The sequence below is a fragment of the Thioclava sp. F36-7 genome (genome assembly GCF_002020075.1).
In the GTDB taxonomy this organism is placed as follows: Bacteria; Pseudomonadota; Alphaproteobacteria; order Rhodobacterales; family Rhodobacteraceae; genus Thioclava; species Thioclava sediminum.
The window spans coordinates 166,968-224,638 of the sequence record NZ_MPZR01000004.1 but is presented as its reverse complement, the minus strand read 5'-3'; the positions used below and the strand labels follow the sequence as shown (position 1 = coordinate 224,638).

The window sequence follows — 57,671 nt, the reverse complement described above, 5'->3', positions numbered from 1 at the left end:
TTTCGCATTTGCAGCATTTCTTCCTTCGGGAGTGCTCAACGCCAGAACCGGTCCCTTGTTGGATCACGGCTTTGGGGACACAATGAACCAACTTTTGACGATTTAATCGTAGCAACCCTATAGGTGACGAATGAAAAGCAAGGTGACGAAGGCGATCTTCCCGGTGGCCGGCCTCGGAACCCGCTTCCTCCCCGCGACGAAGTCGATCCCGAAAGAGATCCTCACGTTGGTGGACCGCCCGCTTATCCAATACGCCATCGACGAGGCGCGTGCGGCCGGTATCGAGGAGTTCATCTTCGTCACCTCGCGCGGCAAATCGGCACTTGAGGATTATTTCGACAACGCCCCCGAACTGGAAAGCGCATTGGCGCAGAAGGGCAAGACCGAAATCCTCGACGAGCTGCAGCAGACAAATATGGACAGCGGCGCGATCGCCTATGTCCGTCAGAACCAGCCGCTGGGTCTGGGCCACGCAGTCTGGTGTGCGCGTCGTCTGGTGCATGACGAGGCCTTCGCCGTGATCCTGACCGACGACGTCATCGCCGCCGACAAGCCCTGTCTGCAGCAGATGATGGAAGCCTATAACGAGACCGGCGGGAACTATGTCGCGGCGATGGAAGTGCCCGCCGACAAGACCGCGTCCTACGGGGTTCTGGATGTCGCCCCGGGCGACGGTCCGCGCCTGCAGGTCAACGGCATGGTCGAAAAGCCCAAGCCCGAGGATGCCCCCTCGAACCTCGCGGTGATCGGTCGCTACATCCTCACCCCGCGCATCATGTGGAACCTCGATGCGCGCAAGGCGGGTGCTGGCGGTGAAATCCAGCTGACCGACGCGATCGCGCAGGAAATCCATGGCGGCAACTCGGTCTATGGCTATCGCTTCGACGGGCAGCGCTACGATTGCGGCTCGAAGGCGGGCTTCCTGCAGGCGACGGTGGCTTTCGGCCTCCAGCGCCCGGATCTGAAGGATGAGTTCGGCGAATATCTCTCCGATCTTTCCGCGATGCGGCAGGCGGCTGAGTAAGCGATGCAGCAACATGTGTTGGTAACGGGTGGTGCGGGCTATATCGGCTCGCACGCCTGCAAAGCGCTGGCCGCGGCGGGCTATGTCCCGGTCTGCTTCGACAATTTCTCCACCGGCTGGAAAGAAGCGGTGAAGTTCGGCCCAGCCGAGGAGGGCGATCTTGCCGATCGTGCCCGCCTCGACGAGGTCTTCGCGAAGTATCAGCCCATCGCGGTGATGCATTTCGCGGCGCTGAGCCTTGTTGGCGAGTCGATGCAGAACCCGTCGAAATACTGGCGCACCAACGTGAATTGCGCGCTGAATCTGATTGAAGCGGCCGTCGACGCAGGCTGCCGCAACTTCGTCTTCTCCTCGACCTGCGCGACCTATGGCGATCAGGACGGGGTGGTGCTGAACGAGGACACCGAACAGCGCCCGATCAATGCCTACGGCGGCTCGAAACGCGCCATCGAAGACATGCTGCGCGATTTCGGCGCGAGTCACGGGCTGAACTCGGTGATCTTCCGCTATTTCAACGTGGCGGGCGCCGACCCGGACGCGGAGGTCGGCGAGCAGCACATCCCCGAGACGCATCTGATCCCGCTGATGCTGGATGCCATCGCGGGCAAACGCCCGGCGCTGACCGTGTTCGGCTCGGATTACGCGACGCGCGACGGCACCTGCATTCGCGATTACGTCCATGTCTCCGATCTGGTCGATGCGCATGTTCTGGGTCTGAAATGGCTCGAAGACGGTAAACCCTCGCGGGTCTTCTGCCTCGGCTCGGGAAACGGGTTCTCGGTACGCGAAGTGATCGACGCCTCGCGCGCCGTGACCAATCAAGACGTCCCGATCGTCGAGGGGGACCGTCGTCCCGGCGATGCGGCGGCGCTGGTGTCGGGCTCGAAACGAGCGACCGAGGAGCTTGGCTGGCAGCCGAAGCGGTCGGACCTTTCCACCATGATTTCCGATGCATGGCGTTGGCATCAGGCGAAAGAGTATGAATACTGACCCCCAAGCAGGGGTCAGGAGAATGAATGCCGTCGCGCCGTGAGCTTTGGGAGGGCTACAGGCTGCGCCTCAAGCGCAAGCATTTCCTGTGGCGCGCCCTGCGCAAACGGCACCAGCTTGACCGTGTCACGAGCCGCACCGGGAAGATAAAGCCCGGCGCGATCCTCGCCTTCGCGGTGATGCGCAACGAGGCGCGGCGGCTCCCCTTTTTTCTCAAGCATTACCGCAAGCTCGGCGTGGATCACTTTCTGGTCGTCGACAATGGCAGCACGGATGACACCGCCGCGCTGCTGGCGGAGGCGCGCGACGTGTCGCTGTGGCAGACGTCGGGCAGCTACCGGGCCTCGCGCTTCGGGCTCGATTGGGTGACGTGGCTGATGCTGCGCTACGGGCACGATCACTGGTGCCTGACCGTCGATGCGGATGAGCTGCTGATCTACCCCTATCACGACAGTCGCCCCCTGCCCGCGCTGACCGACTGGCTCGACCGGTCGGAGCAGTGCAGTTTCCCGGCGATGATGCTCGACCTCTACCCGAAAGGGCCGCTTGGCGCGCAGCGCTACGAGGCGGGGCAGGATCCGCGCAAGATCCTGAGCTGGTTCGACGCCGGGAATTACATGATCACCCAGCAGGCCCAGACCGACGCGCTGTGGATCCAAGGCGGGCCACGGGCGCGGGCTTTTTTCCCCGACAGCCCGCGCCAATCGCCGACGCTCTCGAAGATCCCGCTGGTGCGCTGGCACCGGCGATGGGCCTATCTGAACTCGACCCATGCGCTGCTGCCGCGCCACCTGAACCAGACCTACGACTCGGACGGCGGCGAGGCGATTTCGGGGCTGCTGCTGCACACCAAGTTTCTCGACGAGATCGTGGACAAGTCGAAAGAGGAGAAATCGCGTGGCGAGCATTTCGGCCAGCCCGCGGAATTCGACCAGTATTACGACGCGCTGGCCGCCGATCCGGAGCTCTGGACGCCGCATTCGACGCGGCTCGGCGACTGGCGTCAATTGGAGGCGCAGGGGCTGATGTCGCGCGGCGGCTGGATGTGAAGTTGTTGACTTGGAGGCAACATTGCTGACGCAAGCGTTAGGCGTGGCCTTCTCAGCTGCGCGCAAACCGGGTAAGTATCGGAAGACATTGATAAGCCGTTGAAAACTTGCCGATTTGAACAGGGCGACCTTTAACGATTTGAGAACTACGCTGCGAGTAGCAAAGGACCAGTGCGGCACGAAATGACCGCGACGTCGGAGAGGGACGGATATTGGGACTGAGAGAGATCGCCAGGCTGCGCCGTAAACGCAGAATTCGGCAGATTCGGGCTTTCCGCAAAAGCCGCGAACTCTCTCTCTATTCCGACCGCACCGGCGACATCCGCCCCGAGGATATCCTCGTCTTCGTCACCGCCCGCAACGAACGCATCCGCCTGCCCTATTTCCTGCGCTACTACCGCGAGATGGGCGTCGGGCACTTCCTGTTTGTCGACAATGGCAGCGACGATGGCAGCGCCGAGTATCTCGCCCAGCAGGAGGACTGCTCGGTCTGGCACACGGACGCCTCTTACAAGACGTCGAATTTCGGCATCGACTGGATGAACTGGCTGCTGCGCAAATACGGCACCGGGCATTGGACGCTGACGCTCGATCCGGACGAGTTCTTCGTCTACCCGTTCTGCGATACGCGGCCCATTCAGGCGCTGACCGACTGGCTCGACACCTATGGCATCCGGTCGTTTCCCGCCATGCTGCTGGATATGTATCCGAAAGGGCCGATCGACGCGCAGCCCTATCGCGAGGGGCAGAACCCGTTCGATCTGGCCTGCTGGTTCGATGCGGGCAACTACATGATCTCGCCCAATCCCGAGACCAACAATCTGTGGATTCAAGGCGGGCCCCGGGCGCGCATCTTCTTTCCCGACGCGCCGAAGAAGGCTCCCTCGCTCAACAAGATCCCGCTGGTCAAATGGGAGCGTGGGAACGTCTATATCTCCTCGACCCATATGCTGCTGCCGCGCGGCCTGAACCAGGTCTATGACACGATCGGCGGCGAGATGGTCTCGGGCTGCCTGCTGCATGCGAAGTTCCTCTCGCCGCTGACCGACAAGGTCGAAGAGGAATTGCAGCGCAAACAGCATTACGCGGGATCGCGCGAATATCACGCCTATGCCCGCACGATCTCAAAAGAGCCCGATTTGTGGTGCAAATGGTCTGAGAAATATATCAACTGGCGCCAGCTCGAGATCCTCGGGCTGATGTCGAAGGGCAATTGGGCGTGAGGAAACAAGGCGCGTGACAGTCGGATTCATCATGATGTGCCACACCGCGCTCGACCGGGCCGCGCAGGTCGCGCGGTTCTGGTCGGAGGGCGGATCGCCCGTGGTGATCCATGTCGATGCCCGCGTGACCGCGCATGACTATAACGGCTTCAAGAAGATGCTCTCCGATCTGGAGAATGTCTCCTTCTCGCGGCGCTACAAATGCGACTGGGGCACGTGGTCGCTGGTCGCCGCCAGCCAAGCCGCGGCCGAGCAGATGCTGGCACTGCATGACGACGTGCGCCACGTCTATCTGGCGTCGGGCTCCTGCCTGCCGCTGCGCCCGCTGCACGAGCTGACCGACTATCTCGACGCGCGGCCCTATACCGATTTCATCGAGAGCGTGACCACCACGGAAGTCGGCTGGACCGTCGGCGGGATCGACATCGAACGCTTCACGCTGCGCTTCCCCTTCTCGTGGAAGAAGCAGCGGCGCATGTTCGACCGCTATGTCGAATTTCAACGCCGCGTGGGCTTCAAACGGCGCATCCCCGACGGGCTGGTGCCGCATCTGGGCAGCCAATGGTGGTGCCTGACGCGCCAGACCCTGTCGGCCATTCTGGAAGACCCCGATCGCGCGCTCTACGACCGCTATTTCAAGCGCGTCTGGATCCCGGATGAGAGCTATTTCCAGACCCTCGCAAGGCTCTATTCCACCTCGATCGAGAGCCGCTCGCTGACGCTGACCAAGTTCGATTTTCAGGGCAAGCCGCATATCTTCTACGACGATCACCTGCAGCTACTGCGGCGGTCGGACTGTTTCGTGGCGCGGAAAATCTGGCCCAAGGCGGATAAGCTCTATCGGAGCTTCCTCGACAAAAGCCCCGGGCGCTCCGTCATGGCCGAACCCAACCCCGCCAAGATCGACCGGCTGTTTTCCAAGTCGATCGAGCGGCGCACGCGCGGGCGGCCCGGCCTCTATATGCAGAGCCGTTTTCCCAAGAAAGACCACGAGAACGGCAAGACCTCGGCGCCCTATTCGATCTTCCACGGCTTCTCGGATCTCTTCGAGAATTTCGACGGTTGGCTCGCGAAATACGTGGGCGCGCGGGTGCATGGTCATCTCTACGCGCCCGAGCGCGCCGAGTTCGCGGGCAATGAGCGGATGTTCAACGGCTGCCTGACCGACGACGCGGCGCTGCGCGACTACAACCCGCGTGCCTTCCTGACGAACCTGATCTGGAACTCGCGCGGCGAGCGGCAATGCTACATGTTCTCGCCGCGCGACAATCAGGCGAATAACTGGTTCACCGCGACCGATCCGAATGCGCAGATTTCGGTCATCACCGGCGCCTGGGCACTGCCGCTGTCGCGCAAGAACGAGAATTTCGCGACGATCCGGCGCGAGGCCGCGATGCTGCAGAAACGCGAGCTGGAGCATCTGGAGATTCTGCGCTCGATGTATGTGAAGGCGCGCGTGCGGATCTGGACTGTCGCGGATTTCATCGAGAACCCGATGGAGCCCCTGCAGACCATCATCGACGAGATCAGCCCCCGCGCGACCCGTCGCCTCACCGAAGCGCCGCAGATGGTCGATCTGTCGGGGTTCAACCAATTCCTGCAAAATCTCAAGAACCAAGGGATGCAGCCGCTCGTGATGGGGGATTTCCCGCTCGAGCAAAGCGGGAAGCGCGATGCCGCCACCCGCCGCGGTCGCCCCTATCTGGTGAAATAAGACATGCCAAAATTTGACAGTTTCGTCGTCTTCGCCGAGATGCGCACCGGCTCCAATCTGCTGGAAGCTGCGCTGAACGATCTGGACGGCGTGACCTGCCATGGCGAGGCGTTCAATCCGGCGCTGATCGGCTATCCGAACCGCAAGGAGCTAGTGGGCGTCACCAAGGCGCAGCGCGATGACGATCCGCTGGCGCTATGGGGCGCGATCAAATCGCAGGGCGGGCTGAACGGCTGCCGCTATTTCCACGATCACGACCCGCGGATGTTGGCCGTCTTCGTGAACGATCCGAAATGCGCGAAGATCGTGCTGACCCGAAATCCGATCGAGAGCTATGTCAGCCTGATGATCGCGCGCGCCACCGGCCAGTGGAAGCTGGGCGATGCGAAGCACCGCAAGGCCACGAAGGCGCGCTTCGATGCCGAGGAGTTCGAGGCCCATCTGGAAGGGCTGCAGGATTTTCAGGTGACGCTGCAAAACGCACTGCAACGCTCGGGGCAGACAGCCTTCTATATCGACTATGAGGATGCACAGTCGGTCGAGGTGCTCAACGGTCTCGCGAATTGGCTGGGCGTCGCGGGGCGGCTCGACAAGCTACCCGAGACCCTGAAGGTGCAGAACCCCGAGCCGCTGGAGGCGAAGGTCGCGAATTTCCCGGGGATGGAGGCGTCGCTGGCGCGGCTCGACCGGTTCAACCTGTCGAAAACCCCGAATTTCGAGCCCCGGCGCGGTCCCGGCGTGCCCGGTTTCATCGCGAGCGAGGCGGGGCTGCTTTATATGCCGCTCCGGCCCGCGATGGATGCGCCGATCCGCGACTGGCTGGCGGCAACCGGCGAACTGGTCGAAGGGTTCAGCCAGAAGACCCTGCGTCAGTGGAAACGTCGCCATCCCGGCCATCGCAGCTTCACCGTGCTGCGCCACCCGCTGATGCGCGCGCATCTCGCGTTCAACGCGGTGCTCAACTGGGACACTATGGACGAGACCCGCGCCGTCCTGCGCCAAAGCTACAAGCTGCCGATCCCGCAGGAGGGGCAGAGCATCGCGCCCGCCGATTATGCCGAGGCGCTGATCGCCTTCTTGGGCTGGCTCAAATCCAATCTCGCGAACCAGACGAGCCTGCCGGTGAATACGCTCTGGGCAACGCAATCGGCGGCGCTTCAGGGGATCGGCCAATTCGCCCTGCCCGACCTTCTGGTGCGCGAGGAGCGGATGGCGGAGGACTTCGCCTATCTGGCCAGCATGGCCGGGGTGGAGGCCCCAGCCTTCGCGCCCGGCGAGACCGACACCGCGCCGATCAAGCTCGCCGATATCTGGACGCCCGACCTCGAGGCCGCCGCGCGCGAGACCTATACGCGCGACATGATGCAGTTCGGCTTCGGTAACTGGCGCGACTGAGCCTGCGCCATGAAAAAAGCGCGCCGGACGAACCGACGCGCTTTTCAATTTGTATCAGCGAGCTGATCAGGCCGCCTGACGGCTCTGCGCCTCCGTCAGCACTGCGTGCAGCGTCGACGGATCGGTGTTCGCCCGCAGCTTCTCACAGGTTTCCGGATCGCGCATCGTGCGCGACACGAGGGCCAGCGCCTTGAGATGCTCGACCCCGGAATCCTTCGGCGCGAAGAGCGCGAAGACCAGATCGACCGGCAGCCGGTCCACCGCGTCGAAATCGAGCGGCTTTTCCAGACGCAGGAAGACACCCACGACTTCGCTCAGCCCGTCGAGCCGCGCATGCGGAAGCGCAACGCCGTGGCCGACACCGGTCGGCCCGAGGCTTTCACGCTCCTGCAGCGCATCGACAGTCTCTGCGGCGTCGATCTTGTAGCACGCCGCCGCGATGTCACCGAGATCCTGAAACAGGCGTTTCTTGCTCGTGACATTCGACAGCACTTTGACCGCGCCAGGCACGAGAAGTTTAGATAGGTCCATGAACTCGTCTACTCCGCGCCCGTTCCGGGCCGCTCATTTGCTGTTGCGCGGGTCGATCCAGCCGACATTGCCGTCTTCACGCCGATGAACGACGTTGACCCCGCCATGTTTCTCGTTGCGGAAGACGAGTAGCGACGCATCAGACAGCTCCATCTGCATGACCGCTTCACCGACCGAGAGAGTGGGAACCTTGGTTTCCATCTCGGCTACGATCATCGGAGCACCTTCGTGCGTCTCGCCGGTATCGTCATCCTCTTCCGAGGCGAGCACATATAGACCTGCAGCTTCGAATTCAACTGGTTCAGCACGGTCGCGGTGATGATCTTTCAATCTGCGCTTGTGACGCCGCAGTTGCTTGTCCATCTTTTCGCGCGCCGCATCGAAGGCCGCATAGATTTCCGTGGCATGACCCTTGGCCGAAGCGGTGAGCCCGGTCGACAGGTGCACCGTCGCCTCGCAAATAAACTCATGCGCATCGCGCGAGAAGGTGATCTGCGCATCGGTGGGACGCTGCATGTATTTCTCGGCGACCTCGCCCAACTCCGACTTGACGTGAGATTGCAGGGCCTCTCCGACATCGATTTGTTTGCCGGTGATTTGGTAACGCATGGATTTCCTCCTTCACGCATTGGGCCAGTGACCCCAGCCTTTGGGCTGAGGTGTTTCGGGCCGGTTAATCTCTTGAAAAGTCGCGTTGAGTCTGAATTCGCCCGGGCCCTCTTTCGGGGACCTTCCGCGCGCCGGACCCCTCTCGGGGGCCGCAAGCGCGCCCGGGGAGTGGGGGCGAACATTACGCATCTCTTATGTATTTGGGGATGGATCGTGGGGGGTGTCAACGGGTCTCCCTCGCTGCAGTGCAAAACTGCCGGTAGGCGGAGCCGCCCGGCAGGGATCCGCGGATCACGATCAGAGGATGCGGAAGTGCTGGCCGAGATAGACGCAGCGGACGTTTTCGTCCTGCACAACCTCTTCCGCGGTGCCTGACATCAGCACCGTGCCGTCGTGCAGAATGTAGGCACGATCCACGATCTCGAGCGTTTCGCGCACATTGTGATCGGTGATCAAAACCCCGATACCCCGATCTTTCAGCTGTGCGACGAGCGCGCGAATCTCCGACACGGCGATCGGATCGACGCCCGCGAAGGGTTCGTCCAGCAACAGATATTTCGGATCGGCGGCCAGACAGCGTGCGATTTCGCAGCGCCGGCGTTCGCCCCCCGACAGCGCCAAAGCGGGCGCGTGACGCAGGTGGCCGATCGAGAAATCGCCCAGAAGTTCTTCCAGCCGTTCGCGACGGGTGTGCGGATCGGACTCCGCCACTTCCAGCACCGCCATGATGTTCTCTTCGACCGAGAGACCCCGGAAAATCGAGGCTTCCTGCGGCAGATAGCCGATCCCGAGCCGCGCGCGGCGATACATCGGCAGGCCCGTCACATCGCGCCCGTCGATCAGAACCTCGCCCGCATCGGGTCGGATCAGACCGGCGATATTGTAAAAACAGGTGGTCTTGCCCGAACCGTTCGGTCCGAGAAGCGCCACGACCTCGCCACGCGACAGGTCGAGCGAGACGTCGCGAATCACGGGGCGGCGCTTGTAGCTCTTGCGCAGACCCCGGACCTGCAAACCGCCCTGGCCCGCGACCGGGGCCAGCCCGGCGTCGCTTTTGACGGCATCCTCGGCCATCACTTGCTCCCGGCGGGCTTCAGAAGCGTGCGCACACGCCCGTCCATCGTGCCGGCGCCGGTGCTCAGGTCGACATTGAGCTTGTTGCCGGACATCACGTTGTCGCCTTGGGTCAGCAGCACGTTGCCGGTCATCACGACAGTGCCCGCTTTCACATCGTAGACGGCTTCCTCGGCCTCTGCCGCCTCGGTGGGCGAAACCAGCGTGACGCCGCCCGTTGCGTGCAGCCGGGTGATCTCGGAGCGTTTGTCGCTGGCGTAGAACACCTCAAGCTCGGCGGCTTTCATGTGCATATCGCCCTGCGTGACCTCCACATTGCCGGAGAACACTGCCTGACCGCTTTCCTGATTGACGTTGAGCGAATCGGCCGTGACTTCGACCGGGGCCGTCTTGTCGGCGCGCAGCCCGCCGAAATCGACGCTTTGCGCCATTACGAGAACCGGGAACGAAACCGCCATCGCGCAGGCGGTGAAAAAACGCGCTCGAAACATCCACACCCTCATTGTTGCGGCTGATATACCAGCTTCACACCCTGTTTGAAAACAAGATCGTGACTGCTGCCATCTGCCGTCGGGACCATCTGCATATAGCCCGCATCGAGCGTTCCGAAAGGGGACGTCCCATGGATCGGGCCGGGCGAGGTCAGGATACTGCTATCGGTCTGCAACTCGACCTTGTCGGAGTTCACCCGGTAGCCATCCGAGGTCTGCATCGCGACCTTGCCGGTCAGGTCGATCCGGTTCGAATTGGGCTGGAATAGACCCTCATTCGCGCTCAGATCGGTCACATGGCCATCGGGCGCGGTCAGTTTTGCCGCGACCTGATCGGCACTCGCACCCTGATCCTGCGAGGGCTGGGTGCGCGCCTGCGCGGCCGTCACCGACAGCGTCGCGCCGGTATCGGTCACGCCGGAATATTCGGGCCGGGTGACCGCATTTTCGCGCGCGAGTTTCTCGACATCGACCTTGGCATAGGGAATCGCGGCGCTCGGATCGATCCGGCGCGAGACGAGAAAGATCGTCGACAACAGCGCCAGCGCGAGCAGCGGCAGGACGATCTTCGCCCAGGTCACCAGTCGCGTATGGCTGTTGTCGTACATCATTAGACGATCCCGGCCCTCAAGCAGTCATGGATCTGCAGGAAGCCCACGGGCTTTTCGTCTTCGACCACGAAAAGCGCGGTGATCTTGCGCTCGTTCATCTGCGCCACGGCGGCCTCGGCCAATTGTCCGGGCGCGATGGTGCGCGGATTGGCGGTCATTACCTCCGAGACCTTATGCTCCAGCAGCCCCTGCATGTGGCGCCGCAAATCGCCGTCGGTGACGATCCCGGTCAGGCGGCCCGCCTCATCGGTGACGCCGACCACGCCGAACCCCTTCTGGCTCATCATCAAGAGCGCATCGGGCATCGGCGTGTCTTCCGCCACCAGCGGCATATCGCGATGCATCAGGTCCGAGACTTTCGACAGACGCGCGCCTAGCTTTCCACCCGGATGGAAGGTGCGGAAATGCTCGGCGGTGAATTCGCGATGCTCCATCAGAGCGACAGCCAACGCGTCACCGAGTGCGAGCGTCATCGTCGTCGAGGTGGTGGGCACAACACCCGTGCCGCAGGCTTCCTCCGCCTTGGGTAGAACCAGCGCCAGATCGGCCTGCCGCAGCAGGGTCGAGTCCGGGCGGCTCGCGACACCAATCAGCGGGATCTGAAAGCGCCGCGTATGGGCGATCAAGTCGGCCAGCTCCGGCGTCTCCCCGGAGTTTGACAGGACCAGCGCCAGATCGTGCCGGGTGACCATGCCCAGATCGCCGTGGCTCGCCTCCGCCGGATGCACGAAATGCGCGGGCGTCCCGGTGGAGGCCAGCGTCGCCGCGATCTTGCGCCCGATATGGCCCGATTTCCCCATGCCGGAGACGATTACGCGCCCCTCGGTCTTGAGGATCATCGCCACCGCGCGCGAAAACTCGCCATCGAGGCTCGCCGCCAAGGCTTCCAGCCCGGCGACCTCGATGCCGATCACGCGACGGGCGATGTCGGAATAATCAGTGGTGGAAGATGTCATTGGGTTCATCCCAGCCCAGCAGATCGAGCTTCGCACGCGCCGGCAGGAAATCGAAACAGGCCTGCGCCAGTCCGAGCCGGTTCTCGCGCTCGAGCCGCGCCACGAGTTCGGCCTTGATCTGGTGCAGGTAGAGCACGTCGGAGGCCGCATATTCCATCTGCGCGTCGGTCAGCTCCGCCGCGCCCCAGTCCGAGCTTTGCTGCTGCTTGGAAATGTCGACGCCGACAAGCTCCTGCACCAGCACTTTCAGCCCGTGGCGATCGGTGAACGTGCGCACCATCTTCGAGGCGATCTTGGTGCAGAAAACCGGCTTCGTCTCCACCCCGAACGCATTGCAGAGCGCGGCCACGTCGAAGCGCGCGAAGTGGAACAGCTTCTCCACCGACGGATCGGCCAGCATGCGGCACAGGTTCGGCGCTTCGGTCTGACCTTGGGCGATCTTCACCAGATGCGCGTCTCCATCGCCCGCCGAAAGCTGCACGAGGCAGAGCCGGTCGCGGCGCGGGTCGAGGCCCATCGTTTCGGAGTCGATGGCCACGACGGGACCGAGATCGAGCCCGTCGGGAAGGTCGTTTTGATGCAGGTGGATTGCCACGGCGTGTCCTTCTTTAACGTCTTGCCGGGCATATAAGCCTTTTGCCGCGTTCTTGCCAACGCGCGATGGCGAAACCCGGCTTAGGTGTCGTCTTTGTTCCCGGGTTTGGGCAATTCGGCGAACAGCTCCGGGTTCCGCGCGAAAAGCCGCACGAGGAAACGGTAACGCTTGCCGCGGAAGGCCGGGTTCTCGTGGATCATCCGCAGCAATTCGATCGCGGCGGGCGCCATGCTCTCGTTCTGGCGGGGCGGCATCTCCAGATCGGCGAAACGCTCTGGCGGCAGACCTGCATATTCCAAAAGCGCCTGCCCGAGAAAACGACCTTCCGCACGGTCGTCTTCCATCTGCCGAACGGCCAAACGGTCCCCGAGGACGACGCGCATCCGTTCGATCACCTGCAAGGGTCCGGTCTCGAAGTCATGCTCTTTCGACCAGTCGGCGAAGCTTTGCGTCGTACGCCGACGCTTGAAATTCTGATTGTAGAAGCTCGTCTTCCAGCTTTCGGGATCGCGCAGATAGACGATGTAGCGCGGCGCGTAACCGTCCAGCGCAGCGTCGAGGGCACGCAGCATGTCCTCGTAAGTCCCAGCGCTCGAAATGTCGCTCAGACGCGCGGGATTCAGCCCGAACAGAGTCTCATCCGAGATGATCAGCGTCTTGAACGTCATCGCATCGACATCGCGGCGCAGCTGCTTCAACCCGCGGTGAAACCGCCACATCCAGAACGCGCGCGCCATCGGCACGTGCATCGCCCGCATCGCGACCTTGCGCAGTTGCAGTGTCAGGTCACCTTTCGCGGCGATCGTGAGTTCTGGCTCCAGTCGCGCTGTATTCGCGTCGAGCAGGGACTGGATCGTCGTCGTTCCCGTTTTCGGAAACCCGAGATGGATGACGATATTCCGATCCGTGCCTGTCATGGCGTCACTGCCCCTTACGCGAAGTCGAAGCGCGGTCTAGCGAGCATTCCCCCATGAAACAAGGAAAACAGCAGTTCAGCTCTCGCGCGCGGGCGTGGCGCCGCTGGGTTCGTCGTCATCTCTCAGCGGCTTCCAGGTAATCACCCGATAGGCGTAGAGCAGGACGAGCACCACGATCACGCCGGTCGAGACCGGGTTCACCCAGCTTGCGACTTCGCTGTACTGCTTCCCGAGCAGATAGCCCGCGACGGTCAGCAAGGCGGTCCAGAGCGCGCTGCCCAGCGTCGTGTAGGCAAGGAACGGGACGAAGGGCATCCGCGCCATGCCCGCCGGCACCGAGATCAGCGTGCGGACGCCGGGAAGCATGCGCCCGAAGAACACGCCCACCCAGCCGTGCTTGTCGAACCATTTCTTGGTCCGGGTGATGTCGCGCGGGGTGATGCCGATCCAGCGGCCATGGCGGCTCGACAGGTGGCACAGGCGCTTGATCCCGATCTTGAGGCCGATCCAGTACCAAAGGAGCGCGCCCAGCACCGAGCCGATGGTGCCCGCGACGATCAACCCGATCAGCGAGAATTTCCCCTGCGCCGCCATATAGCCTGCGAGTGGCATGATCAGTTCGGACGGGATCGGCGGAAACACGTTCTCCAGCAGCATCAGGCCCGCGATGCCGAAATAGCCGAAGGACGCGATGACGCCGGTGATCCAGTTGAACATGATGTCTCCTTTTGCGCCTCAAGCCGGAACGGCGCGCCGTGTTCGGTTATGTTGGACGACAGGTCTCTCGAAGCCTCATTCGGCAGCCTCGTGCGGAGCGTCGGCCTGGCGATCCTTCTCGCTTTGTCGCTGGCGGTGTCGCAGCTGTTGCAGCTCTGCGCCACGCTCGCGGCGTCGGCCGTCTTCACTGGTGAGGAAAGCGCGCGCTTCCTGCTCGAGCATTTCCTTCAGCCGCGCCGCCAATTCGCGACGTTTGCGGAAGCTGCGCAGCTGAACCGTTGAAGAGGTCTGCGGCAAGAAGCGCTGATGCTCACCGGCGTGATAGACGTCGAAGCACAGCCGTCCCGCGGTCAGGATATTGTCGCGACTGCTTTCTGCGAGAACGGTGAAAACCACCGATTCCACCTGTTTCGCGTCTTCGGGCAGGTCGGAGAATTCCAGCGCGACGTCCACGAGATCGGAGATGCGGCCGAGATCGCGATAATCCGCGGTTTTCAGGGGGCCCTTGATCGACTCGTTGGGGCCGGAATCCGCGAACGGAGCAAACCCGCCGGAATCGCTGGCGATCGAGTGATAGGTTTTCCCGTCGATCACGAGATCGGCCAGAAGGGCTTTCACGAAAATCGGCTCGGCGCCCATATTGCCCAGCATCAGATGCCCGTGTTCATGGCCGCCGGCGACCCGGGTCAGCAGCAGTTTCGAGCGACGCTCGCGCCGGAAATTCTGCAGCAGAAGTTGCAGATAGATAATCCAGACGAGCGCGGTGACGATCTGCACCGCGATACTCACCACCTGATTATGATCGACGAGCCACTCCATTTTCATCCTTCTGCAACGGTCGCGTGTAAGCTTTCATCGGCAACGCGGCAGAAGGGGCTCCGGGTCCGAAAACCCGGAGAAAAGAGGGGCGCGGGCCCGTTTTCGCGTCGTCAGTCGGCCAGAACCAGAAGATCGCGGCTCGCCACGCTGACCTCGGCCTCGGTGCCGACCTTGGGCGGCGGATTGCCGGGACGGTTGAACGTGTCGAGCGCGATAAGCTGCCCTTCCACCTCCATTCTCACCCGCAGGATCGAGCCGAGGAAATGCGTCTCGACGATCCGCCCCGTGAACACTGTGTCATTGCCCTCGCGGCGACCCAGCGCCAGAACTTCGGGCCGCGCGGCCAGCGTGACCGGAGTGCCTTGGCCCGCGGTGACGGGTTCGGAGAGGATAACCTCGGTATTGCCGACGCGCAGGGCGCCGCGCGCCGGATCGGCCACTTCGGCCTCGAGCGCGTTCAGCGTGCCCACGAATTGCGCGACGAAGCGGGTCTTCGGCTGGTTGTAGATCTCGAAAGGCGCACCGATCTGCTCGGCCACGCCGCCATTCATCACCACCACCCGATCCGAGATCGACAGCGCCTCTTCCTGATCGTGGGTCACGAAGATCGTCGTGATGCCAAGACGGCGCTGAATGTCGCGGATTTCTTCGCGCAAGGAGACGCGAATCTTCGCATCAAGCGCGGAAAGCGGCTCGTCGAGCAGCAAAACGCGCGGCTGGATTGCGAGCGCGCGCGCCAGCGCCACACGCTGCTGTTGCCCGCCCGACAGCTGGAACGGATAGCGGTTGCCCAGATCGGGCAGACCGATCAACTCCAGCATCTCGGTCACACGGGCTTTGATCTCGGCGCGCGGACGTTTCGCCACGCGAAGCCCGAAGCCCACGTTCTGCGCGACCGTCAGGTTGGGAAACAGCGCATAGGCCTGGAACACCATGCCGATATTGCGCTGGTTCGCCCCCAGATGCGTGACGTCCTGCCCACCGATGCGGATCGCGCCGCCCGAAGGGCTCTCGAAGCCTGCCACCATGCGCAGCACCGTCGTCTTGCCGCAGCCCGACGGGCCGAGCAGCGAGATAAATTCGCCCTCTTCGATGGAGAGGTTGAAATCCTTCACCACGCGGTTCGCGCCGAAGGATTTTTCCAGATGTTCGATCTCGAGAGAGGCCATGGGTTACCGCTTTGCGTTCGTATGTTTGGAAAACCGGGTGACGAGTTGGATCAGCCCCATGCAGATCCAGGTGATCGAGAAGGCGATCACCGCAAGCGCGGCAGGCTCGTAAGCCTTGTTCGCGCCGGTCAGCTGCATGTAGGGGCCGAATGCCGGCCGGTTGAGGAGCGAGGCGAGGACGAACTCGCCGATGACGATGGCGAAGGTGATGAAGGCGCCCGAGAGCACCGCGACGAGCACGTTCGGCAGGATGACGCGCGCGAGGATCGTGCTCCACCCGGCGCCGAGGCTTTGCGCGGCTTCGGTCAGCGTGCCGACATCGATGGTACGCAGCCCGGTATCGACCGCGCGATACATGTAAGGCAGCGAAAGCGTGGCATAGCCCAGCATCAGCAGGAGGTTGGTGCCCGTCGTCGTGCCGGTCAGCGGCAGGATCGACGAAGTGTTATAGAGCCGGATATAGCCGAAGACGATCACGATCGGCGGGATCACCAGCGGCAGGAGCGTGATGAACTCCACCACCGGGCGCCAATGCGGCAGCTTGAGACGCACCCAATAGGCGGTCGGCACCACGATCAGCGCGCCCACGAGGATCGTGAAGATCGCCATGACGACGGAGTAGCTGAAGGTCTCGCGGAATTGCGGATCGGCCAGCACCGAGCGGTAAGCGTCGAGCGAATAGACCCCGCGCCGCGCGCGAAGCGAGAATTCCAGCGTGCCGAGCAGCGGCAGCGCGAAGTAGAGCGCCCCGAACGCCAGTGCGAGCCAGGACCAGAGTTTCTTGGATTTCATCGCATCCACCTTTCGGAGCGTACGCGGAGCCAGACATAGGCGAGGTTGGCGAGGCCGGTGATGACGATCATCCCGAAGGCCAGCGCGTAGCCCAGATGCGGGTCCTGCAGCACATCGCCGCGGATTTGCGCGTAAAGCATGATCGGCACGATCGACATCGACGAGCCGGTGAGCGCATAGGCCGTCGCCACCGCGCCGAAGCTATTGGCGAACAGCAGCGCCAGCGTGCCCAGCAGCGACGGCCAGAGGATCGGCAGCGCGACGATGCGCCAATACTGGAAACCGGTCGCGCCGAGGATGCTCGCCGCCTCTTTCCATTCGCGCTTCAGACCGTCCAGCGCGGGGGTGATGATCAGCACCATCAGCGGGATCTGGAAGAACAGATAGGTCAGCGTCAGACCGAAGAAGCTCAGCAGGTTGAAGCCGTGCGTGTAGATGTTGAAGCCGAACCACGATTTCAGCAGCACCGTCACGAGACCCAGTCGTCCCAGCGTCGCGAGGAAGGCGAAGGCCAGCGGTACGCCTGCGAAGTTCGAGGCCACGCCCGAGAAGGTCATCACCGGACCGCGCAGCCAGTTCGGCAGGCCGCCCAGCGTTACGGCGGCGGCCAGCGCGAAGCCGATCAGGCAGCCTACAAGCGCAGTGGCGAGGCTGATCTTGATCGAGATCCAGTAGCTCGCGAGGATCGTCGGTTGAAACAGGTTCACGAGGTTCGACAGCGTGAAGCCCCCGTCGCTCGTCCTAAACGCGCCCACCACGATATACATCGTCGGTGCGATCAGGAACAAAAGCGCGAAGAGCGTGAAGGGAACCATCCCCACCCAAGTCAGCGGCAGCTTGCGGCTTTGCATCGGGCCTCGCTTTGCAGAATTTTCAATAAAGTCGCCCCGCGCGATCAGGCGCGGGGCGTGTGCTTATGCGGGTTCGGTTACTGGACGTTCGCGCCGACGACGCTATCCCAGCCGCCGGTCACGACTTCCTTGTTCGCAGCCTGCGCGTCGAGCGACGGGAAGACCGCCTTGGCGTAGCCCTCGGCGGGCGGCATCGCGTCGAGCATCTTCTGCGGAACCTTGCCGTTGGCCGACAGGTCGTTGAAGCGGATCGGGTGGCAATAGCCTTCCAGCCAGCCAAGCTGACCTTCGTCCGAATAGAGGTATTCCATCCAGAGTTTGGCTGCGTTCGGGTGCGGCGCGTAGGCCGAGATCGCCTGAACGTAGACACCGGCGACAACGCCCGATTTCGGCACGACGACGTCGACCGGCGGGTTGCCGTTCAGCGTGTCGCGACCGGCAAGCGCGTTATAGTCCCACTCGACGACGATCGGGGTCGCGCCTTGGGCCAGCGTCCCGGTCTTGCCGATGACGGGCACGAAGTTGCCGTTCTTGTTCATCTCGGCGAAGTACTTCAGACCGGCTTCACCCGAGGCTTTGCCTGGCTCGCCGCCTGCTGCGACGCCCGCGGCCAGAACGCCGAGGATCGCCTGGTTCGAGGCGCGCGGATCGCCCGCGAGAGCCACCGAGTTCGCGTATTCCGGCTTGAGCAGGTCCGACCAGTCCTGCGGCACATTGTCGACGATATCCTTGTTCACCGCGAACGACAGCACGCCGTAATAGTCGCCATACCAGTAGCCTTCAGCATCCTTGGCGCTGTCCGGGATCGTGTCCCAGGTCGAGACCTTGTAGGGCTGGATCAGACCCTCGTCCTTGGCCGCCGGGCCGAAGGAAAGGCCCACGTCGATCACGTCGGGCGCCTGCGGACCCTTGTTGTCCTTGTTGGCGCGGATCGCTTCGAGTTCGTCGGCCGAGCCCGCATCGGGGTTCAGTTCGTTCACGGTGATCCCGGGATACTTCTTCTTGAAGCCGTCGATCACGCCCGCGTAGTTGCACCACGAATGCGGCAGCGCGATCGTGGTCAGGCTGCCTTCTTCTTTCGCGGCAGCGTAGAGGTCATCCATGCTGTCGGCGAAGCTGGCGCCGGTGCTGGCAGCAAGGGCCATGGCGCTGGCCGCTGCAAGGTAACGGAACTTGAAGGTCATTTTCAGGTCTCTCCCCGTTGATGGAGGGCGGTGCCGCCTCATGCGGTCCTGTCTCCCCCGAGCTAATGTCTTTCGACGGTTGTGCCGTCCGGTTGGCTCCGGCATCGGCGACCCTTTATGCGGGCGTTGTAACAGATTTTTGGCAGTACCGATGTTGAAGCAAAATTCCTCATCAACACTAGTTACAGACGCGTGAGCCGCGCCAACGAGCGAGGGCGCAGCCCCCGCTCGTGCCGATTTCAAAAGCACGCCTCGTAAAGCGCGCGGGTATTCTCGGCCGTCATCTCGACCGGGTTGCCGCCACAGGACGGATCTTCCAGCGCCATCTCGACCAGCATGTCGAGATCTTCGCGCTTCACGCCCATCTCGGTCAGGTTCGCCGGGATGGACAATTCGGTCCGCAGGCTCTCGATCCGGGCCTTGAAGCCCTCGAAGCCGCCCGCGATGCCCAGATACGCCGCCGCGCGGTTGATCCGCTCCTCGATGGTGGCGCGGTTGAAGTCGAGCACCATCGGCATCACGCAGGCATTGGTCGTGCCGTGATGGGTGCCGTAGACCGCGCCGACCGGGTGGCTCAGCGAGTGGATCGCGCCGAGGCCCTTCTGGAAGGCCACCGCCCCCATCGCCGCCGCCGACATCATATTGGCGCGCGCCTCCAGATCGTCCGGCGTCGTATAGGCACGCGGCAGGTTCTCGAACACGAGCCGCATCCCTTCGAGCGCGATGCCCTGGCTCATCGGGTGGTAATGCGGAGAGCAGAACGCCTCGAGGCAATGCGCCAGCGCGTCCATCCCGGTTCCCGCCGTGATGAAGGGCGGCATGCCGACCGTCAGCTCCGGATCGCAGATCGTGATCGCGGGCATCAGCTTCGGGTGGAAGATGATCTTCTTCTTGTGGGTCTCGGAATTGGTCAAAACGCCTGCGCGGCCCACTTCCGAGCCGGTCCCGGCCGTCGTCGGCACCGCGATGATCGGCGCGATGGCATCACCGTTCGCGCGCGTCCACCAGTCGCCGATATCTTCCAGATCCCAGACGCTCAGCGAAGCGTCCTGCCCGGCCATCAGCGCGATCATCTTGCCCAGATCGAGCGCGGAGCCGCCGCCGAAGCAGATCACGCCGTCATGACCACCCGCCTTATAGACCTCGATCCCGGCGGCCATGTTGCCCTCGTTCGGGTTCGGGTCGACCTCGGAGAACACCGCGCGGCCAAGGCCCGCCGCGTCCAGCACGTCGAGCGCCCCGGCGGTGATCGGCAGCGCGGCCAGCGCCTTGTCGGTCACCAGAAGCGGCTTCGCGATACCCACGGATTTGCAGTGATCGGCCAGTTCCGAAATCCGGCCGGGGCCGAATTTGATCGTGGTCGGATAGGACCAGTTTGCGGTGGGGGCAGTCATTTCGTCACCTTCTTGAGATGGTAGGATTTCGGACGCGTCAGCGCGTGATAGCCCAGCACCGAAAGCGAGCCGCCGCGGCCCGTTTCCTTGCAGCCGGTCCAGCACAGCGCCGGGTCGAGATAGTCGCAGCGGTTCATGAAGACGGTGCCGGTCTGCAGCCGCTTGCCCATCGCCTCGGCGCGGGCGGGATCGGCGGTCCAGATCGAGCAGGTCAGCCCGTAATCGCAATCGTTCATCGCGGCGATGGCTTCCTCGTCATCCTTCACCGGCATGATGCCGACAACGGGGCCGAAGCTTTCCTCGCGCATCACGCGCATCTCGTGGTTCACATCGACGAGGATCTGCGGCGCGAGATAGGCGCCACCATCGTCTGCCGGGAACAGCTCGGGGTCGAGCAGCGGCTTCGCGCCATCGGTGATCGCATCCTCGATCTGGCCGCGCACCACTTCGGCGAAGCGCTTGTTGGCCATCGGGCCCAGCGTCGTTTCCGGCTCGAACGGATTGCCGAGGGTCAGCTTGCTCGCCCAGGCTGCGGCCTTTTCGACGAAGGCGTCGTAGAGGCTCGCATGGACGTAGATCCGCTCGATCCCGCAGCAGCACTGGCCTGCGTTGAACAGCGCGCCGTCCATCAGCCCGTCGACCGCCGCGTCCAGATCGGCATCCGCGGCGACATAGCCCGGATCCTTGCCGCCCAGTTCGAGGCCCAGCCCGGTGAAGGTGCCCGCCAGAGCGCGCTCGACCGCGCGGCCGCCACCGACCGAGCCGGTGAAGTTGACGAAATCGAACGCTTTCGCGCCCATCAGCTCTTCCGAGGTCTCATGCGTCAGATAGACGTTCTGGAACACGTCCTGCGGCACGCCCGCCGCGTGGAAGGCTTCGGCGATGCGCTCACCCACCAGCATGGTCTGGGTCGCGTGCTTCAACATCACCGTGTTGCCCGCGATCAGGGCCGGGACCAGCGAGTTGATCACCGTCATATAGGGATAGTTCCACGGCGCGATGATGAAGACGACGCCGACAGGCTCGCGTGCGATCTGGCGCAGGAAGCTGTCGCTTTGCTCGACCACCATCGGGGCGAGCGCCTCTTCAGCGATCGAGGCCATGTAGCCCGCACGCTCGTTCATGCCGCCGAATTCACCGCCATAGCGGGTCGGGCGGCCCATCTGCCACGCAAGCTCCTCGACCACGAGATCCTTCATCTCGTTGAGCTTGGCGATGCCCGCCTCGACGAGCGCGATACGCTCCGACAGCGGGCGTTCGGCCCATGCGGGCTGCGCGGCGCGAAGGCTCGCGGCCAGCGCCTGCGCGTCGGAGGCGCTCAGCGCCTCGCGTTCGGCATAGACCTGCCCGTCGACGGGCGAGATACATTTCAGGGTCTTGGTCATCATGTCTCCTTGCGGGGTGTAGGGCCCCGCGGGTCTGTCAAAACTCAGGCGCGTTCGAAACCGCGCATCCGCTCCCAGTCGGTCACAACTCGGTTCTGTTCTTCGATTTCCCAGCGGGCGGCGCGCACGTAATGGGCCATCACGTCCTCGCCGAAGGCGGATTTGAGCATGTCCGAACCTTCCAGAGCGCCCAGCGCCTCGGTCAGGGATTTCGGCACCTCGGTCACTTCGCCCGCTTTGTAGATGTCGCCCGCGGCTTCCGGCCCCGGGTCCATCTGTTGCTCGATCCCGGCCAGCCCCGCCGCCAGAAGCGACGCGCAGGCCAGATAGGGGTTCAGGTCGGCCCCGCCGATACGGCATTCGACGCGAATACCTTTGGTGCCCTCGCCGCAGATGCGGAAACCCGCCGTGCGGTTGTCCAGAGACCAGACCGCTTTCGTCGGCGCGAAAAGCCCCTCGCAGAAGCGCTTGTAGCTGTTGGTGTAGGGCGCGAGGAAATAGGTGATCTCGCGCGCATGGGTCAGCTGCCCGGCGAGGAACTGATGCATCAGCTCTGACATGCCGTTGGGCGCGTCCGTGTCGAAGAAGGCAGGCTTTCCGCCCTTCCAGAGCGACTGGTGCACATGGCTCGACGAGCCCGCCTTGTCGGTGTGGTATTTCGCCATGAAGGTCGCCGAGAGCCCGTGGGACTGGGCAACTTCCTTGGCGCATTGCTTGACCAGCACATGCATGTCGGCGGTCTGAAGCCCGCCCGCATATTTCACGTTCAGCTCTTCCTGACCGCATTCGGCCTCGCCCTTGGAGCATTCGACCGGCACGCCCGCCGCATAGAGCGCGTTGCGCATCGCCCGCATCGCCGGTTCGGCGCGCGAATTGCCCATCAGCGAATAGTCGACATTGTAGCGCGCGACCGGGGTCGGATCGGGATAGCCCGCGTCGAAGAGCTGTGGATAGCTTTCCTCGAACAGGAAGAATTCCAGCTCGGTCGCCATCATCACGTCAAAGCCCATGTCCTTGGCGCGCTTGAGCTGCGATTTCAGCATCTGGCGCGGCGAATGGGGGATCGGCTCGTGGCTGTGATGATCGAGCAGATCGCAGATCACCAGCGCCGTGCCCGGAACCCACGGGATCAGCCGCAGCGTCTCCATGTCGGGCTTCATCACGTAATCGCCGTAGCCGCGCTCCCAGCTGGACGCGTCATAGCCCGGCACCGTGACCATCTCCATGTCGGTCGCCAGCAGGTAGTTGCAGCAATGGGTCTCTTCCCATGCGCTGTCGATGAAATGCGCCGCGTGGAACCGCTTGCCCTGAAGCCGTCCCTGCATATCCACAAGGGCTGCGATGACCGTATCGACCTCGCCTGCATTGACCGATTTCTTGAGCGCGTCGAACGATAATTTGCGCGACATGAGTTCCTCCGGGATCAAGATCACCGCGCGAGATTGCCGCGCGGTGCGGGGCCCCACAAGAGGGCAAATGTTGCGTCGTAGGGGCAGCGTTTCCGCCGCCCCCGCTTTGCTTAGCCGCAGCGATAGGGCGGGCCTGCCTTCGCCATCGTCGCGTTGTATTTCTTGAAGATGTCGACGACCTTGGCCTTCAACTCGCTTTCGGCCGCGATCTCGTCCCAGAACTTGTGGGCGGCGTCTTCGACCTTCTGCCATTCGGCGTCCGGAATGGTCGTCAGCTCCATATCGGTGCCTTCGACGCGCAGCTTCGCCTCGCCCGACCAGTACCAGTACTGGCGGTGGTAATGCGATTGATCGAAGCAGGTCTTCATCAGCGTCTTCAGGCGATCCGGCACTTCGTTCCAACGATCCATGTTGGCGAAGAAGTGGCCGATCCATGCGCCCGAGATGTTGTTGGTCAGGAAGTAGGGCGCGTTCTTACCCCAGCCCGAGGTGTAATCCTCGGTGATGCCCGACCATGCGACGCCATCGAGCTCGCCGGTCTGCAGCGCGACTTCGACGTCTTCCCACGGGATCGTCACCGGCACGACGCCGAATTGCGCGAGGAAGCGCCCGGCGGTCGGGAAGGTGAAGACCCGCTTGCCGTTGAGATCGTCGAGCGACTTCACCGGCTCTTTCATGGCGAAGTTGCACGGATCCCACGAACCCGCCGAGATGTGCTTCACGCCGACGGCCGAATACTGCTCGTCCCAGATCTCGTTGAGACCCCATTCGTTGAAGAGCGTCGGCACGTCGAGCGAGTAGCGCAGGCCGAAGGGGAAATAGCCGCCGAAGACGGTGACTTCGGTGGGCGAGGCCATCGAGTCATCGTCGGATTGCACGGCGTCGATCGTGCCCGACTGCATCGCGCGGAACAGCTCGGAGGTCGGCACCAGCTGGTCGGCGTAGTAAAGTTCGATCTCCATCTCGCCATCGGCGATTTCGTTGAAGGTCTTGATGCAATTGTCCACGACCTGTTCGGCCAGCGCAGGACCGGCATAGGTCTGCATACGCCACTTGATCGGTGTGGTCTGCGCGACGGCCGGGGCCGCAAGGCCCGCCGCAGCCGCACCCACCGCACCGGTGGTGAGGAACTGTCTTCTTGTCGTCATCACTCTCTCCTTGTTGGTTGATCCCGGTTTTTCCGGGTTATGGTTATCTTCCAAGCACCGCATGCGGCAGCCAGAGCGCCAGCTGCGGAAAGATCATCACGAGGATCAGCGTCAGGACCATCACGCCCACGAAGGGGATCACCGAGGCGTAGATCACCGGCAGGGTGAATTCCTTGGGCGCCATCGCCTTCATCAGGAACAGGTTATAGCCGAAGGGCGGCGTGAGATAGGCAACCTGACAGGTGATGGTATAAAGGACACCGTACCAGATCATGTCGAAGCCCAGATGCCGGGCGAGCGAGACATAGACCGGCGCCACGATCACCAGCATCGCCGTGTCGTCGAGGAACATCCCCATCACGAGGAAGCTCAGCTGCATCAGAATCAGGATCTGCCACGGGCCGAGGCCGAGACTGTCGGTGAAGAAATCCTCGATCGCGCGGCCCGCGCCGAGACCGTCGAACACCGCCCCGAAGGAGAGCGCCGCGGTGATGATCAGCATGAACATCACGGTGATCTTGAGCGTGTTCTCGGTCGAAACCTTGAAGACCTGCCAGGTGAAGCGCCGCTTGATGGCCGCCGCGAAGACGGCCGCCAGAGCGCCGATTACCGAGGCTTCGGTCAGGCTCGCCCAGCCTTTGAGGAAAGGCACCATCATCGCAACGAAGATGAAGACCGGCATCAGACCCGCGCGCAGGAGCCGCAGCTTCTCGCGCATAGTGATCATGGCGCGCTCTTCCGCATCCATCGGCGGCGCGAGGTCCGGGTTCATTTTGCAGCGGATCACGATATAGGCGACGAACAGCGTGGCCATCAGCAGCCCCGGCACCGCGCCTGCCAGCCACAGCTCCGACACCGGCTGGCGCGCGATCAGCGAGAACAGCACCAGCACGACCGAGGGCGGGATCAGGATGCCCAAGGACGACCCCGCCTGAATGACACCCGAGATCATCAGCTTGTCGTAGTTCCGGCGCAGCAGTTCCGGCAGCGCGATCGTCGCACCAATGGCCATGCCCGCGACCGACAGCCCGTTCATCACCGAGATCATCACCATCAGCATGATCGTCCCGATGGCGAGCCCCCCCGGTAATGGCCCGAACCAGACGTGGAACATCCGATAGAGGTCTTCGGCCAGACGGCTCTCGGACATCACATAGCCCATGTAGACGAACATCGGCAGCGTCAGCAGCGGCGTCCATTTCATCAGCTTCATCACCGAGCCGAAGCCCATCTGCGTGCCGCCCGGCCCCCAGAGCCAGAACGCCGCGACGACGGCGACGAAGCCGATGGCACCGAAGACGCGCTGACCGGTCAGCATCATCAGCAGCATCGTCGAGAACATCAAAAGGGCGATGGTGTTGTGATCCATCAGATTTCCTCTCCGCGAATAGTCGCGACATCGCGGATCAGAAGGGCCACGGCCTGCAAGAAGAGAAGTGCGAAGCCCGTGGTGATGATGACCTTGATCGGCCACAGCACGGGACGCCACGCGGTCGGGTTTCGCTCGTTATATTCGAAGGAATAGACCGTGGAATCGAAGGCCGAGTAGACCATGATCCCGAGGTAGAACATCAGCGCGAAAACGGTGAAGGCATCCCACCAGGCCTGCCCTTTCGGCGACCAGCGGGAGTACAGGAGGTCCATCCGGACGTTCGTGTCGCCCTGCAGGGTCCACGGCGCGCCGAGCATGTAATAGGCGACCAGCGTGAACTGGGCCATCTCGAGCGTCCAGAGCGCGGGGATTTCGAAGATCTTCGTCAGCGATGAGAACAGCATAATCGCCATCATCACGTAGAGAAGGTACATCGCCACCTTGCCGAGCTTGCGGTTGAACCCGTCGATCAGGCGAACATAGGCGACACTCCAGCGTGGCATCAGGCGGCCTCCCCGTTATTTGCGGTGATCTGCGACAGCGCGGCTTGCAGCACCGGGGCAAGCGTCGTGGCCATCGCCTCTTGCGCGGCGGGATCGGCGATCAGATCGTTGCGCAGCTCCAGCATGACATTCCGCAGTCCCATCGGCGTGGCCTGCAGCGCTAGCGTATGACAGACGCCATCCGCGCCGGAGTAAGGTTCGTTAAGACGCACATCGAGTTCGGTGACACGGCGGGCTTCCTCGAGAACCGCCTGCGCTAGGCTCGGATCGGCATCGTGGATCACGCCAAGCTCGACTTCGCGGGGCTTCCCGAACCAGATCGGGGTGAAGGAATGGACCGTCACCAGCGCCGTCGGCCGCCCGCGGGCCAACCGCTCGGCGATCAGACTGCGTAGCGCTGCGTGGAACGGCTCGTACAGCGCCTCGGTGCGCGCACTACGGTCGTCCGGCGAAAGCGCCACATTACCGGGAATGTCGTGAATCTCGGAGGTCACAGGCATCGCACCGGGGTGATGCGGCGGACGATTGAGATCGTAGATCAGCCGCGACTGGCGGGCGGCGACCAGCGGCGCCTCCAATTGCGCGGCCAGACCGCGCGCAAGGCCCAGCGCGCCGGGATCCCAAGCGATATGCGCCTCGCGCTGATCGGGGGTCAGACCCAGATCGCCCCAAGGCGCCGGAAAAACATTCGACGCATGTTCGCAGACCAGAACGACCTCACCCGGTCGATCCGCGCCTTCGATTTCCACCGCTACATGCGCGCTGTTCAAATCGGTCCCTCTCTGTTGAGCGGCGCGATTCTACGTCGCGTCCTGCGGTCAGGCTCGCTCCGGCATGTCGCATCTGTCAAGAAAATTTCAGAGAAGAAAATTCTGTTACAATCATTTCTAACTTGATTCGCACGGGGGTGCCCGATTTGTCAGCAGCGACGCAAAGCATCGAAGACAGGCTCCGGACGGGCATCGAAGAGATGACCCGGACCGAGAAGCAACTCGCCGGACATATCCTGCGCCACTATCCGATGGCGCTTCTGGGATCTGTGGCGCAGCTGGCGCGGGCCGCCGAGGTCTCCTCTCCCACCGTGGTGCGATTGGCGCAGAAGATGGGTTATGGCGGCTATCCGGGGCTGCAGCAGGCGGTGCGCGACGAGTTGGAGGCGCAGCTTGTTTCGCCGCTGGTCAAACATGATCGCTGGGCGGGGGATGCGCCCGACACCCATATGATCAACCGCTTCGCCGATACGGTTCTGGGCAATCTGCAGGCGACGCTGAAGCAGATCGACCATGCCGAATTCGACGCCACCGCCGCGCTGATGGCCGATCCCAAACGCCGCATCTTCGCGACCGGGGGCCGGATCACTGGCCCGATCGCGGCCTATTTCGTGGCGCATATGAAGGTGATCCGCCCCGGCGTCGAGCTGCTCGAGCCGCTCTCGAACAGCTGGCCGCCCGCGCTTCTCGAGATGCAGAAGGGCGACGTGCTGCTGGTCTTCGACATCCGCCGCTACGAATCGAGCGTGCTGCAACTGGTCGAGATGGCGGTCGAGCAGGGTGCGGAAGTCGTGCTGATCACCGACCCTTGGGTCTCGCCCGCCGCGGCCCATGCGCGCTATCGCTTTTCGGCGCAGATCGAAGCGCCCTCGGCCTGGGATTCGACGGTTGCGATTCAGGTTCTGGTCGAAACGCTCATGGCGGCGATCCAGTCGCTGACCTGGGAAGAAACCTCGGCCCGCATGGCGCGGCTGGAGGCCCTTTATGACCGCGCGCGCTTTTTCCGCAGGAAATAAGGCTCAGCGCGCGTCCCTGCGCGAAAACGGCCGGCCCAGAAACGAAAAAGTCGCGCAACCCGGATGAATTGAGCGACTTTTTGAGTAATGGTGCCCAGGAGATGCAGGCTCGAGGGAGAACGAAATTTTTCTCTCGGGCGGTGGAAGTTCCCAGTTTCTTTGGAGAAATCGCTCCACCCAACTGCGGGTGGAATTTGCGAGAACTGCACCCGGATGGGGCAACGGGCAAGACCTACTACTTCCGTATGCGCGTCCCGAATGAGTTTACGGACTTCGAACAGCTCCGTGAAATTAACAGGTCCCTTGAGACGAGGGATTTCATAGAGGGCGAGGCACGCTGTGCGAACGTCAGACTTGCTCTCTTCACCGAGTGGAGGGCCCGTCGCGCCGGGCGTGCCGCAGACACACGAGCTATGTTCGAAGCCCCGATCGACATACTGAAGGCCTGGGGCATGAGCTTCAACCCGATGGAAGACCTGATTACGGGACCTCTCAGCAACCTCCATTCCCGAATCGAGGCCATTGCCAATGTGGATCCTCTGTCGCCCGCAGTCCCGGCAGCACTCAAAGCCATAGGCCTCCCCGACATGTCTCTCTTTGAGATAGCCAAAAGCATGCCCATACCCATCCTGAAGGCGAATGAGATTTGCGCTAAGAACACACGTCAACGTTTACCTTTTTTCGGATGCCAGAGCGGTTTGGCGTGGGTGGAAGACCCGCGCCCGACACGGCAGCCTGACAGGTTTGAAGCGTGACCGCGCGACGGAATGACGACCACGGCATAGACATGCGGTCACGCGATGATCCGCAGCCGCCTTATTCCAGCGACGCCGCGAGGGCGCGCGCTGCGTCCTTGCCCAGCCGCGCGCCCGGCTCGCCCAAGACCGCGCCGCCGACTGTCTGCCCCATGCCGATCGCCTGTTCGACCGGGTACCCAAGAAGACGGGCGGCAAGATAGCCCGCATTGAACGCATCGCCCGCGCCGGTGGTATCGCGCAGCTCTGTCAGAACCGGGGTGTCGCGCCGACCGGCGCGCCCCTCGGCAAGATACCAGACGGGGCGTGCACCATCCTTCACGGCGATCTCGCCCACCCCCTGCCCGCTCAATCGCTCCAAGGTCTGTTCCGGCGTCGCATCGCCCCACAAGGCAGCCTCGTCGTCAAAACTCGGCAGCGCGATATCGGTATGGTCGAGCATGCGCAGACAGGTGTCACGCGCCTCCTCCGGCGATTGCCAGAGCCGTGGCCGATAGTTCGGATCGAAGGAAATTCGCGCGCCTTCGCTGCGCGCTTTGGCAATCGCGTCGAACAGCGTCTCGCGCGCCTCCGGCGAGAGAATGGCGAGGGTGATGCCCGACACATGGACGAGATCCGCGCCGGACAAGGCGCGCCCGAGGGTATCCGGATCATCCGCGAGCCGACGCGCCGCAGAAAGCTGGCGCCAATAGTGAAAACTGCGCTCCGCCCCCTCGAGCTCGATCATGTAGAGCCCCATCTCGCGCTCGGCATCGCGCTGCACGGTGGAGATGTCCAAGCCATCCGCCTCCATCTCGGCGAGGAAACGACCGGACAGCTTATCCTCGCCGATGCGCGTGACGAAGCCCGCCCGGGCACGCGCCCCAAGCAGTTGCGCCGCATGCCACAGCGTGTTGAACGTATCGCCCGCATAGCCAAGGCGGAACGTGCCGCCCTCGACCGGGGCGAGTTCCAGCATCGCTTCCCCGACGGCGACCATCTTCTTCGGGTTCTCACTCATTCGCGCAGGCCTTTCGCATCGAGGTCAAAGATGCGGCCGGTCAGCCAATCGGGCCAGTCCCGCTCGAAGAACGCGCGTGCGCTCTCGTCGAAGCGGCGGTTTTCGCGAGTGTCGATCTTCAAGTCTTCCCCCTGCAGACGGACGAGGATTTGGGTCTGTTTGTCGATGTCGCGCTCCGTCTTGAAGCGGAACGCGCCCAGATCCGTATCGCGCGCCATCGGGATCGCTTCGCCCTCATCGGAACAAATCGCGCGCGCGCCGCGGCTGCCACCGCCTTGCGAGATATACTGGTCGAGCGCGGCAAGGACGGCCTCGGAGGCAAGCGCCATCTGCTGCCACTGGATCGCGCGCCCACCATCGCCCGCGCGCTCCGGGGCGATCCCGCCGCTCCGCAAGCTCCGGTTCAACTGGCGCGCCGCTGCAAGCGCTTCGGCCACGTCCTCGCCATTGCAGATCATCCCGGCATGGTCGCTCATCCGGGCCTGAACTTCGTCGCGGACCGACTTCACGGAATGCGCGCTGTCGGTGTTCAACCGTGCGAGCAGATTCGTCACCGCCGCAGTGAGGGCCTCCGATCCGACAGCATCCGGCGCATGCGCCGTGCGGCTTGCGCCGATATGCTCGCCAACGCGGGTGCCGAAGACCTGACCGGCGTTCAGGGCCGATCCGCCCGGGCGCGTCACGCCATGCGTGCCCGCCGCTTCGCCCGCGGCATAGACACCGCGCAGGTTGGAGCGTCCCCAGGGATCGACCGCGATCCCACCATTCATATGCTGGTTGTTCACCGCGAATTCGAGCGGCGCGGCGGCGATGTCGACCTTGTAGCGACGGTACAGTTCGATCGCGAGCGGGTTCATGTGGCGCAGCCGGTCGATCGGCAACTCCTGATCCGCCCCGGCAGTGCCCAGATAGGTCCGCACATCCTCGTCGAGGCGGGTGAGATCGAAAGGCTGATCGCCGGGCACCGGCAGCGGGTTGCGATTGAAATCCATGAAGACCCGCCGCCCCGCTGCACTCTCGCGCCAGATCGCCAGATCGACGAGGCTCGACGCGAAATCCAGCATCCGCGTCGCGTGGAACGGCCATTGATAGCCCTTGCGGAACACATTGGAGGCCAGCTCCTGCGTCGTCCGGTAATATTGCGCGAGGAAATGATGCTCGCGCCCTTCGGCATCGACCGAATAGATATGCGGCAGCGACTGCACGTAAGTCCCCGAGAGATTCCACGGGAACCCTTCGCGGCGCGTCCCGATGCCGAACTGGCTTTCGGTGAGGTTCACCAGTTCGATCCCCGCTTCGAGCGCGAGACCCAACGTGCCAAAGCAGCCATTGGGGTAGACGCTGTCGCGATAAAGCTCGCCCGGCCCGCCCGCCGCGAGCACGACATTCGGCGCGGCAAACAGCACGAGACCATAGGGATTGGCCTCGCTGCGGTCGGATTTGCGGAACGCCAGCGCCCCGGAGACCCGGCGGTCATCCCCGTCGCCTTCGGTGAGCAGCTGCACGACCGTCGTGTGGTTAAAGATCGGCACGTGGAGCCGCAGCGCCTCTTCCGCCAGCACCTTGACCATCAACCGCGAGGTTCGGGGGCCGCAGCTGGTCGCGCGCCCGGTCTCGTCATGGTCGGTCTTGTAGCGCAGCGTCGCGCCGAACCGGTCCTGCGGCAGCGGCAGGCCGAGATATTGCAGCGAGGCCATCATGCGCGGCGAGCCGACCGCCTCGATATAGGCCGTATCCTCGTCCATCGCGCCGCCAGCCCGGATCGCCCGCGCCATCGCCTGAAAATCATCCCCGTGATCGGCGGTATTCGCGGTGTGCAGCGTCTGCTTGTCGGAGCCCGAGCAGGCGGAGGTCCCGCCCCAGGCGCTCTGGCTCGCGACGATGACCTCGCCGCCCCGCCGCTTGAGTTCGACGGCGGCGCGAAGCCCCGCGGCCCCGCTGCCGACGACGAGGCAGCCGGTGCGATAGACCGGCAGGGTGAGGCCCGCGATCTCGAGCATCTCCGGGACCGCCTCGTCGGCCCGCAGCCGCGGCATCTCGATATCGGTCAGGGCGTCGAGGATTTCCTGAGGGATTGCACTGTCCATGTCTTGGCTCCGTTTGCGGTCCGGTCAGCTTTGCGGAATGTCGACCCAGGCGCGTTGCCGGGACGAGCTCATGCAGGCGTCGACGATCTGGGTGATGTGATGGCCTGTCTCGAAGGTCGGCCACATCGCCTTGCCGGAGACGATGGAGCGGATGACCTCCGCCGCTTCGATGATCTTGGTCTCATTATAGCCGAGCGCGAAATTCGGCAGCGGCAGGAAGGCCGCGTAGGTCGGATGCTCGGGCCCGACATCGATCTCGCGGTAGCCACGGCGCCCGATCGGATCGGCATTGGTGTAGAAGCGCAGCCGGTTAACCTCGTCGAACGTATAGGCGAGGCTGCCTTTCGTGCCGTAGATCTCATAGGTCTGCATGAATTTGCGCCCGGTCGCGACACGGCTGAAATCCACGATCCCGTTCGCACCGTTCTCGAACGTGCACAGAATCTGGCTCGCGTCGGGATTGGTGATATCGGCCCATTCCTCGCTGCCGGTCAGCTCTGCCGTCTCGCCCAGCCCCAGCCCTTCGATCTTGGGGCGGCGCGGCGTGACGATGATGTTGTTGGCAATCAGAGACGAGACGCGACCGACGAGGAATTCCATGAAGCTGAAGACATGGCTGCCGGTATCCCCGACGATCCCGGTCGGCGCGAGCGACCCATCGGCGCGCCACATGTAGGGCACCATCGGGTCGCCATACATGTCGACATGCTGGCACCCTTTGAACATCGTGATCTCGCCGATCTCGCCCGCATCGATGATCTCCTTCGCGAGATCATGGACGGGGTTGCGCGGGAAGCCGTGGCCGACGCGGGTGATCAGGCCGCGCACCTTCGCGATATCGGCAAGCTCGCGCGCCTCCTCGGCGGACTCGGCAAGGGGCTTTTCGCAGAAGACATGCTTGCCCGCTTCGAGCGCGGCCTTCGCAACCTCGTAATGCAGGTTGTCGGGCAGGCAGATATCCACAAGATCGACCTCGGGATCGGCGATCACCTCGCGCCAGTCCTGAACGATCCGCGCACCGGGCACCCGGGCGGCAAGCTCCTGCGCCCGCGCGGGATTGCGATCGACGAGGGTGACGACGCGCGCCGTACCTCCCTCGGTCCCGAAGAAATGCGGAAAGGTCTCGTAGGCCATCGTGTGGACTTTGCCCATCCACCCCGAAGCGCCGAGCACGGCAACGCGGATCTCTGTCATTTGAACACTCCTCTCCTGTTCGCGCCGGAGTCTCTCCGCGCGGTCTCGTCTCTGTTTCGTCCGAACGGGCGGGCCTCCCGTCTCCCTGTCGTCTCAGCCCGCGGGTGTCTCGCCACTCGATCCACGAATGGCCAGCGAGACCGGCGTGCGGATTTCCGGCGCCGGCACCTTGTCGTTCTCGAGCCAGGCCAGGATCGTTTCGGCGACAAGCTTCCCGAAGCCGTCAATATCGCAGCGCACCGAGCTGAGCGGCGGCCAGGAATGGGCCGCCTCCTCGATGTCGTCGAAGCCCACAATGCGCAGATCGCGGCCGACATTGCGCCCGATCTCGGCGCAGCCCGAAATCATCCCGAGCGCGACCTGATCGTTGAAGCAGACTGCGGCATCGACCTCCGGATAATCCTTTGCCAACGCGTGCGCCGCCTCCCTGCCGAAGGCGCGGCTCGCGCTGCCGGTCAGAACATGGGGCTCGAGGCCGGCCATCTCGATCGCACTCAGATAGCCCGCCATACGTTCCTGCGTGACGGCCCGGCCTTCCAGACCGCCCACGAAAGCGATCCGCTTCGCGCCCTGTTCGAGGAGATGCTCGGTCGCGATACGCGTCCCGTTCGGATAGTCCGGCGCGGCGAAGGGGAAGAGCTCGGTCCGCATCTCGACTTTGCGCAGCACCTGCATCGCCGGAATGCCCGCCCGCTGAAGCGCCTCGAAGCTCAGCGCCTCGTCGCCATAGGCGGGCGACAGGATCATCGCGGAGACGCCATGCTCGATCATCGCCTCGACCACCTGCGCCTGAAGCTGCGGGTCTTCGTCGGTGTTCGCCACGACGGCCGCATAGCCGCGGCTCGACAGCGCCATTTGAACGGATGTCGCGAATTCGGTGAAGAACGGGTTGCGAAGGTCGTTGATCACGAGACCGACGAGTCCGGCCCCGGCGCTGCGCAGATTGGCGGCCGCCCGGTTATAGACATAACCGATCTCGGCCATCGCAGCCTGCACTTGTTCGCGCGTTTTCTGCTTCACCAGGGGGCTGTTCTGGATCACGAGGCTGACGGTCGATTTCGAGACCCCGGCCTTGCGGGCCACGTCGATGATCGTCGGTCTGCGGTCGCTCGGCGCCATGTCACGCCCCCTGCGGCTGAGCCGCGATCTCAAGGTCGAAAACGAGGATGCCGTCGATCCCGCCTTGGGCGTTGGCCACGAGCTTCGCACCGAGCGCCCGGTGATCGGGATGTTCCTGATAGGCGGCGAGCGCCTCCCAGTCGCGGAAATCGACCGTGAAGCCGTGCATGTAGCCGCGCTCGATCTTCTCGGGGCTCTCGGAGCGGCCCGCGCAGATCGCGCCAAGCCCGTCCACCTTGCCCTCGATCGCGTGCAGCTCCTGCCAGAGCGGCGCGATCTCTTCCTCGCTCAGCTCGGGTTTGAATTTGACGAGAACGATGTGGCGCACTGTCATGTCAGCCTCCATGTGACGCGCGGATCATATCGGCGGCTTTCTCGCCGATCATGATCGCCGCTGCGTTGGTGTTGGACGAGATCACGCGCGGCATGATCGAGTTATCGACGACGCGCAGCCCCTCGATCCCGTTGAACCGCAATGTCGGGTCTACGACAGCCCCCGGATCGGCGCCCATGCGACATGTCCCCGCGCAGTGATGCGACGTTTTCGAATGGGTGCAAATGAAATCGAAGTAATCCTCATCGGTTCGGACATCGGGTCCCGGAAGGCGCTCGGCGAGGATATATTTGCGCAAGGGCGATTGCGACAGGATTTCCTGCGTCAGCTTCAGCCCGCGGATCGACATTTCGCGATCGAGCGGGTCCTGCAGGTAGTTCGGATCGATCAGCGGCGCCTTCCCCGGATCGTCGCTTTGCAGACGGACGCTGCCGCGCGAGCGCGGGCGCAGGTAACAGGAATTGAGCGTGATACCGCCCTGCGGCATCGAGACGACGCCGTGTTCGATGCCGGTCCCGAGCCCGAGATGGAACTGCAGATCCGGGGACCGCGCCTCGGGATCGGCATACCAGAAGCCGCCGGCTTCGAACAAAGACGACGCCACCGGCCCCTTGCGTCCGAACAGATATTGCAGCCCCGCCAGCGCCGCCCAATGCGGTTTCGCATAACGGTCGTAGCTATAGGGGCCCGACAGTTCGCTGATGCAATAAAGGTCGAGGTGATCCTGCAGATTGGACCCCACCTCCGGCTGGTCGAAGACGACATCGATCCCGAGCGAGGCCAGCTCGTCCGCCCGCCCGATCCCCGACAGCTGCAAGAGCCGCGGCGAGCCGATCGCCCCCGAACAGAGCAGCACTTCGCTCTCCGCCCGCAGCCGCGTGCCATCGACGAGCTCGACCCCGGTCGCGCGGCCATTCTCGACCACGATCCGGCGCACCTGAGCACTCAGCTTCACCGTGAGGTTCTCGCGGTGACGATTGGGCGCGACATAGGCCATCGCAGCCGAGGAGCGGCGCACATTGCGCTGGGTCAGCTGGTAATAGGCGACCCCGTCCTGCTTCTCGCCGTTCACGTCGTAATTGCGCGGGATACCAAGCTCGGCGGCCGCTTCGAAATAGGCCTCGCAGACCGGCAGGGGCGCGCGCGGATCGCTGACGCCGAGCGGGCCGCCCTTGCCGCGATACCGGTTCTCGAGGCTCGCATTATCCTCGGCCTTGCGGAAATAGGGCAGCACGTCCTCATAGCCCCAGCCGGTGCATCCCATCTGACGCCATTCGTCGTAGTCGCGCGCATTGCCCCGCGTATAGACCTGCGCGTTGATCGCGGAGCCGCCACCGATCACCTTGGCCTGCGTGTAGCGAAAGACCTTGTTCTGCATGTGCCGCTGCGGAACCGTTTCCCAGCCCCAGCTCCCGATGCCCTTGGTCATCTTCGCGAAGCCCGCGGGCAGATGATAGAACGGGTGGCGATCGCTGCCGCCCGCCTCGAGCAGCAGCACGTCCGCCGACGGGTCCTCGGAGAGACGCCCGGCCAGCACCGAGCCAGCCGAACCGCCGCCGATAATGATGAAATCGTAAGTCGTCTTCATGCTGGCCTCCTTGGCCAAGTCTCTCGCCGCAGCCCGGGTGGCTCAGGCGGCAAGCTCTGTCTGTTCGATATGCTCGGCCGCGCGCAGGGCGAGCGCCGCGACGGTAAGGGCGGGGTTCACGGCAGCCGAGGTCGGCAGGACAGACGCATCGGCGATGAACAGGTTCGGGTGGTCATGGCTGCGGCAGAACGTATCGACGACGCTCGACGCCGGATCGTTACCCATCCGCGCCGTCCCGCATTGATGCGACGGGGTCTGCCGGTCGAATGGCCGCGCGAGCACGATCGGATAGCCCGCAGCGCGCAGCTTCCGGCGCAGCATGGCGACGAGTTCGAGATGGGCCTCCCAGTTGGAGCGCTTCCAGTCGAGCCGGATCTTGCCGTTCTTGAGGGTCACGCGACTTTCGGGATTCGGCAGGTCTTCGGACATCGCATAAAGGTCGACCGAGCGGTTGGCGATCCAGCTCGCCACCGGACGCGGCAGCGGCGAGGCCGAGGCGAGGATCGGACCGGAGATTTTGCCGAGCAGCTGGATATTGCCCAGCGGCGCGCCATTCGCCCCGCCCGACAGGTAGAAATCGTTGATCGCCAGCGTCTTCTGATAGACCGCCCGGTTCCGACGCAGCGGATGCAGCGCCAGAACGGCCGAGCAATTGTGGTTCATGAAATTGCGCCCGACCTGATCGGAGCCGTTCGCCAGCCCGGTCGGATGGCGCTCGTCCGCAGAGGCGAGCAAGAGAGCCGCGCTTTGCACTGCCCCGGCGGAGAGCACGACGACCGACGCCGTGAGTGTCTGGGTCTGCCCGTCTTTCTCGATCTCGACCCCGCTGATGCGGTTCTCGGCATCGACGATCAGACGCTGCGCCCGCGCGCCCGTCATCAGCTCCACATTCGGGGATTTCAGTGCCGTCGCCAGACCGACGCTTTCGGCATCCATCTTGCCGCCGCAGGTATCGGGGAACGCATCCCAAGGCGTCTGCCCATGCGCGAGCCAGCGGTCGATATCGACCCCGAGCGGCAGGGAGGACGGATGCAGCCCGACCGATTTCAACCGCCGCCGGAGCGCCTTGATATCGGGTTCGTCCGGGACCGGCGCATGGGCGTAGAGGCCGGAATGGCGCGGCTCCGTCGGGTCCTCTCCAAGCTGACCGCGCACCTGATAGAGCGCCTCGGCCTTCTGGTAGAAGGGCTCGATCTCTTCATAGGCGATCGGCCAACCCGGCGTGGTGCCACCCTGATGCGCGACAGGCGAGAAATCCGCCTTGCGGTAGCGCATCAGAACGGCGCCGTAGAATTTCGAGTTGCCACCGACATTGTAGTAATTACCGGGGTTGAACGGCACGTCATCGCCATCGAGCCAGGTTTCCTCGGGCCGGTAATGACCGCGCGCGAAGATCGCGTCCGGGTCGCGCGCGTCTGGCGTGTCGGGCAGGCGTTCGCCACGCTCGAGCACCAGCACGCGCCGCGCCGTCCGGGCCAGTGCCGCCGCCGTGGTGGCACCGCCCATGCCCGAGCCGATGATGATGACGTCGGCATCGCTCATGGCTGGATGCGCTCCTCCCTCTTGGGATCGAAGGCCACCGCCTTGTCCATGTTGACGGCGAAATCGAAGACCTCGCCCGCCCGCACGGTCACATCGGCTCGCATCCGGGCGATGGCGTCACGCCCGCCCAGCGTCATCGTCACGAACGTGTCCGACCCTGCGGGTTCAGTGACGCCGATATGGTTGCGCAGCGGCGCGATATGGGCGGCTTTGCGATCGGCCCCCTCCGGATCGGTGATCGTCTCCGGCCGGATTCCGAGAAGGATTTCGCGCCCGTCCCACTGAGCGAGATTGGCTTGCGGGAAGCGGAGCAGTTGCTCCACCCCGTCATGGCCCGTCACGGCCGCATGGGGCGCACCGTCCTTCACCACGATCCGCGACGGGAACACGTTCATCGCGGGGCTGCCCATGAAAGTCGCCACGAAGACATTCGACGGCGTGTCGTAGATTTCCTTCGGCGTGCCGAGCTGCTGCACATAGCCCTTGTTCATCACCGCGATCCGGGTCGAGAGCGTCATCGCCTCGATCTGATCGTGGGTTACGTAGACGATCGTGGTGCCAAGGCTCTGGTGCAGCTTCTTGATCTCGGTACGCATATCGACGCGCAGCTTCGCATCGAGGTTCGAAAGCGGCTCGTCGAACAGGAACACATCCGGGTCGCGCACCAGCGCACGGCCCATCGCGACGCGCTGACGCTGACCGCCCGAAAGCTGCCCCGGTTTGCGCGAGAGCAGATTGTCGATCTGCAGCATCTCCGCCACCCGGTTCATCGCGTCCTCGCGTTCGGGCTTGGGCGTGCCATGCATCTCGAGACCGAAAGTGATGTTCTGGCCGACGGTCATGTTAGGATAGAGCGCGTAGGACTGGAACACCATCGCGATGTTGCGCTTCGACGGGTGCACACCGTTCATGGTGCGCCCTTTGATCGAAATCTCGCCGGAGGTGATCCCTTCCAGCCCCGCGATCATGCTCAAGAGCGTGGACTTGCCGCAGCCGGACGGGCCGACCAGCACGAGGAATTCACCTTCATCGACCGAGATGTCGACGCTGTGTAGCACTTCGACCGCGCCGTAGGACTTGGTGACGTTTGAAATATCGAGGAGACCCATTGGCATTACCCCTTGACTGAGCCCGCCATCAGGCCGCGCACGAAGAAGCGCCCCGAGACGATGTAGACGATGAGAGTGGGCAGCGCCGCAAGGATCGCACCCGCGAAGTGAACGTTGTAGGCCTTCACGCCGGTCGAGCTTTGAACGAGGTTGTTCAAGGCGACGGTCATCGGCTGGCTGGCCTGCCCGGCGAAGGACGACCCGAACAGGAAGTCGTTCCAGATATTGGTGAACTGCCAGATGATCGTGACCACGATGATCGGCCCCGACAGTGGCAGAAGGATGCGGTAGAAGATCCGGAAGAACCCGGCCCCGTCGATCTGAGCCGCGCGCACCAGCTCGGTCGGGAAGGCCGAGTAGTAGTTGCGGAAATAAAGCGTCGTGAAGCCGAGCCCGTAGACGACGTGGACGAGGATCAGCCCCGGCACCGAGCCTGCGAGCCCGATCATCCCAAGCACCCGCGCCATCGGGATCAGCACGATCTGGAACGGAATGAAGCACGAAAACAGCAGCATCCCGAACAGGATTGTGTCGCCGCGGAACCGCCACTTGGTCAGCACGTACCCGTTGAGCGCGCCCATGATGGTCGAGATCGCCACCGCCGGAACCACGATCAGGATCGAGTTGATGAAGTAGGGGCGCAGGCCGGTTGGCTGAACGCCGATCTGGGCCGAGGACCAGGCTTCGCGCCAGGGCTCGAAGGTCCAGACATTGGGCAGCGCCATCATGTTGCCGCCGGTGATCTCGCTCAGAGGTTTGACCGAGTTGATCAGCATCACCGCGAGCGGCAGCAGGTAGAACAGCGCGAACAGCAGCAGGAAAAGATAGATGAAGGTGCGGGTCACGCGATTTGTGCGGATCGCGACCCCGGTATCGACGGCGCCGGACATTACTTCGGCTCCTTCAGTTCAGCGTAGAGATAGGGGATCATGATCGCGGCGATGGTCATCAGCATGATAACCGCCGACGCTGCGCCCACGCCCATCTCGTTGCGGGTGAAAGTGTAGGAATACATGAAGGTCGCGGGCAGTTCGGTTGCCCGGCCCGGGCCGCCACCGGTCAGCGCGATGACGAGGTCGTAGGATTTGACCGCGAGGTGCGCGAGGATAACGAAGGCCGACAGGAACGCGGGCCGAAGCTGCGGAATGATGATGCGGCGATAGAGGTTCCAGTTCGAGGCGCCATCCATCTGCGCCGCTTTCAGGATCTCGTTGTCGATGCCGCGCAGCCCGGCGAGGAACATCGCCATGACGAAACCCGAGCTTTGCCAGACCGCGGCGATCACCACCGTGTAGATCGCCATGGACGAGCTCTTGATCCAGCCGAAATGGAAGCTCTCCCATCCCCAGAGATGCAGGGTATGTTCGATCCCGATGCCCGGATCGAGAAGCCATTTCCACGCCGTCCCCGTCACGATGAACGACAGCGCCATCGGGTAGAGGAAGATCGGGCGCAACATCCCCTCGCCGCGGATTTTCTGATCCAGAAAGATCGCGAGAGTGAGCCCGATCGCGATACAGATCGCGATGTAGAGCGAGGCGAAGATCGCAAGGTTCTGGACCGCGATCGTCCAGGTCGGCAATTGGAAAAGCCGCCAGTAATTGTGCCAGCCGACAAGGTCGAAGCTCGGCAGGATCCGGCTGTTTGTGAACGACAGGTACCCGGTGAACACGATGAAGCCGTAGACGAAGATCAACATGGACGCGACAGAGGGCGCGAGGACGATCTTGGGAATCCATTCCTGAAGCCGGGTACGCAAGTCTGACTGGACCGGACGGGCCATTGCTCTCTCCTTTGGGGAAATGAGACGGATGGGTGGGGATACGGGCCGGTCAGATCGACCGGCCCGAGAGCCTTTTACTGAGCCAGCGACACGGCCTTGACGAGTTCCTTGGCGGCGGTCTCGGCGTCATAGTCGCCGTTGAAATTCGCCGTCACCACGTCATAGATCGCGTTCTTCACCGAAGCCGGGTCAGCATGGCCATGCGCCATCGAACCCAGAAGCGTGCCGTTCTCGCTCGCCGATTTCAGCTGAGCCATCGCCTTCTTGCCGCAAGCGTCGAACTCTTCGTCCGACACGTCCGTGCGCGAGGGAACAGAGCCTTTCACCGTGTTGAAGGCGATCTGGAACGACGGCGACATCACGGCTTTCGCCATCGCGTCCTGCGCGGCCTGCGCGTCCTCGCCCACCTTGAACATCGCGAACTGGTCGGCGTTGAAGGTCACATCGTCTGCGGTGCCCGGGGTCCGGAAGCAGCCGAAATCGACCTCGGCCTCTTTGCCGGCACGCAGGAATTCACCCTTGGCCCAGTCGCCCATCATCTGGAAGGCGGCTTCGCCATTGATGACCATCGCGGTCGCGAGGTTCCAGTCGCGGCCCGAGAAGTTCGGGTCGACGAAGCTGTGAAGCTGCTCCATGCGCTTGAAGGACTCGACCATCTGCTCGCCACCGAGCGCCTCGGGATCGAGATCGACGAAGGCCTTCTTGTAGAACTCGGGGCCACCGACCGACAGCACGACGCCATCGAACATCGTGGCTTCCTGCCAGGGTTGGCCGCCCGCGGCGAGCGCGATCTTCCCGGAATCCTTCACCTTCTGCATCGCAGCGATGAACTCGTCCCAGGTCTTCGGCTCTTCGATGCCGAGATCGGCGAGCATCTTCTTGTTCGACCATACCCAGTTGGTCGAATGCACGTTCACGGGAACCGCGACCCAGTGGCCGTCATATTTCGAGAACTTCTGCAGCGCCTCAGGCACCACCGCATCCCAGTTGCCATCGGCCGCGACTTTGTCGAGCTGGGCCAGCGCGCCCTGCTGCGCCCAGTCCGAGATGTCGAAGCCGAGCATCTGGACCGCGGTCGGCGGATCACCGGAGGTGACGCGCGCGCGCAGAACGGTCATCGCGCTTTGACCACCGCCACCGGCGACAGGCATGTCCTTCCAGCCGATGCCTTCTTTCTGCAGATCGTCTTTGAGGACGTTGAGCGCGGCAGCTTCGCCACCCGAGGTCCACCAGTGAAGGACCTCCACATCCTCCGCCTGTGCCGACCCTGCCACGAGCGCCAGAACGCTCGCCATTTTCAGTGTCCGTCCGATGTAACTACGCATGATTTTCCTCCCTCTTGCGTTGTCGTCACACTCCCTCCCGTGCGACCGATCAGGTCATTCGGGTCTTACCCAAGGCTCTCGCGTGCGACCGATGCGCATCACGAGCGTCTTGATCTCGAAGAACTCCTCGAGGCCGTAGCGTCCGATCTCTCTCCCTTGACCGGACTGCTTGACCCCGCCGAAGCTCAATTCCGGGAAACCGTCCATCCAGGTATTCGTCCAGACGGTCCCAGCCTGCGCCCGCGTCGAGAACTCGAGGCAGGTGTGGACGTTCTCGCTCCAAACGCCCGCAGACAAACCGTAGCTTGCATCATTCGTTAGCGCTACCGCTTCGTCCATCGTGCGGAAGGTCAGAACCGAAAGCACCGGTCCGAAGACCTCCTCGCGGGCGATCGACATCTCGGGCGAGACGCCGCGCACGACGGTGGGTTGATAGAATTGGCCCTCTAGGCCCGGCACGGTCATCGGCCCGCCACCCAGCGCGATCTCGGCGCCTTCGGTGACGGCCGCGCGAACGTAGTCGTCGATCTTGCCCTGATGCTGGACGGAAATGATCGCCCCGACCTGCGTGCGCGGATCGAGCGGGTCGCCGAAAGCCACGCGCTTCGACAGTTCCACCACGCGCTCGACCACCTCATCCACGATATCTTCATGGACGATGATCCGGCTGCTCGAGTTGCAGCATTGCCCGGTGTTGAAATAGACGCCGAAGGTGATCGCATCGGCTGCGCTCTCAATATCGGCATCGGGGAACACGACTTGCGGGTTCTTCCCGCCAAGCTCCAGCGCGACCTTCTTCAACGTGCTCGACGCGGCCGCCGAGATCGCCTTGCCGACCACGGTCGAGCCGGTGAAGGTCACCATATCCACGGCCTCATGCGTCGACATCAGGCCGCCCACGGCAGGCCCGTAGCCCAGAACGATATTCACGACGCCCGCGGGCATCCCCGCTTCGAACAGCAACTCCCCGAGCATCACCGTGGTCGATGGCGTCAGCTCGGATGGCTTGATGACCGTGGTGCAGCCGGCGGCGAGCGCGAAGGGCAGCTTCTGGCTCAGGATCCAGAACGGGAAATTCCACGGCGTGATCATCGACACGACGCCGATCGGATCTTTCACGACGACGCCGAGCATGTCCGGCCCCAGCGTGTTGTGGCTGTCCCCATGCATGGTGCGCGCCAACGAAGCCGCGTAGCGCCACAAGTCCGCGGCGCCCGACACTTCGGCGCGCGACTGCGAAATCGGCTTGCCGCTTTCGAGCGTTTCCAGCAGCGCCATCCGCTCGACATTGCCCTCGATCAGATCGGCGACGCGCAGCAGGATCGTGGCGCGTTCCTTGCCCGAGACCCGGCTCCAGACGCCACTGTCGAACGCCTCGCGCGCCGCGACGATCGCGGCTTCCGCATCGGCTTCGGCGCCCAGCGCCGCGCGGCTCACGAGGCAGCCATGCGCCGGGGACATCCGATCGTAGGTCTCGCCAGAGGCACTGTCGCGCCATTCGCCTGCGATCAGGTGACGACAGATAAAGGGCTCTGCGGGGATCGCCGCATCGACGGCGGAGATCAGGTTCAGCTCGGTCATGTTCAAAGTCCCGAAAAATTAGGTTTGCGTTTCTCGCGGAAAGCCGTGACCCCTTCGGCGCGATCTTCGCTGGCCGAAATGGCGGCACTTCCGAGCGCCTCAGCCATGGCGCCGCGATCTTCACCCGCCGCGACATGGATCATCGATTTCGTGATTTCGACGGCGCGGGGCGACAGCCCGAGCGCACGGTCGATCAGGGTCTGTGCTGCCGCGCGCGGATCGTCGGAGACCGCGGCCACGAAGCCGACCGCCAAAGCCCGCTCGGCTTTCACCCGGTGACCGAAAAGTGCCATCTCCTTCACCATCGGTTCGGGCAGCAGACGCATCAGCCGCTGCGTGCCCGACCAACCGGGAACGATCCCGACGCCAGCTTCCGGGAGGGCAAGGCTGGCGCCGGGTGCCATGACCCGAAGGTCGCAGGCTGCGGCAAGTTCGAGACCGCCCCCGAAGGCGTGTCCGTTCAGCGCCGCAATCGTCGGCTTCGAGAGGCCCGCCAGCCGGTCGAAGATCCGGTGCCCGTCGCGGACCCAATGCCGCGCGAACTGGGCGGGGCTCAGATCGCCCCAACCGTTGATATCCGCCCCGGTGCAGAAGGCCCGGTCGCCCTCGGCGCTCACCAGCACGCAGCGAATCTCGACGTCTCGTTCGATCCGATCGAGATGCGCCTCGAGCGCGCTCAGCATCTCCACTGTCAGGGCGTTCATCTTCGCCGGGTTGTCGAGGCGCAGCTCCGCCACCGCGCCGTCGATGATCAGGTGAATATCGCTCATGGCGTCCACCCCATCGGGGCATCGGCAAGAAGCTTCGTGGACATGGTGACGGCATTCTCCGCCACACGCACCCGGCCCTCGGAAGCGCCGACGATATCGCGCTCGGAATCGATCCCCGGCATGATTTCGGTCGCGATGAGCCCCTTGTCATCGAGCCGCATCACGCAGCGCTCGGTGATATAGAGCACTTCCTGCCCCTGCTCGCGCGCACGCTCCCCGGAGAAGGTCACATGCTCGACCCGGTCCACCATCTTGGTGAACTTGCCGGGCGCACGGACGCGGATTCCGGTCGCGTCCATTTCCATCTGCGCCCCGGCCTCGAACCAGCCCGAGAAGACGATCTTGCGCGCATGGGCGGTGATATCGACGAAGCCGCCGCAGCCAGCGGTCAGGTAAGGTTTCTTGCCGAGCTTGGAGACATTCACATTCCCCTCTACGTCGACTTCGAGAAAGGACAGGAAGGACATGTCGAACCCGGCGCCCTGGAAATAGATGAACTGCTGCGGCGAGGGCACGTAGCCATCGGCATTCGATGCGCAACCGAAGGCGAAGCCGGTCAGGGGCATACCGCCCACCGCGCCTTGTTCGATCGCCCAGGTGACCGCGTCGGGATGGCCTTCCTCGAGCAGAATACGCGGCACCATCGCCGAAATCCCAAAGCCGAGATTGGCCGTCATGCCTCCGCGCAGCTCCATCGCCGCGCGCCGTGCGATCACCTTCTCGATCCCGTGCTCGGCCAGTTCGAAGCTCGACCACGGACGCATTACCTGACCCGAAATCGCCGGATCATAGGGAGTCTCGCAGGTCTGCTTCTGATCCTCATCCACGACGACGTAATCCACGAGGTGCCCCGGCACGCGGACGTCATGGGGCCGCAGGGAGCCCGCCGCGGTGACGCGCTCCACCTGCGCGATCACCAGCCCGCCATTGTTGCGCACCGCAATCGCCTGCTCGAGCCCGCCGAGATAGGCGCCCTCGTGCTCATAGGTCAGATTGCCGCGCTCATCGGCGGTGGTCGCGCGCAGGATGCAGACATCGGGGTAGATATTCGGGAAATGGAGCCAGGTGTCGCCATCGAACTCCACCCGGCGCACGATGGGCGCGCCTGCTGCGCGATCGTTCATCGCACAGCCCTCGCGCTCGGGATCGACGAAGGTTTTCAGACCGACCTTGGTCATCACCCCCGGACGCCGCGCAGCCGCTTCACGATGCATGTCGAACAGGATGCCGGAGGGCACGTTATAGGCGGTCACCCGATCCTCGACGACCATCTTCCAGATTTCCGGCATCGGCAGGTTCGACGAACCCGACGGATAGGATCCGGCCAGAACCGTGTCGAGCAGACCATCCTTGGCGATATGGTCGATGCCCTTCACACCGTACATGTCCCCCGCGGCGATCGGATGGATCATGGTCAGGTTCTGCGGATGGTGCTCCTGATCGAAGCGCTCGCCGATCGCCTTGAGCACGGAATCGGGGCAGCCCAATGCCGAAGACGAGGACACCGTGATGATAGCGCCATCCGCGATTTTCCCCACTGCTTCCGATGCACTGACGATCGTGCCCATAGTTCGCTTCTCCCAATCCAAATTGCCGACCCCAGACAAGATTTCAGTCGACGCGCCCCAAAAAGACTCAGCAAATAGGAACGTTCCAAATATCTATAGGAACGTTCCAAATTTGTGTCAAACGTTTTTAACTGAGCAAACTCATTCGATAGGACATGGAAACGAGGCGATCGCGCGAAGAGGCCCCTTTTTGCCGGGCTAAGGAGGTCGGCGGCCCGCGCAGAGCCTTGACGATGAGGAGCAACTGTCAACGGCGGGGTAAAATCCTGCCATCGGCGGCGCAAAAAACGGCGACTTCGGTGTAAGGGCGCGACGCGCACTATGAGACAGCGACCGGTCAACCGCGCTCCCCAGGTAGCGGGCAGTTGACTGGCCGCCTTGGCCCGTGAAGGCCAAGCCTTCATCGGCTGGATCAGGCGGCGTCGGTGGACTTGCCTGCGCGGCTTTAGGCGAGCCGCTAATCGCGCTGAAGAGATGGCGAGCCAATGCTCATCTGGGCGCGCCAGCAAATCCTTTCCGCATTTGCTCCACTGAACCGGATCCGGTGCGCCCGAATCTTATCGTTGCGCCTCAGGGTCGAGCCTCACGAACGATATTCATAACCCGCCTCATGAAATTCACATGCGGGACAGTTTTTGAGACAAAATCAGGCCCAAAACAGAGAAAAGCTCGGAAAACCGAAGTTTTCCGAGCTTTTCGCTTGGTTTATGGTGCCCAGGAGAGGACTCGAACCTCCACGCCTTGCGGCACACGGACCTGAACCGTGCGCGTCTACCAATTCCGCCACCTGGGCAGGTGTCGTGGAGCGCGAGATACATAGCGGCGCTGGGACTGTCAACGGGGATCGACACGAAAAATTCGCAAGCTTCGACTCTTCGGGTCTTTGGCCTTGTTCCCGCGGGGGCGAGGCGGTAATCAAAGAACGAAATTCTTGCAAGGAAAGGCCTCTGCCCATGTCCAAGCTGGTTACGATCTACGGCGGTTCGGGGTTCGTCGGGCGCTATATCGCGCAGCGCATGGCAAAGGACGGTTGGCGGATTCGCGTTGCGGTCCGGCGTCCGAACGAGGCGCTCTTCGTCAAACCCTACGGTGCGGTCGGGCAAGTCGAGCCGGTCTTCTGCAACATTCGCGACGATGCCAGCGTGCGCGCGGCGATGCAGGGCGCGGATGCGGTGATCAACTGCGTCGGTATTCTCGTCAACGAAGGCAAGAACAAGTTCGGCGCCGTGCAAGCCGAAGGTGCGGGTCGCGTGGCGCGTATCGCCGCAGAGATGGATGTGCCGAAACTGGTGCAGATCTCGGCCATCGGCGCCAATCCCGACAGCGAGAGCGAATATGCCCGCACCAAGGCTGCAGGCGAGAAGGCGGTGCTGGACGCCTATCCGCAGGCCGTGATCCTGCGCCCCTCGATCATTTTCGGCAACGAGGACGGGTTCTTCAACAAATTCGCCTCGATGTCGCGCTTCACCCCGATCCTTCCGATCACGGGTGGTCACACGAAATTCCAGCCGGTCTTCGTCGATGATGTCGCGAAGGTCGCGGTCATGGCAGCGGACGGGAAAGTCTCGCCCGGCACCTATGAGCTCGGCGGGCCGGATGTGGAGACCTTCCACGACCTGATGAAGCAGATGCTGACGGTGATTCACCGTCGTCGCCTCGTGCTGTCGCTGCCCCGCTGGGTCGCAAGCATCCTCGGCGGCGTCTTCGATCTGGGTCAGGCGGTCACCGGCGGTCTGTTCACGAACCGCATCCTCACCCGCGATCAGGTGAAGAACCTTCAAGCTGACAATGTCGTGTCCGAGGGCGCGAAAGGCTTCTCCGATCTCGGAATCCAGCCTATGGCAATGGAAGCGGTGATGCCCGGCTACCTGTGGCGCTTCCGCCCCGGTGGGCAATATGACGATATCAAAGCTTCGGCGAAGAACCTTCGCAAGACATAACCCCCTCCTTCCTCCCCGGTGCCGCTTGCGGCACCTCTCTGACCTAGGCGGTATTTCTTGAGCTATCTGAACGACGTTCTGCTCGGTGTGATCGAAGGGATCACCGAGTTTCTCCCGATTTCGAGCACTGGCCACTTGATCCTGGCCGAACATTGGCTTGGCACGCGCTCGGATACCTACAACATTGTCATTCAGGCCGGGGCGATCCTTGCCGTAACGCTGATCTATTGGCGTCGCCTGATGGAGCTGCTGTTCAACTGGCGCAATCCGGAGAACCGCGACTATCTCGCGAAGCTCACCGTGGCCTTCCTGATCACCGCCGTTTTGGGCCTGATCGTGAAAAAGATGGGCTTCGAGCTGCCGACAACGATCCAACCCGTCGCCTGGGCGCTGGTGATCGGCGGTTTCTGGATGCTGTTTGCGGAACGCGTCGCGGATCGGCAGGCCGATAACAGCAAGATCTTCTGGCGCGTCGCCATCGCGGTCGGGATCGCGCAGATCGTGGCCGGAGTCTTTCCGGGCACCTCGCGCTCGGCCACGACAATTTTCGTGGCGATGCTGCTGGGCACCTCGAACCGGGCGGCGGCGACCGAATTCGCCTTCCTTGTCGGTATTCCCACCATGTACGCGGCGAGCGGTTACGAATTGCTCAAGCAGCTCAAGGATGGGACCGGGGGCAACGAGGATTGGGCCGGGCTCGGCATCGCTTTCGTCGTCTCGACCGTCACGGCCTTCGTCGCGGTGAAATGGCTCCTTGGCTATATTCAGGGGCACCGTTTCACCATCTTCGCGATCTACCGGATCGTGTTCGGCGGGCTCTTGCTGAGCCTTGCGGCGGTCGGTGTACTAGGCTGACGGAAAGCGAATCGCTTTTCGGCAGCACGCCATCCTCAAGAAAATCAGGGTAAAGCAGCGATAAAGTAAACGAAGCTGACCTATTTTGAGCGAATTTGAGGTGCCTTCTCATGCGCCTCTCGCAAAAAATGCACATTTAGGTCAGTCTTGCTTACTTTTATTGCTGTGGCAGGCAGTGTAGTCATGCGCACCCACCGGTTTTCTAGGGAGGCGCCACAATGGCCAAGCAACCGATGCTCAAGTTCGTCAAGACGGCGAAAGAGATGCCTCAGAAGCGCGACGCGAACGTGCGCTCCCATGATTTCAACGAAATCTATCGCGAATACGCGGCCGAGAAGGCCGCCGAGCAGGCGAGCCGCTGCAGCCAATGCGGCGTGCCCTATTGCCACACGCATTGCCCGCTCCATAACAACATCCCCGACTGGCTCCGCCTGACCGCCGAAGGCCGTCTGCAGGAAGCCTACGAGATGTCGCAGGCCACCAACACCTTCCCGGAAATCTGCGGCCGCATCTGCCCGCAGGACCGTCTGTGCGAAGGCAACTGCGTGATCGAACAGTCGGGCCACGGCACCGTCACCATCGGCGCGGTCGAGAAATACATCACCGACACCGCCTTCGACATGGGCTGGGTGAAGCCGATCAAACCGTCGACCGAGCGCGCCGAAAGCGTCGGCATCATCGGCGCGGGCCCGGGCGGTCTGGCGGCCGCCGACGCGCTGCGTCGCGCCGGCGTGCAGGTCACGGTCTATGACCGCTACGACCGCGCGGGCGGCCTGATGACCTATGGCATCCCCGGCTTCAAGCTGGAGAAAGACATCGTCATGCAGCGCGTGAAGCAGCTGGAAGATGGCGGCGTCGAGTTCGTGCTGAACTGCAATGTCGGCACCGATATTTCCTTCGACGCGATCCGCGGCAAGCATGACGCGGTGCTGATCGCGACGGGTGTCTACAAGACGCGCGAACTGACCGACGAGGGCGCGGATGCGGCTGGCATCGTGCGCGCGATCGACTATCTGACCGCCTCGAACCGCAAGAGCTTCGGCGACGACGTGGCCGAGTTCGAAGACGGCACGCTGAACGCGGAAGGCAAGCGCGTCATCGTCATCGGCGGCGGCGACACCGCGATGGACTGCGTGCGTACCGCGATCCGTCAGGGCGCCAAGTCGGTGAAATGTCTCTATCGCCGCGACCGCGCCAACATGCCGGGCTCGCAGCGCGAAGTGCAAAACGCCGAGGAAGAGGGCGTGGAATTCGTCTGGCTCTCCGCCCCTGCAGCCTTCTCGGGCAACCCGGTCACCAACTGCTCGGTGCAGCAGATGCGTCTGGGCGCGCCGGATGCTTCGGGCCGTCAGAGCCCCGAAAAAATCGAGGGCGGCATCTATGACGAAGAGGCCGATCTGGTGATCAAGGCGCTCGGCTTCGAGCCCGAAGACCTGCCCGGCGCTTGGGAAGCCGACGATCTGGAGACCACCCGTTGGGGCACCGTGAAGGCCGAATTCGGCACCCACGCGACCTCGATCCCGGGCGTCTATGCGGTCGGCGACATCGTGCGCGGCGCGAGCCTCGTCGTCTGGGCGATCCGCGACGGGCGCGAAGCGGCGGGCTCGATCCTGCGCTATCTCGAAAACGTGGCGGCGGTGGCGGCGGAGTGATCCGCGCCCTGCCGATCTGAAAAGGAATGTATGCGATGCGGTCGAATTTTCTCGGCATGGCGATCTGCGGGGGGCTGTTCAGCGCCCTGCCCGTCCATGCCGAAGACTTCGCGCCGCCGCAGGGCTGCGAGGTCTTCATGACCGTGCAAATGCATAACTGTCAGGTGGCCAATTACTACCGCTGCGCCGCCGATCCTGAGGGCGATCTGTGGACCGCCTTCGCCGATGGTGAGGGCATCTATTACCTGAGCCATATCGATGCCGAGACACGCTGGCTTGAAAGCGCGTCGACCGATAACGGCGAGATCGAGATGTTCGATCCGGGCGCGTCGAAGGATGCTCCCTCGTTCTCGGCGCTCCTGTCTGACGGCAAGGACGATTACGATTTCGTCACGCGCTCGAATTATCGGGGTCTGCGCCGCTATGTTGGCAACGATACCCTCACGGGCAAGTCGGTCAGCATCGACGATGTCCCGCTCGAGACGATCACCTTCGATCTGCGCGAGGATGACCAGAACGGCCAGACCGTCGCGACCCGCACCGGCACGCAATATATCTCGCGCAAGTATCGCGTGTTTTTCAGCGGCGCGGAGCGGTTCGAGAACGATCAGGGCGACGTTGTGAGCTATGACGACAGCCCCGTGCGCTTCGACTTTCCCGGCGATCCCGGTTTCTCGACCGAGACGCCCGAATATGACTGCGACCTGATGATGACGCAGGCCGATCTTCGGCCCACGCAAGTCAGCCTCGCCCCCCTTTCCCGCTCTTTCTCCAAGGAGGCACTGCAATGACCAAATATGACGAAGCCTGGGTGGCCGCCGAGGAAGCGAAACGCCAGTGGATGAACGAGAATTCACTGTGGAAGGAAGAAGACGAGAAGGCGTCCTGCGGCGTCGGTCTCGTGGTGTCGATCGACGGCAAGGCCTCGCGCCGCGTCGTGGAGAACGGCATCGACGCGCTGAAGGCGATCTGGCACCGCGGTGCCGTGGATGCCGACGGCAAGACCGGCGACGGCGCGGGCATCCACGTCCAGATCCCCGCCCCCTTCTTCTATGACCAGATCCGCCGCACCGGCCACGAGCCGGACATGGAGAAAATGGTCGCCGTCGGTCAGGTCTTCCTGCCGCGCACCGATTTCGGCGCGCAGGAGCGCTGCCGCACGATCGTGGAATCCGAAGTTCTGCGGATGGGTCACTACATCTACGGCTGGCGCCACGTTCCGGTGAACACCGAAGTACTGGGCGAGAAAGCCAATTCGACCCGCCCCGAGATCGAGCAGATCCTGATCCGCAACGACAAGGATATCGACGAGGAGCAGTTCGAGCGCGAGCTTTACATCATCCGTCGCCGCATCGAGAAAGCGGCGATCGCGGCGCAGATCAACGGGCTCTACATGTGCTCGCTGTCGTGCCGCTCGATCATCTACAAGGGCATGATGCTGGCCGAGCAGGTCGCGGAATTCTATCCCGACCTGAAGGACGAGCGCTTCGAGTCCGCCTTCGCGATCTATCACCAGCGCTATTCGACCAACACCTTCCCGCAATGGTGGCTGGCGCAGCCCTTCCGGATGCTGGCGCATAACGGCGAGATCAACACGATCAAGGGCAACACCAACTGGATGAAGAGCCATGAGATCCGCATGGCCTCCTCGGCCTTCGGCGACAGCGCCGAAGACATCAAGCCGATCATCCCGGCGGGGGCGTCCGACTCCGGCGCGCTCGATGCGGTGTTCGAACTGATGGTCCGTTCGGGCCGCAACGCGCCGATGGTGAAGACGATGCTCGTCCCCGAGCCGTGGTCGAAATCCACCGACACGATGCCCTCCGCGTGGCAGGACATGTATGCCTATTGCAACGCCGTGATGGAGCCGTGGGACGGCCCGGCGGCGCTGGCGATGACCGATGGTCGTTGGGTCTGCGGCGGTCTCGACCGCAACGGTCTGCGTCCGCTGCGCTATGTCATCACCGGCGACGGCGTTCTGATCGCGGGCTCGGAAGCGGGCATGGTCCCGGTGGACGAGGCGAGCGTTGTCGAGAAAGGCGCGCTTGGTCCGGGTCAGATGATCGCGGTCGATATGCGCGAGGGCAAGCTCTACCACGACACCGAAATCAAGGACAAACTGGCCGCTGCCCAGCCCTTCGGCGAGTGGGTCGGCAAGGTCACCGATCTGAACGCGATCCTCGTGGACGTGCCGGAAAACCCGAAATTCGCGGGCGGTGAGCTGCGCAAGCGTCAGGTCGCAGCGGGCTATTCGGTCGAAGAGATCGAACAGATCCTTGCGCCGATGGCCGAGGACGGCAAGGAGGCCATCGCTTCGATGGGCGACGACACGCCGCCTGCGGTCCTGTCCAAGCAATACCGCCCGCTGAGCCACTTCTTCCGTCAGAACTTCAGCCAGGTCACCAACCCGCCGATCGACTCGCTTCGCGAAAGCCGGGTGATGTCGCTCAAGACGCGGTTCGGCAACCTCAAGAACGTGCTCGACGAGGATAGCTCGCAGACCGAGATCTGGATCTTGGAGAGCCCGTTCCTCGCGAATTCCGAGTTCGATCACATGCTCAACGAATTCGGCGAGCAGGTGACGATCATCGACTGTACCTTCCCGGCCAATGCCGATCAGGAGGCGCTGCGCGAAGGTCTGACCCGGATCCGTCAGGAAGCCGAAGACGCGGTGCGCTCGGGCGCGCTCCATATCGTGCTGAGCGATGAAGAGCAGGACGAGGACAAGGTCGCGATGCCGATGATCCTCGCGACGAGCGCCGTGCATAGCTGGCTGACGCAGAAAGGCCTGCGGACCTTCTGCTCGATCAACGTGCGTTCGGCGGAATGTATCGACCCGCATTACTTCGCGGTTCTGATCGGCTCGGGTGCGACCACGGTGAACGCCTATCTCGCGCAGGACACGCTGGCCGACCGGATCGACCGCGGCCTGCTGGGCGGCACGCTCGTCGACGCGATGCGCAAATATCGCGATGCGATCGATGCGGGCCTGCTGAAGATCATGTCGAAGATGGGGATCTCGGTGATTTCCTCCTACCGCGGCGGTCTGAACTTCGAAGCCGTGGGTCTGTCGCGCGCGATGGTCGCCGAATATTTCCCCGGCATGCACTCGCGCATCTCCGGCATCGGCCTGCACGGCATCCAGCACGCGCTGGAAGGTGTGCATGCCAAGGGCTGGAAAGGCGGTCAGGACGTGCTCCCGATCGGCGGCTTCTACAAGGCGCGCCGCACCGGCGAGTCCCATGCCTGGGGCGCGCAGTCGATGCACATGCTGCAATCGGCCTGTAACCGCGCGAGCTACGATCTGTGGAAGCAATACAGCTCGATGATGCGGGCGAACCCGCCGATCCATATCCGCGACATGCTGGATATCAAATCGCTGGGCAAACCGGTCCCGATCGAAGAGGTCGAGTCGATCACCTCGATCCGCAAGCGCTTCGTGACGCCGGGCATGTCGCTGGGGGCGCTGTCGCCCGAGGCGCACAAGCTGCTGAACGTCGCGATGAACCGGATCGGCGCGAAGTCGGACTCGGGTGAAGGCGGGGAAGACCCGGCGCATTTCGTGCCCGAGCCCAATGGCGACAACCCCTCGGCGAAGATCAAGCAGGTGGCTTCGGGTCGTTTCGGTGTGACCGCCGAATACCTCAACCACTGCGAAGAGCTTGAGATCAAGGTCGCTCAGGGCGCGAAGCCCGGCGAAGGCGGTCAGCTTCCGGGGATGAAAGTCACCGACCTGATCGCGCGTCTGCGGCACTCGACCAAGGGCGTGACCCTGATCTCGCCGCCGCCGCACCACGACATCTACTCGATCGAAGACCTTGCGCAGCTGATCTACGACCTCAAGCAGATCAACCCGAAGGTCAAAGTGACGGTGAAGCTGGTGGCGTCCTCGGGCGTCGGCACGATCGCGGCCGGTGTCGCGAAGGCGAAGGCCGACATCATCCTGATCTCGGGCCACAATGGCGGCACGGGCGCATCGCCCGCGACCTCGATCAAATATGCCGGTCTGCCGTGGGAGATGGGTCTGACCGAGGCGCATCAGGTGCTCGCGATGAACAACCTGCGCGAACGCGTCACCCTGCGGACCGATGGCGGTCTGCGCACGGGCCGCGATATCGTCATGGCCGCGATGATGGGGGCCGAGGAATACGGCATCGGCACCGCCGCGCTGATCGCGATGGGCTGCATCATGGTCCGTCAGTGTCAGTCGAACACCTGCCCGGTGGGCGTCTGTACGCAGGACCCGGAGCTGCGCGCCAAGTTCACCGGCACGGCGGACAAGGTGGTGAACCTCATCACCTTCTACGCTCAGGAAGTGCGCGAAATCCTCGCCTCGATCGGTGCGCGCTCGCTCGACGAGGTGATCGGTCGCGCCGATCTTCTCAGCCAGGTGAGCCGCGGTTCGGCCCATCTCGACGATCTGGACCTCAATCCGCTCCTGATCACCGTCGATGGCTGGGACAAGATCGTCTACGACCGGTCCAAGCCGCGTAACTGGGTCTCGGACACGCTCGATGCGGAGATCATCAAGGATGGTCATCGCTTCTTCGAGGAAGGCGAGAAGATGCAGCTCTCCTACGCGGTGCGCAACACGCTGCGCACCATCGGGACGCGCGCCTCGAGCCATATCGTGAAGAACTTCGGAATGCGCAACGCGCTGCAGTCGGACCACCTGACGGTGAAGCTGACCGGCTCCTGCGGTCAGTCACTGGGCGCTTTCGCGGCGCCGGGGCTGAAGATCGAAGTGTCGGGCGATGCCAACGACTATGTCGGCAAGGGTCTCTCGGGCGGCATGATCGTCGTGCGTCCGCCGATGGCTTCGCCGCTGGTCGCCTCCGAGAACACGATCATCGGCAACACCGTGCTTTACGGCGCGACCGAAGGTCACCTGTTTGCAGCGGGCCGCGCAGGCGAGCGCTTCGCGGTGCGCAACTCGGGTGCGAAAGTGGTGATCGAGGGCTGCGGCTCCAACGGTTGCGAATACATGACCGGCGGCGTCGCGGTGATCCTCGGCTCGATCGGCCCGAACTTCGGCGCGGGCATGACCGGCGGCATGGCCTATCTCTACGATCCGGACAACACGGCGGAAGAGCTGATCAATCTCGAAAGCCTCGTCACCTGCGGGCTGGGCCACGAGCATTGGGAAGCCGAGCTGAAAGGCCTGATCGAGCGTCACGTCGCCGAGACGGGCTCGCGCAAAGGGGCCGACATTCTCCAGCACTGGGAGACCGAGAAGGCGAACTTTCTGCAGGTCTGCCCGAAGGAGATGTTGGCGCATCTGTCCTACCCGCTCAGCGACGAACCGCAGGCGATGCCGGCGGAATAAGGGAACTCTTTCCCCTACGGAACCGTTTCAGAGGGCGAAGCACATGCTTCGCCCTTTGTTCTGTCTGGAGGTAACGATGTCCGAACTGTTGGTGATGGCGCATGAAACCGAGGCCGCGGGTTTCGCGACGCGCGAGGAACTCAGAGCATTGGAAAAAGAAGGGTTTTTCCGGTCGCAGGACATTGTCGTCGTGACCCGCGACGAAAACGGCGAGATTCACGTTCATGAAAACAGCAACACGATGGCGCTTGGCGCGATCGGTGGCGCTGTCTGGGGCGGGCTGCTGGGTCTGGTCTTCCTGTCGCCGGTCGTCGGCGCGGCAATCGGTGCGGGCGCGGGCGCCGTATCCGGCAAGCTCACCGACCTCGGGTTGAACGACTCTTTCCTGCGCGAAGCGGGCGAAAGCCTGCCGCAAGGCGGCTCGGCTGTGTTCATCTTGCTTAAGAAGGGCACCGCTGCAGAGGTCCTCGACCGGATGAAGACCCTAGGCCATGCAAGCGGTCGCGTGCTGCAAATTCCGCTGCCGGAAGATTTCCACGAACGGCTCGAATCCGCCCTGTCTTCGGGCGGCACCACGGCCTTTACCGGCAAGGAAATCACCGGAGGTGCAACTGGAAATCTCGCGCGGATGGTGGGCCCCTCTGCCCTCTAAACCCGCTGTGACCGGGATGTCACTCTTTAACCCGTAGTTAACTTTGCGCCCCACAGGCGCCTTTGTGTCGCCCTGATCTCTGCTTACCAAGTAACGAATAATTTATAATAACGTTACTCGAGCAGCAAAAATGGCAACCTATTACGACCAGTTCTACATCATGGATCCGGGCAGTCCGCCCGCTGCGGGCACGGCGCTTTCACCGACGACATATGAAATTGTCGATCGGAATAACGACAATTGGATTTCCAGCAGCAACAGCGCCCGCGACACGATCAACGGCCAGCGCGTCACCGATGTCTGGCGCGGCGACACGATCACCATCGAGCGTCCGAACGGCGTGCAAGAGACGATCACCGGCGACACGTTCTACCTGCGCGACGGCAGTGCCGTGTTCACGCCGTCCGATGGCACGATCCTCCACAACGCGACCTTCATCAGCTCCACCTATGTCACGCAGAGCACCCAAGCGCCGGTCGGCGATCTGGGGCCGGAATGTTTCCTCGCGGGGACGCGGATCGACACGCCCGACGGGCCGCGACTGGTGGAGCGGCTCAAGGCGGGCGATCTTGTCATGACCGAGGACGACGGGCCGCAGCCTCTTCTTTGGACGGGTGGTCGGGTCTGTCGCGGCGTCGGGGCCTATGCGCCGATCCGGTTCGCGCCGGGGGCTATGGGAAATCGACGCGCTCTTTACGTGTCTCAACAACATCGGATGTTGCTGCGCGGCTGGCGCGCCGAGATCGCCTGCGCCCATAGCGAAGTTCTGGTCGCCGCCAAGCATCTCGTGAACGGCAATAGCATTCGGGTGGCTCCGCGCCCGCGCGTGCAATACCGCCACCTGCTTTTCGCGCGCCATCACATCCTCATGGCCGAGGGCGCGCCGACCGAGAGCCTGTTTCCCGGCAATGTCGTCCTTGAAGACGACCACGGTATCGCGCGCGAAATACGCGCCGCGTGGAAGCGGGTGTCAGATGCGCCGATCGAAACCATGGTAACCGCGCGACAGGTCGCGCGTGGACCGGAATTGACGCTGCTTGTCGCTTGACCCTTCGGGGCACGCTGTGACTTATACGCACATGGCTAAGAGCAAGAAAAAATCGGGCCGCAAACCCGCCAAACGCAGCACGAAATCGAGCGTTTCCAGCAGCATGCGCGCGCCTTTCCGCACCGCCCTGAAATGGGCGCTACGGGGCGTGATGGGCCTCGTTGCGCTGGTGCTTGTGCTGATGGTCCTGTTCAAATTCGTTAATCCGCCGACCACCTGGACGATGTGGAGCGAACGTCAGCGTCTTGGCGCTGTCGATCAGAAATGGGTGCCGATCGAGGATATCGCGCCCGTGCTCGCCCGCTCCGTCGTCGCGGCGGAGGACGCGAATTTCTGCAACCACTGGGGCTTCGACATGCGCGCGATCCGCAAGGCGATCGACGATGGCGCCAATCGCGGCGCCTCGACGATCACCCAGCAGACCGTGAAGAACGTGTTCCTCTGGCAGGGTCGAAACTGGCTGCGCAAGGCGCTTGAGGCGTCGATGACGCCGCTGGCCGAGGCGATCTGGGGCAAGAAGCGGATCTTGGAAATCTATCTTAACGTCGCCGAATTCGACGAAGGCGCATTTGGCGTCGATGCCGCCGCGCATCGCTATTTCCGCACCACGCCCGACAAGCTGAGCGCCCGCCAATCCGCGTTGATCGCTGGCGTCCTGCCTGACCCGAAGGACCGTTCGGCGGCGAAGCCCGGCAGCTTCCTGTCGCGCCGCGCGCAGTCCATCATGGACGGCGC

The 57,671-nt window shown here is 63.3% G+C and carries 51 protein-coding genes and 1 tRNA gene (1 of these 52 only partly in view); 16 read left to right on the top strand and 36 right to left on the bottom strand.

The window, feature by feature from the left end; translation table 11 throughout:
• The first annotated feature begins 130 nt into the window (after positions 1–130).
• The 6 genes from galU (at position 131) to BMI89_RS09025 (ending at position 7,395) form a co-directional block, all read left to right on the top strand.
• The gene (galU, locus tag BMI89_RS09050; RefSeq protein ID WP_078522198.1) at positions 131–1,024 is read left to right on the top strand and encodes a UTP--glucose-1-phosphate uridylyltransferase GalU; all 894 of its coding nucleotides are present in this window, start codon (positions 131–133) and stop codon (positions 1,022–1,024) included.
• A 3-nt stretch (positions 1,025–1,027) separates the two neighbouring features.
• Positions 1,028–2,014 (top strand): UDP-glucose 4-epimerase GalE, encoded by a 987-nt coding sequence (gene galE, locus BMI89_RS09045; RefSeq protein WP_078570670.1) that lies wholly within the window; start codon positions 1,028–1,030, stop codon positions 2,012–2,014.
• A 26-nt stretch (positions 2,015–2,040) separates the two neighbouring features.
• Positions 2,041–3,063, top strand: coding sequence for a glycosyltransferase family 2 protein (locus BMI89_RS09040; protein WP_078570669.1), 1,023 nt, complete (start codon positions 2,041–2,043; stop codon positions 3,061–3,063).
• 212 nt (positions 3,064–3,275) lie between these two features.
• Positions 3,276–4,286 carry a glycosyltransferase family 2 protein gene (locus tag BMI89_RS09035; protein WP_078570668.1) on the top strand — a complete coding sequence of 337 codons (1,011 nt, stop codon included), beginning with the start codon at positions 3,276–3,278 and terminating at the stop codon, positions 4,284–4,286.
• Between the two features lie 13 nt (positions 4,287–4,299).
• Positions 4,300–6,000, top strand: a complete 1,701-nt coding sequence (locus tag BMI89_RS09030; protein ID WP_078570667.1) for a beta-1,6-N-acetylglucosaminyltransferase — start codon at positions 4,300–4,302, stop codon at positions 5,998–6,000.
• A 3-nt stretch (positions 6,001–6,003) separates the two neighbouring features.
• Positions 6,004–7,395: a nodulation protein NodH gene (locus BMI89_RS09025; RefSeq protein ID WP_078570666.1), complete on the top strand. Its 1,392-nt coding sequence runs from the start codon at positions 6,004–6,006 to the stop codon at positions 7,393–7,395.
• Positions 7,396–7,461: 66 nt separating this feature from the next.
• Here the strand turns inward: BMI89_RS09025 and BMI89_RS09020 are convergent, their stop codons facing one another.
• The 21 genes from BMI89_RS09020 to BMI89_RS08920 form a co-directional block, all read right to left on the bottom strand.
• Positions 7,462–7,926 (bottom strand): PTS sugar transporter subunit IIA, encoded by a 465-nt coding sequence (locus BMI89_RS09020; RefSeq protein WP_078522192.1) that lies wholly within the window; start codon positions 7,924–7,926, stop codon positions 7,462–7,464.
• Positions 7,927–7,959: 33 nt separating this feature from the next.
• The gene (gene raiA, locus BMI89_RS09015; protein ID WP_078522191.1) at positions 7,960–8,535 is read right to left on the bottom strand and encodes a ribosome-associated translation inhibitor RaiA; all 576 of its coding nucleotides are present in this window, start codon (positions 8,533–8,535) and stop codon (positions 7,960–7,962) included.
• 297 nt (positions 8,536–8,832) lie between these two features.
• A complete protein-coding gene (gene lptB, locus BMI89_RS09010) occupies positions 8,833–9,609 on the bottom strand; it encodes an LPS export ABC transporter ATP-binding protein (RefSeq protein ID WP_078570665.1) in 777 nt (258 codons plus the stop codon).
• Positions 9,609–10,100, bottom strand: a complete 492-nt coding sequence (gene lptA / locus BMI89_RS09005; protein WP_078570664.1) for a lipopolysaccharide transport periplasmic protein LptA — start codon at positions 10,098–10,100, stop codon at positions 9,609–9,611. Before lptA ends, lptB begins: the two co-directional genes overlap by 1 nt.
• 8 nt (positions 10,101–10,108) lie before the next feature.
• Entirely contained in the window at positions 10,109–10,711 is a 603-nt protein-coding gene (gene lptC, locus BMI89_RS09000) for an LPS export ABC transporter periplasmic protein LptC (protein WP_108722335.1), read from the bottom strand.
• Positions 10,711–11,667 carry a KpsF/GutQ family sugar-phosphate isomerase gene (locus tag BMI89_RS08995; protein ID WP_078570662.1) on the bottom strand — a complete coding sequence of 319 codons (957 nt, stop codon included), beginning with the start codon at positions 11,665–11,667 and terminating at the stop codon, positions 10,711–10,713. The genes lptC and BMI89_RS08995 overlap by 1 nt, the downstream gene beginning before the upstream one ends.
• A complete protein-coding gene (locus BMI89_RS08990) occupies positions 11,648–12,262 on the bottom strand; it encodes a ribonuclease D (RefSeq protein WP_078570661.1) in 615 nt (204 codons plus the stop codon). The genes BMI89_RS08995 and BMI89_RS08990 overlap by 20 nt, the downstream gene beginning before the upstream one ends.
• A gap of 80 nt (positions 12,263–12,342) precedes the next feature.
• Positions 12,343–13,179, bottom strand: a complete 837-nt coding sequence (locus tag BMI89_RS08985) for a hypothetical protein (protein ID WP_078570660.1) — start codon at positions 13,177–13,179, stop codon at positions 12,343–12,345.
• A gap of 75 nt (positions 13,180–13,254) precedes the next feature.
• Positions 13,255–13,896 carry a DedA family protein gene (locus BMI89_RS08980; protein ID WP_078550970.1) on the bottom strand — a complete coding sequence of 214 codons (642 nt, stop codon included), beginning with the start codon at positions 13,894–13,896 and terminating at the stop codon, positions 13,255–13,257.
• Positions 13,897–13,971: 75 nt separating this feature from the next.
• A complete protein-coding gene (locus BMI89_RS08975) occupies positions 13,972–14,715 on the bottom strand; it encodes a hypothetical protein (RefSeq protein ID WP_078570659.1) in 744 nt (247 codons plus the stop codon).
• Positions 14,716–14,825: 110 nt separating this feature from the next.
• Positions 14,826–15,884, bottom strand: coding sequence for an ABC transporter ATP-binding protein (locus BMI89_RS08970; protein ID WP_078522183.1), 1,059 nt, complete (start codon positions 15,882–15,884; stop codon positions 14,826–14,828).
• A 3-nt stretch (positions 15,885–15,887) separates the two neighbouring features.
• Complete coding sequence (locus BMI89_RS08965) at positions 15,888–16,676, bottom strand: ABC transporter permease (RefSeq protein ID WP_078541553.1); 789 nt, start codon at positions 16,674–16,676, stop codon at positions 15,888–15,890.
• Positions 16,673–17,527: an ABC transporter permease subunit gene (locus BMI89_RS08960; RefSeq protein WP_078550973.1), complete on the bottom strand. Its 855-nt coding sequence runs from the start codon at positions 17,525–17,527 to the stop codon at positions 16,673–16,675. The genes BMI89_RS08965 and BMI89_RS08960 overlap by 4 nt, the downstream gene beginning before the upstream one ends.
• 77 nt (positions 17,528–17,604) lie before the next feature.
• A complete protein-coding gene (locus tag BMI89_RS08955; RefSeq protein WP_078570658.1) occupies positions 17,605–18,711 on the bottom strand; it encodes an ABC transporter substrate-binding protein in 1,107 nt (368 codons plus the stop codon).
• A gap of 239 nt (positions 18,712–18,950) precedes the next feature.
• Positions 18,951–20,105: an iron-containing alcohol dehydrogenase gene (locus tag BMI89_RS08950; RefSeq protein ID WP_078570657.1), complete on the bottom strand. Its 1,155-nt coding sequence runs from the start codon at positions 20,103–20,105 to the stop codon at positions 18,951–18,953.
• Positions 20,102–21,490: an aldehyde dehydrogenase family protein gene (locus tag BMI89_RS08945; RefSeq protein ID WP_078570835.1), complete on the bottom strand. Its 1,389-nt coding sequence runs from the start codon at positions 21,488–21,490 to the stop codon at positions 20,102–20,104. Before BMI89_RS08945 ends, BMI89_RS08950 begins: the two co-directional genes overlap by 4 nt.
• Positions 21,491–21,534: 44 nt before the next feature.
• Positions 21,535–22,899, bottom strand: coding sequence for a glutamine synthetase family protein (locus BMI89_RS08940; protein ID WP_078570656.1), 1,365 nt, complete (start codon positions 22,897–22,899; stop codon positions 21,535–21,537).
• 110 nt (positions 22,900–23,009) lie between these two features.
• On the bottom strand, positions 23,010–24,047 hold the full coding sequence (locus BMI89_RS08935) for a TRAP transporter substrate-binding protein (protein ID WP_078522177.1): 1,038 nt from the start codon (positions 24,045–24,047) through the stop codon (positions 23,010–23,012).
• Between the two features lie 43 nt (positions 24,048–24,090).
• Positions 24,091–25,416 (bottom strand): TRAP transporter large permease subunit, encoded by a 1,326-nt coding sequence (locus BMI89_RS08930; RefSeq protein WP_078550976.1) that lies wholly within the window; start codon positions 25,414–25,416, stop codon positions 24,091–24,093.
• Positions 25,416–25,922, bottom strand: a complete 507-nt coding sequence (locus tag BMI89_RS08925; protein WP_078522175.1) for a TRAP transporter small permease subunit — start codon at positions 25,920–25,922, stop codon at positions 25,416–25,418. Before BMI89_RS08925 ends, BMI89_RS08930 begins: the two co-directional genes overlap by 1 nt.
• Positions 25,922–26,692 (bottom strand): N-formylglutamate amidohydrolase, encoded by a 771-nt coding sequence (locus tag BMI89_RS08920; RefSeq protein WP_078570655.1) that lies wholly within the window; start codon positions 26,690–26,692, stop codon positions 25,922–25,924. The genes BMI89_RS08925 and BMI89_RS08920 overlap by 1 nt, the downstream gene beginning before the upstream one ends.
• A 146-nt stretch (positions 26,693–26,838) precedes the next feature.
• Between BMI89_RS08920 and BMI89_RS08915 the strand changes: the two genes are divergently transcribed.
• Both BMI89_RS08915 and BMI89_RS20590 read left to right on the top strand, forming a co-directional pair.
• Positions 26,839–27,708 carry a MurR/RpiR family transcriptional regulator gene (locus BMI89_RS08915; protein ID WP_078570834.1) on the top strand — a complete coding sequence of 290 codons (870 nt, stop codon included), beginning with the start codon at positions 26,839–26,841 and terminating at the stop codon, positions 27,706–27,708.
• Positions 27,709–28,121: 413 nt separating this feature from the next.
• Positions 28,122–28,463, top strand: a complete 342-nt coding sequence (locus tag BMI89_RS20590; RefSeq protein WP_143593868.1) for a hypothetical protein — start codon at positions 28,122–28,124, stop codon at positions 28,461–28,463.
• A gap of 61 nt (positions 28,464–28,524) precedes the next feature.
• On the opposite strand, the gene BMI89_RS08905 is transcribed toward BMI89_RS20590, so the two are convergent.
• From BMI89_RS08905 to BMI89_RS08835, 15 genes are all read right to left on the bottom strand, one after another.
• Positions 28,525–29,463, bottom strand: a complete 939-nt coding sequence (locus tag BMI89_RS08905; protein WP_078570653.1) for a sugar kinase — start codon at positions 29,461–29,463, stop codon at positions 28,525–28,527.
• Positions 29,460–31,550, bottom strand: coding sequence for an FAD-binding protein (locus BMI89_RS08900; RefSeq protein ID WP_078570652.1), 2,091 nt, complete (start codon positions 31,548–31,550; stop codon positions 29,460–29,462). Before BMI89_RS08900 ends, BMI89_RS08905 begins: the two co-directional genes overlap by 4 nt.
• Before the next feature lie 24 nt (positions 31,551–31,574).
• A complete protein-coding gene (locus BMI89_RS08895; RefSeq protein ID WP_078570651.1) occupies positions 31,575–32,744 on the bottom strand; it encodes a Gfo/Idh/MocA family oxidoreductase in 1,170 nt (389 codons plus the stop codon).
• Between the two features lie 93 nt (positions 32,745–32,837).
• Complete coding sequence (locus tag BMI89_RS08890; protein WP_078570650.1) at positions 32,838–33,863, bottom strand: LacI family DNA-binding transcriptional regulator; 1,026 nt, start codon at positions 33,861–33,863, stop codon at positions 32,838–32,840.
• A 1-nt stretch (position 33,864) separates the two neighbouring features.
• Positions 33,865–34,197, bottom strand: coding sequence for a Dabb family protein (locus BMI89_RS08885; protein ID WP_143593867.1), 333 nt, complete (start codon positions 34,195–34,197; stop codon positions 33,865–33,867).
• 1 nt (position 34,198) lies between these two features.
• Positions 34,199–35,785: a GMC family oxidoreductase N-terminal domain-containing protein gene (locus tag BMI89_RS08880; protein ID WP_078570649.1), complete on the bottom strand. Its 1,587-nt coding sequence runs from the start codon at positions 35,783–35,785 to the stop codon at positions 34,199–34,201.
• A 42-nt stretch (positions 35,786–35,827) separates the two neighbouring features.
• Positions 35,828–37,327 (bottom strand): GMC family oxidoreductase, encoded by a 1,500-nt coding sequence (locus BMI89_RS08875; protein WP_078570648.1) that lies wholly within the window; start codon positions 37,325–37,327, stop codon positions 35,828–35,830.
• A complete protein-coding gene (gene ugpC, locus BMI89_RS08870) occupies positions 37,324–38,436 on the bottom strand; it encodes a sn-glycerol-3-phosphate ABC transporter ATP-binding protein UgpC (protein WP_078570647.1) in 1,113 nt (370 codons plus the stop codon). Before ugpC ends, BMI89_RS08875 begins: the two co-directional genes overlap by 4 nt.
• Positions 38,437–38,441: 5 nt before the next feature.
• Positions 38,442–39,326: a carbohydrate ABC transporter permease gene (locus BMI89_RS08865; RefSeq protein WP_078522164.1), complete on the bottom strand. Its 885-nt coding sequence runs from the start codon at positions 39,324–39,326 to the stop codon at positions 38,442–38,444.
• The gene (locus BMI89_RS08860) at positions 39,326–40,219 is read right to left on the bottom strand and encodes a sugar ABC transporter permease (protein WP_078522163.1); all 894 of its coding nucleotides are present in this window, start codon (positions 40,217–40,219) and stop codon (positions 39,326–39,328) included. The genes BMI89_RS08865 and BMI89_RS08860 overlap by 1 nt, the downstream gene beginning before the upstream one ends.
• Positions 40,220–40,293: 74 nt before the next feature.
• On the bottom strand, positions 40,294–41,544 hold the full coding sequence (locus BMI89_RS08855) for an ABC transporter substrate-binding protein (protein ID WP_078570646.1): 1,251 nt from the start codon (positions 41,542–41,544) through the stop codon (positions 40,294–40,296).
• Between the two features lie 54 nt (positions 41,545–41,598).
• Positions 41,599–43,125 (bottom strand): aldehyde dehydrogenase family protein, encoded by a 1,527-nt coding sequence (locus BMI89_RS08850; protein ID WP_078570645.1) that lies wholly within the window; start codon positions 43,123–43,125, stop codon positions 41,599–41,601.
• Positions 43,126–43,127: 2 nt separating this feature from the next.
• A complete protein-coding gene (locus BMI89_RS08845; RefSeq protein WP_078570644.1) occupies positions 43,128–43,895 on the bottom strand; it encodes an enoyl-CoA hydratase/isomerase family protein in 768 nt (255 codons plus the stop codon).
• A complete protein-coding gene (locus tag BMI89_RS08840) occupies positions 43,892–45,463 on the bottom strand; it encodes a CoA-transferase (RefSeq protein ID WP_078570643.1) in 1,572 nt (523 codons plus the stop codon). The genes BMI89_RS08845 and BMI89_RS08840 overlap by 4 nt, the downstream gene beginning before the upstream one ends.
• 708 nt (positions 45,464–46,171) lie before the next feature.
• Positions 46,172–46,256, bottom strand: a tRNA-Leu gene (locus BMI89_RS08835).
• Between the two features lie 160 nt (positions 46,257–46,416).
• Here BMI89_RS08835 and BMI89_RS08830 point away from each other — a divergent pair.
• From BMI89_RS08830 to mtgA, 8 genes are all read left to right on the top strand, one after another.
• Complete coding sequence (locus BMI89_RS08830; RefSeq protein WP_078570642.1) at positions 46,417–47,403, top strand: complex I NDUFA9 subunit family protein; 987 nt, start codon at positions 46,417–46,419, stop codon at positions 47,401–47,403.
• A 57-nt stretch (positions 47,404–47,460) separates the two neighbouring features.
• Entirely contained in the window at positions 47,461–48,258 is a 798-nt protein-coding gene (locus BMI89_RS08825) for an undecaprenyl-diphosphate phosphatase (protein ID WP_078570641.1), read from the top strand.
• A 218-nt stretch (positions 48,259–48,476) separates the two neighbouring features.
• A complete protein-coding gene (locus BMI89_RS08820) occupies positions 48,477–49,910 on the top strand; it encodes an NAD(P)-dependent oxidoreductase (RefSeq protein ID WP_078570640.1) in 1,434 nt (477 codons plus the stop codon).
• Positions 49,911–49,945: 35 nt separating this feature from the next.
• Positions 49,946–50,701 carry a hypothetical protein gene (locus BMI89_RS08815; protein WP_246832000.1) on the top strand — a complete coding sequence of 252 codons (756 nt, stop codon included), beginning with the start codon at positions 49,946–49,948 and terminating at the stop codon, positions 50,699–50,701.
• Positions 50,698–55,236 carry a glutamate synthase large subunit gene (gltB, locus tag BMI89_RS08810; RefSeq protein ID WP_078570638.1) on the top strand — a complete coding sequence of 1,513 codons (4,539 nt, stop codon included), beginning with the start codon at positions 50,698–50,700 and terminating at the stop codon, positions 55,234–55,236. The genes BMI89_RS08815 and gltB overlap by 4 nt, the downstream gene beginning before the upstream one ends.
• A gap of 76 nt (positions 55,237–55,312) precedes the next feature.
• The gene (locus BMI89_RS08805; protein WP_168176786.1) at positions 55,313–55,888 is read left to right on the top strand and encodes a DUF1269 domain-containing protein; all 576 of its coding nucleotides are present in this window, start codon (positions 55,313–55,315) and stop codon (positions 55,886–55,888) included.
• Positions 55,889–56,018: 130 nt separating this feature from the next.
• Complete coding sequence (locus BMI89_RS08800) at positions 56,019–56,936, top strand: Hint domain-containing protein (RefSeq protein ID WP_078570636.1); 918 nt, start codon at positions 56,019–56,021, stop codon at positions 56,934–56,936.
• 31 nt (positions 56,937–56,967) lie between these two features.
• A protein-coding gene (gene mtgA, locus BMI89_RS08795) for a monofunctional biosynthetic peptidoglycan transglycosylase (RefSeq protein ID WP_078570635.1) crosses the window boundary here: on the top strand, positions 56,968–57,671 show its 5' portion. Its footprint extends 43 nt past the window's final position; the window shows 704 of its 747 coding nt (coding positions 1–704); its start codon is at positions 56,968–56,970; the stop codon falls past the right edge of the window.

What these genes read in the sequence shown, in the direction of transcription:
- BMI89_RS20590 (WP_143593868.1), top strand. Translation starts at nt 28,122, where the DNA reads ATGTTCGAAGCCCCGATCGACATACTGAAGGCCTGGGGCATGAGCTTC.
- BMI89_RS08940 (WP_078570656.1), bottom strand. Translation starts at nt 22,899, where the DNA reads ATGTCGCGCAAATTATCGTTCGACGCGCTCAAGAAATCGGTCAATGCA.
- BMI89_RS08895 (WP_078570651.1), bottom strand. Translation starts at nt 32,744, where the DNA reads ATGACAGAGATCCGCGTTGCCGTGCTCGGCGCTTCGGGGTGGATGGGC.
- BMI89_RS09025 (WP_078570666.1), top strand. Translation starts at nt 6,004, where the DNA reads ATGCCAAAATTTGACAGTTTCGTCGTCTTCGCCGAGATGCGCACCGGC.
- BMI89_RS08995 (WP_078570662.1), bottom strand. Translation starts at nt 11,667, where the DNA reads ATGACATCTTCCACCACTGATTATTCCGACATCGCCCGTCGCGTGATC.
- BMI89_RS08930 (WP_078550976.1), bottom strand. Translation starts at nt 25,416, where the DNA reads ATGGATCACAACACCATCGCCCTTTTGATGTTCTCGACGATGCTGCTG.
- BMI89_RS08980 (WP_078550970.1), bottom strand. Translation starts at nt 13,896, where the DNA reads ATGTTCAACTGGATCACCGGCGTCATCGCGTCCTTCGGCTATTTCGGC.
- BMI89_RS08960 (WP_078550973.1), bottom strand. Translation starts at nt 17,527, where the DNA reads ATGCAAAGCCGCAAGCTGCCGCTGACTTGGGTGGGGATGGTTCCCTTC.
- BMI89_RS08985 (WP_078570660.1), bottom strand. Translation starts at nt 13,179, where the DNA reads ATGACAGGCACGGATCGGAATATCGTCATCCATCTCGGGTTTCCGAAA.
- BMI89_RS08955 (WP_078570658.1), bottom strand. Translation starts at nt 18,711, where the DNA reads ATGACCTTCAAGTTCCGTTACCTTGCAGCGGCCAGCGCCATGGCCCTT.
- BMI89_RS09020 (WP_078522192.1), bottom strand. Translation starts at nt 7,926, where the DNA reads ATGGACCTATCTAAACTTCTCGTGCCTGGCGCGGTCAAAGTGCTGTCG.
- ugpC (WP_078570647.1), bottom strand. Translation starts at nt 38,436, where the DNA reads ATGGGTCTCCTCGATATTTCAAACGTCACCAAGTCCTACGGCGCGGTC.
- BMI89_RS08820 (WP_078570640.1), top strand. Translation starts at nt 48,477, where the DNA reads ATGGCCAAGCAACCGATGCTCAAGTTCGTCAAGACGGCGAAAGAGATG.
- BMI89_RS08850 (WP_078570645.1), bottom strand. Translation starts at nt 43,125, where the DNA reads ATGACCGAGCTGAACCTGATCTCCGCCGTCGATGCGGCGATCCCCGCA.
- BMI89_RS08815 (WP_246832000.1), top strand. Translation starts at nt 49,946, where the DNA reads ATGCGGTCGAATTTTCTCGGCATGGCGATCTGCGGGGGGCTGTTCAGC.
- BMI89_RS08890 (WP_078570650.1), bottom strand. Translation starts at nt 33,863, where the DNA reads ATGGCGCCGAGCGACCGCAGACCGACGATCATCGACGTGGCCCGCAAG.
- BMI89_RS08860 (WP_078522163.1), bottom strand. Translation starts at nt 40,219, where the DNA reads ATGGCCCGTCCGGTCCAGTCAGACTTGCGTACCCGGCTTCAGGAATGG.
- BMI89_RS08880 (WP_078570649.1), bottom strand. Translation starts at nt 35,785, where the DNA reads ATGAAGACGACTTACGATTTCATCATTATCGGCGGCGGTTCGGCTGGC.
- BMI89_RS08905 (WP_078570653.1), bottom strand. Translation starts at nt 29,463, where the DNA reads ATGAGTGAGAACCCGAAGAAGATGGTCGCCGTCGGGGAAGCGATGCTG.
- galU (WP_078522198.1), top strand. Translation starts at nt 131, where the DNA reads ATGAAAAGCAAGGTGACGAAGGCGATCTTCCCGGTGGCCGGCCTCGGA.
- raiA (WP_078522191.1), bottom strand. Translation starts at nt 8,535, where the DNA reads ATGCGTTACCAAATCACCGGCAAACAAATCGATGTCGGAGAGGCCCTG.
- BMI89_RS08830 (WP_078570642.1), top strand. Translation starts at nt 46,417, where the DNA reads ATGTCCAAGCTGGTTACGATCTACGGCGGTTCGGGGTTCGTCGGGCGC.
- BMI89_RS08855 (WP_078570646.1), bottom strand. Translation starts at nt 41,544, where the DNA reads ATGCGTAGTTACATCGGACGGACACTGAAAATGGCGAGCGTTCTGGCG.
- BMI89_RS08805 (WP_168176786.1), top strand. Translation starts at nt 55,313, where the DNA reads ATGTCCGAACTGTTGGTGATGGCGCATGAAACCGAGGCCGCGGGTTTC.
- BMI89_RS08865 (WP_078522164.1), bottom strand. Translation starts at nt 39,326, where the DNA reads ATGTCCGGCGCCGTCGATACCGGGGTCGCGATCCGCACAAATCGCGTG.
- BMI89_RS08900 (WP_078570652.1), bottom strand. Translation starts at nt 31,550, where the DNA reads ATGGACAGTGCAATCCCTCAGGAAATCCTCGACGCCCTGACCGATATC.
- galE (WP_078570670.1), top strand. Translation starts at nt 1,028, where the DNA reads ATGCAGCAACATGTGTTGGTAACGGGTGGTGCGGGCTATATCGGCTCG.
- BMI89_RS08965 (WP_078541553.1), bottom strand. Translation starts at nt 16,676, where the DNA reads ATGAAATCCAAGAAACTCTGGTCCTGGCTCGCACTGGCGTTCGGGGCG.
- BMI89_RS08935 (WP_078522177.1), bottom strand. Translation starts at nt 24,047, where the DNA reads ATGACGACAAGAAGACAGTTCCTCACCACCGGTGCGGTGGGTGCGGCT.
- BMI89_RS08975 (WP_078570659.1), bottom strand. Translation starts at nt 14,715, where the DNA reads ATGGAGTGGCTCGTCGATCATAATCAGGTGGTGAGTATCGCGGTGCAG.
- lptA (WP_078570664.1), bottom strand. Translation starts at nt 10,100, where the DNA reads ATGTTTCGAGCGCGTTTTTTCACCGCCTGCGCGATGGCGGTTTCGTTC.
- lptB (WP_078570665.1), bottom strand. Translation starts at nt 9,609, where the DNA reads ATGGCCGAGGATGCCGTCAAAAGCGACGCCGGGCTGGCCCCGGTCGCG.
- BMI89_RS08945 (WP_078570835.1), bottom strand. Translation starts at nt 21,490, where the DNA reads ATGACCAAGACCCTGAAATGTATCTCGCCCGTCGACGGGCAGGTCTAT.
- BMI89_RS08800 (WP_078570636.1), top strand. Translation starts at nt 56,019, where the DNA reads ATGGCAACCTATTACGACCAGTTCTACATCATGGATCCGGGCAGTCCG.
- BMI89_RS08950 (WP_078570657.1), bottom strand. Translation starts at nt 20,105, where the DNA reads ATGACTGCCCCCACCGCAAACTGGTCCTATCCGACCACGATCAAATTC.
- BMI89_RS08845 (WP_078570644.1), bottom strand. Translation starts at nt 43,895, where the DNA reads ATGAGCGATATTCACCTGATCATCGACGGCGCGGTGGCGGAGCTGCGC.
- BMI89_RS08875 (WP_078570648.1), bottom strand. Translation starts at nt 37,327, where the DNA reads ATGAGCGATGCCGACGTCATCATCATCGGCTCGGGCATGGGCGGTGCC.
- BMI89_RS09040 (WP_078570669.1), top strand. Translation starts at nt 2,041, where the DNA reads ATGCCGTCGCGCCGTGAGCTTTGGGAGGGCTACAGGCTGCGCCTCAAG.
- BMI89_RS08970 (WP_078522183.1), bottom strand. Translation starts at nt 15,884, where the DNA reads ATGGCCTCTCTCGAGATCGAACATCTGGAAAAATCCTTCGGCGCGAAC.
- BMI89_RS08840 (WP_078570643.1), bottom strand. Translation starts at nt 45,463, where the DNA reads ATGGGCACGATCGTCAGTGCATCGGAAGCAGTGGGGAAAATCGCGGAT.
- BMI89_RS08925 (WP_078522175.1), bottom strand. Translation starts at nt 25,922, where the DNA reads ATGCCACGCTGGAGTGTCGCCTATGTTCGCCTGATCGACGGGTTCAAC.
- BMI89_RS08885 (WP_143593867.1), bottom strand. Translation starts at nt 34,197, where the DNA reads ATGACAGTGCGCCACATCGTTCTCGTCAAATTCAAACCCGAGCTGAGC.
- lptC (WP_108722335.1), bottom strand. Translation starts at nt 10,711, where the DNA reads ATGATGTACGACAACAGCCATACGCGACTGGTGACCTGGGCGAAGATC.
- gltB (WP_078570638.1), top strand. Translation starts at nt 50,698, where the DNA reads ATGACCAAATATGACGAAGCCTGGGTGGCCGCCGAGGAAGCGAAACGC.